Origin of the sequence: Nostoc commune NIES-4072, assembly GCF_003113895.1 — a bacterium.
GTDB lineage: Bacteria > Cyanobacteriota > Cyanobacteriia > Cyanobacteriales > Nostocaceae > Nostoc > Nostoc commune.
Genome location: NZ_BDUD01000001.1, coordinates 2,931,726 through 2,989,396, shown reverse-complemented (window position 1 = coordinate 2,989,396; position 57,671 = coordinate 2,931,726). Strand labels below are relative to the sequence as shown.

The window sequence follows — 57,671 nt, the reverse complement described above, 5'->3', positions numbered from 1 at the left end:
TCCTCTAGATCAAGCTTTTGCAGCGATGGAGGATAGCGAAACATTAGGACGAGAGATTGGTAGGTTATCAAGCGGTGAGATAGTAGGAGAAATCCCATTTCTTAATGTTCGCCCAGCCGTTACTACTGTTGAAGCTGCCCAAAAGTCAGTGGTAATATCTATTTCCCAGCAGCAATTGAGGGCAAAATTGCAGCAGGATGTTGGTTTTGCTTGCCGGTTTTATCGAGCGATCGCTATTCTACTTGCAAACAGAATTACTCAACTTGGTCATAGCAAACTTGTTAAGAACAAGACACTCAGAGATATGCTGTTTGTTTTGGAAGAATTGCATGATAGTGACATCGATTGGCTGATTGCTACAGGTACTAGCCAAAAAATTGCTGCTAACACAGTAGTTATCCGTGAGGGAGGGGCTGTAGATGCGTTGTATATCCTGCTAGATGGAACAATGACACTTTCTATTTCTGAGGATGAACGCAATCCTTTAACTCGCGCCTTTGCAGCTTTAGAGGGTGAAGAAACCACAAGCAGAGAGATAGCAAGATTATCCAAGGGCGAAATCGTCGGAGAAACAGCTTTCATTGATACCCGTTTGCCGGGAGCAACTGTTAGGGCTACTGGAGACTCGCTTGTATTGTCAATTCCTCGACAACAATTAGCAGCAAAATTACAACAAGATATAGGTTTTGCTTCTCGATTTTATCGGGTGATTGCTACCCTGCTTGCAAATCGATTACAGGAAATGTTTAGTCGGCTTGGTTATGGTAGGCGCATTTATAGCAAAGGTCAATCACTGGATGAAAATGTTGAATATGAAGATGAACTGGATGCCAATATTTTAGATAACATGGCATTGGCTGGAACCAGATTTGATTGGATGTTGAGTCGTTTGAGAAAAAATTAACTTTATTGCCAAGAAAGTTTAAGCTTTTAGGTTTTGACTTTAACATCTAAAGAAAAAAGTGTATTGTTTTCGGAGATTTTACTTTTTCAACTTTTAAATAGAACAGGTAATTTTTTCAGTCTTCAGTTCAAGCAGAAGTGATTGTCGAGGCATTTTAAATGGTCGAACAAAATCAAAATTTATTCCGAAAAGAGTCATTAGAGCGTTTATCTTCACCTGAAAGGCTAGACCAACTAATGCAAGTAGTCAGTCCTAAAAGCTGGCTGCCTTTAACAGCTTTGGGTTCCTTGGTAGCAGTTGCCGTGGTCTGGAGTATCTATGGACGGATTCCCATCACTGTAGAAGGTCAAGGGGTACTAATTTATCCACGCAACGTTTTGCCGTTGCAATCGAAAGGTGCAGGGCAGTTACTTGCTCTAAATGTCAATGTTGGAGATGTGGTCAAAAAGGGAGATGTACTAGCAACAGTTGACCAAGTTGATCTGCGTAAGCAATTACAACTAGCGCGAGCTAAACTAGTCCAACTAGAGGATCAGGATCGCAACGCTAGTTTGTTACAAGGGCAGCGTCAGCAGCTTGATACAAAAGCAATCCAAGAGCAACGCTCAACTCTTGAGCAAAGACTCAAGATTGTGCAGGATTTGACACCCGTGTTGAGGGAGAAAGGGCTAGTGTCTATTGGGCGCGATCGCCTCAACTTACAACGACGTTTACAAACACTCCAAGGGCTACTTCCTACTCACAAAAAGAGATTAGAAAACCGCCAGAAGCTTTTAAAAGAAGGGGCGATTCCTGATGATGTGGTCTTAGAAGCACGGCAACAATACGACGATGCGCGTGCAAGTATTGATGAAGCACAATCTCAGTTGAAACAATTAGACCTTAAGGAAGCAGACGCACAACAGCAATATCTTTCAAATCTGAACGAAATCAAAAACATTCAAGCCCAATTGCAAGAACAAAACAGTAAAGTAGCAACTCTGGCTCAAGAAGACCTACAAACTGCAACTACCCGCAAAAATGAGATTCAAGAAGTCAAGCGAGAGATTGCCAGACTAGAACAACAATTAGGCAATAACAGCCAGATTATCTCTCAACACTCAGGACGTATTCTCGAAATCACTGTGACAACAGGGCAAGTGATTGATGCCGGAACCCGTTTAGGCAGTATAGATGCAGAAAATCCATCTAGCAAAATGGTTGGTATCACCTATTTCCCGGTTGGAGAAGGCAAGAAAATTCAACCAGGTATGACGCTGCAAATTACACCCCAAACCGTGAAGCGGGAACGCTTTGGCGGTATTGTCGGTAAGATTACCACTGTCTCACCATTTCCCATTACCAGAGAAGCAGCCGCTAGTGTAGTGGGTAATCCCGAAGTAGTGACAGGTCTAGTGGGTGAGAAGCAAGAGGCACTTATTCAAGTCTTTGCTGACTTGCAGCCAGATTCTACCACTTTTAGCGGTTACAAATGGTCTTCATCCAATGGGCCGCAGCTAAAAATCTCTTCTGGAACGACTACATCTGTGCGAGTCAAGGTAGAAGAGCGAGCGCCAATCACATTCGTTTTACCTATTCTGAGGTCTGTCAGTGGTATCTACTAATTTTTCATTAGTGACACCGATTAATCTTTTGCAGTACCTGCAAAACCTGCTGAAAAATCCTCTTAAGCGGGTAAAGACACCCACGCTTTTGCAAATGGAGGCAGTGGAATGCGGTGCCGCAGCTTTAGGAATTATTTTGGGTTACTATGGTCGGATTGTGCCTCTGCCAGAACTGCGTCGAGAGTGTGGAGTCTCCCGCGATGGTAGCAAAGCTTCTAACGTCCTCAAAGCTGCCAAAAGCTATGGACTCCTTGCAAAAGGCTTTAAAAAGGAACTGGATCAACTTCCAGAGTTAAGCCCTCCCTATATTGTGTTCTGGAACTTCAACCACTTTTTGGTAGTAGAAGGATTTAGTTCTAGTTGGGTCTATATTAATGACCCAGGTACGGGACCACGAAAGGTATCCCGGCAGGAGTTTGACGAGGGGTATACCGGAGTGGTGCTGGTCATGGAACCAGGGCCGGAGTTCACCAAAGGGGGCCGTAAACCCAGCCTAATTTTATCACTATGGTCACGGCTACGGGGTGCTACTGGTGTCTTAATTTACTGTCTGATAGCAGGATTTTTGTTAACACTTATCGGGCTGGCAGTACCAGTATTTAGTCAAGTGTTTGTAGACGAAATCCTGGTGCAAAGACGGCAGCACTGGTTGCGTCCGTTGTTATTAGCAATGGCGATCGCAGTAGTCCTCCAAGGAGTATTAACACTGCTGCGGTTGCGCTATCTACGCCGCTTGAAAGTCAAGCTGTCTGTGGGAATGTCCAGCCGTTTTCTCTGGCACATCCTGCGATTACCCGTTAGTTTTTATGCTCAACGGTTCGCGGGTGAAATTAGTAACCGTACCAGTCTCAACGACCAAGTGGCTGATGTGCTTTCAGGGCGATTGGCGACTACAGTTATCGATGCAGTAATGGTGATTTTTTACGCCTTAGTCATGCTTCAATATGACTGGGTACTGACTTTGGTTGTAGCTAGTTTTGCTGCTGTAAATGTCTTAACTTTGCAGTGGATATCCCGTCAGCGCGTCGATGCTAATCAGCGATTAATCCAAGAGTATGGTAAAGCTGCGGGTGCATCGATAGCGGCTCTCCAAAGTATAGAAACTCTCAAAGCATCAGGGTTAGAATCAGATTTCTTTTCGCGGTGGTCAGGGTACTACACCAAGGCGATTAATTCTCAGCAAGAACTGGAGGTGACAAACCAAACTTTCTCAATATTGCCTACACTTTTGTCTTCACTCTCATCAATGGCTTTATTGGTTGTAGGTGGTTTACGAGTGATGGATGGACACCTCAGCATCGGAATGCTTATAGCATTTCAAGGACTGATGCAGAGCTTTTTGCTACCTGTTAATAATCTTGTGAACTTCGGTAGCACCCTCCAGGAAATGGAGGGCAATTTGATTCGCCTAGATGATGTGTTGGATAACCCGATTGATGGAGCAGAGGGAGCAGGGGAGCAGGGGAGCAGGGGAGCAGGGGAAGCAGGGGAAGCAGGGGAAGCAGGGGAAGAAAAAATCTCTTTGTCTTCCTCATCTCCTCTGCCTAGATTACAGGGGTACGTCGAATTAGAGAATGTCACATTTGGCTATAGCCGTTTAGATCCGCCTCTGATTGAAAACTTTAGCCTCTCAGTCAAGCCTGGACAACGAGTAGCTCTAGTAGGCGGGAGTGGCTCTGGCAAGTCTACTGTTGCCAAACTGGTAAGCGGACTCTACGAACCTTGGTCGGGAGAAATTTGCTTTGATGGTCAACCTAGAAAGCAGATTCCGCAATCGATATTAACTAATTCTGTCGCTTTGGTGGAGCAAGATATTTTGATGTTTGGCGGAACTGTCAGGGAAAATTTGACTTTATGGGATACTACGGTACCAGATAAAAATCTAGTGCGGGCTAGTAAAGATGCTGCCATTGATGATGTAATTTTCTCCATGTCTGGCGGATTTGATGCCCAACTAATTGAAGGAGCCGCCAATTTAAGTGGAGGTCAACGACAGCGATTAGAAATAGCCCGCGCCTTAGTTAACAATCCTTCAATCCTGATTATGGATGAAGCTACCAGCGCCCTAGATTCCGAGACGGAAAAAATTATTGACCAAAATCTGCGGCGACGTGGGTGTACCTGCCTAATTGTTGCACACCGATTAAGCACGATTCGCGACTGTGATGAAATCATCGTCCTTGAACGGGGAAAGGTGGTGCAACGAGGTACTCACGAGGAATTGTGGCAAGTAGAGGGGGTGTACTCACGGTTAATTAGTAGTGAAGAGGGAGCTTAATTATGGTCATCAACCAAATCAGAGGCAAAGACTTACAGGGGCAACTGTACACCCTTAAAGGCAATGAGCCAATACTGCTAGACGACCCGCAGACCATTTGGGTGGTGCAGTCCGGCTCTATAGCGTTGTTTGCTGTCACTATTAAAAATGGCATCACGGAAGGAACTCGCCGTTATTTGTTCACTCTTGATCCTGAAGAGGCACTTTTTGGAACTGCTCCCGACTCTATTGATCAGCACCGCCAACTTTTAGCAGTGCCGATGGGAGAAACAGAATTGCTGAAGGTAGACCGAGAATACTTTGAGGAGTTAGTTGTTGATGGGGATACTAGAATAGTTGCTTTGGTGGAGGGTTGGGTCGAGCAAATTAACACTACACTTTCCCATATCGCCACCCCAGCAATTCAAGTCCGAACAGTGGGAGAAGCGCGATTTTCTCTAATTGATGGTCAGACTCTCCAGCCGGAACCCCAGGCGATCGCTTGGGTACAAATTCAGCAAGGAAATGCTCGATGGATGGGGCTTGAGGAACTGATTCTAGATGTGTCAGCAGAAATTTTTCCTCTAGGCGACGGGATGTGGTTGGAAGCCGTAGGGGAGGTTCAGCTTACCACGGCTTCCACAAACGGCATCCGCAACCCAGATACCCTGCTTGGGGGGCTATCCCAGCTTCATACTCAACTGCTGCAATGTATTAACTTCCTAGAACAGCAAGAAGCTGATGAAGAAGTGCAACGGTTGACTGAGCGGGAACGTCTCAATCGTCAGGTGACAGCAGAAGCTCTAGGCGAACTAGCATCTTCCTTGGGAACTAAAGAAGCAACCTTTTTCCTGGAAGGCACACCATTGTTAGTTGTTGCCGGTGCTGTAGGTAGGTCTTTGGGTGTGAAAATTCGTCCTCCTGCTCGTTCACAAGACCTGAAGCGGATGAAGGAGCCATTGGAGGCAATTGTCCGGGCTTCGCGGTTACGAATGCGGCAGATTCTGCTACGGGACAACTGGTGGGAGAAGGACTGTGGCCCTTTGGTTGCCTACACCCAAGAGGACAACCGACCGATGGCACTGCTGCCGGTTTCTGCCACTGGCTACGAAATATTTGACCCAAGCGATCGCACTCGTCATCCTGTAGATGCTCATGTTGCCTCAACACTAGCGCCGATTGCTTATATGTTTTACCGGTCTTTGCCTGATAAAGTTCTTAACGCTAGCGATTTATTTCGGTTCGCCCTGAAGAATCGTGGCAGGGATGTGCTGATCGTTTTTTTGACTGGCATTGCCGCTACTCTGCTGGGGATGCTTACACCCCACGCTACTGCTATTTTAATTGATAACGCGATTCCAGATAGCGATCGCGGATTGTTACTACAAGTTGGTTTGGGGTTGCTGGTTGCAGCTTTTGTGACGGCAGTATTTCGGCTGTCTCAAGGGTTTGCGCTCTTGCGGATAGAAACGATTTCCGATGCCTCTACTCAAGCTGCTGTCTGGGATCGGCTGCTAAATCTGCCAGTATCGTTTTTTCGCCAGTACACCACAGGGGATCTTCAGTCCCGTGTGACATCGATTAGTACAATCCGTCGTCAATTAAGTGGTACAACCCTGATTACTCTAATCACTGGTCTGTTCTCATTATTAAACTTAGGACTTTTGTTTTACTACAGCTGGAAATTAGCTTTAGTTGCTGTGGCTGTAGCAGTAGTTGTTATAATTGTGACGGTTTTGTCGGGGATGCTCCTCGTCCGCAAAGTTCGTCCATTGTTGGAAATCAAGGGAAATATCTTCGGGCAGACGGTGCAGTTGATCAATGGTATTTCTAAACTGCGTGTTGCTGGGGCCGAGGAGCGGGGTTTCGCTTCTTGGAGTAAAAACTACAGTCGGCAAATAAAACTGGAACTTAGCACCCAAAACGTTGAAGACGCTGTGGTTCTTTTCAATACAGTCATGCCCACGCTAACTTCTGGTATCCTGTTTTGGTTTACCATCCAACAGCTTCAGGAGGCTCAGACGACAGGTGCGCTTGGACTAACAATTGGGACTTTCCTCGCTTTTAACAGTGCGTTTGGTACTTTTATTAAAGGTGCCACAGACGTTAGCAATACAGTTACTGGCGCTTTGCAAGTTGTCCCTCAGTGGAAACGCGCTCAACCAATTTTAGAAACTATACCAGAAGTGGATCTGAGCAAAGGCGATCCTGGTCAGCTCATGGGTAGAATTGCTGTAGTTCATGTCACATTCCGCTACCGACAAGATGGCCCTTTGACTTTGGATGATCTGAGTCTGTATGCCGAGCCTGGGGAGTTTATTGCGCTTGTAGGCGGTTCTGGGAGCGGTAAATCTACTATATTTAGATTGCTATTGGGGTTTGAGACTCCTGAAGATGGCACTGTCTATTATGATGGTCAAGATTTGTCTGGGTTGGATGTTGAGGCAGTGCGCCGACAGTTAGGTGTAGTTCTGCAAAATGGCCGGATTATGTCAGCTTCTATTTTCGATAATATTGCTAGCGGCGCCCAGATTACACTTGATGAAGCTTGGGAGGCAGCGCGAATGTCTGGGTTTGCTGACGATGTTGCAGCCATGCCAATGTCTATGCATACTGTGATTAGTGAAGGAGGTGGCAATCTCTCTGGAGGACAACGACAACGGTTACTAATTGCTCGTGCTTTGGCCTTAAAACCCCGCATTTTGTTATTTGATGAAGCTACCAGTGCGCTCGATAACAAAACTCAAGCGATTGTTAGTGAAAGTCTAGATAAATTGCAAGTTACTAGGATAGTTATTGCTCATCGGCTTAGTACTATCCGTAATGCTAACCGTATTTATGTACTGCAAACAGGTAGAGTTGTTCAACAAGGAACTTTCCAAGAACTTGCTGCTGTTGAAGGGCTATTTGCCCAGTTAATGGCTCGGCAAATGGGCTAGAACACCGATTCAGTAATCAGGATAAAGTAGCAGACTGCTCGGTAGTGTTAGTAAAAATTTTGGCTCTTGACATGAAGATTATGAACAACGGCGGTACGGCGGAGGTCAAATAAGTTTTTGCGAGTTCCAACGTAACGGATACCGTTGGCGAATTCCCAAAACAGCTAAACTGAACCGATTAGTTCAGAAATGAAACGATTGAGAACCTTCTGAACATTTTTATACCCAGTAGCTTGCTTACCTAATTTCAGTTCAGACATAATGCGATCGCTTCCAGCGGGCGGGTACGCCATCGCGTAAAATTTCAAGTTCTCTTATAGTTGGTAAACCAACAGACTGTCTTTCGCGCTCCGTATCAGATGTTAGAGAAAACTCGCTCTGCCGTGTAATACTCGGTTGGGGTTCGTTTTGCCCCTGATCAGGAGCTAAAAATTCTGAGTCTTCCCGTGTAATACTTGGTAGAATGTTATGTCTAACAATGTGTTCTAAATAGTCAGCCCTAGTTAAACCCAAACATTCAGAGGCTATCCCTAAGCTTTTCCAGGTGTCATCAGTCAGTCGCAAAGAACGTACTTCACGATAATCATCATTCTTGAGCGCAAACTTTCCCTGAATATCCCGTTTTAACATCAATTTCACCGTGTATTACATCGTAAGTTTAACTTAGAATAGCCAGCCTAACCATGTAATACACGGGAAATGCTCAAATTGGCATCCAAACGATAGAAACCATCAAAGCTTCTGGGCTGGAGTCAGATTTATTTGCTCGGTTTGCGGGTTATTATGCTAAAGCACTCAACGCCCAACAACATTTAGGCTTACAAACTCAAATTCTCACTACATTACCCACAATTTTGACAGCCCTAGCCACAGCTTCTATTTTGCTGGTTGGTGGTTTACAGGTAATTAAGGGCAATCTCAGTATTGGAATGCTGGTTGCCTACCAAAGTTTAACACTAAGTTTTTTAGAGCCAGTTAATAGCCTCGTTAACTTCGGCAGTGCACTCCAAAATTTAGAAGCTGATTTAAATCGGCTTGATGATGTATTGCAAAACCCTGTTGATTTGGAAGTGGAGGGGAGTAAGAGGGCAGGGGGCAGGGGGAAGAGGGCAGGAGGCACTAGCTATTAGTGATTCTCCCTTATCTCTCTGGCAATTACAGGGTAATGTTGAGTTGAGTTACGGAATGTCACCAAAACAGTGCTGAGTGCCGAGTAACGAGTGCTGAGTAAAAAGTAAAATTAATTGCACTCAGCATATAGGGTCTGAATCCTTACAATTTATTTATGAAAAAAATAAAAATATTTTTTTTGAGACACGTAGTGCAAGAAAAAATACGTCCTTGTTTTCAATCCCCTAGTTTTAACTATGGGGTTATACTCAGCACTCAGCACTCAGTACTCAGCACTACTGAATTTTGGGTACAGTCGTGTAGAACCTCCGTTGATTGAGAATTTGAGCTAGACTGTCAAGTCAGGGCAAAGAATAGCTCTTGTGGGGGAAGTGGTTCTGGTAAATCCACAGTTGCTAAATTCAGTAGATCGAAAACTTTTGAAAGTTGACGAAATCATAAGGGTTTCAGGCGACGTTTCTGGGGCTGGCAATCACAATTACTTGCGATCGCTCTTAAGTCCATCCAGAACAGAGGTACTTGAAAGGCAGATCAGAAGCTGATTTCGGCGGATTGCATTCCCCAGTTCAAATTCAAGGCTGGTAAGGCTTCTGGAAAACTTTTCGGTCTACTGAATTTAGATACTCCCGATGCAGTTGTCAGATTAAATGTTTATATGGCGGCTACTCGCTCAATCGTTACATCTATGGGATTTTTTATAGAAGACCTGTTACTTACTAGTTCTGATACCGTTGAAAAAGCTCCTAATAAATCAGGATGGGATTTGGTTAAAACTACGAGTAATGGTGAAAAATTTTGGTTGCAAATAAGAGTAGTCCGCAAGTGAATCCTTCTTCAAAAATCTACTCCCTTCAAGCAAATCAACCAGTACTGTTGAATGACTCAGAAACATTGTGGATAGTGCAGTCTGGAACATTGGCGGTGTTTGCAACTAGAGTTAAAAACAGTTTACCAAAGGAGCATCGCCGCTATTTGTTTCATGTCAACGCTGGTGAAGCATTGTTACCGGAATTAATAGCACAAAGCCAATGGAGTTTTGTAGCGATCGCAATTGAACCCACCCAATTATGCCAGATGTCAATGGTTGATTTGGTTAAGGGAATCGCGGCGGCTGACTCTCAAGCCATAGAATTTTTAGAAGGTTGGGTAAATCATTTAGGACAATCTCTTAGCGCCCAGCAAACAGTTTTGACAACACCATTAAACCTTGTGCAGACATTAGGGCGGGATTTTTCATTATCGCCTGGTGAAACGCTACAGTGGAGGCAACAAACACTTTTATGGATGAAGTTGCAGCAAAGCAATACTCACTGGATGGGAGTCGAGGAATTAACCTTGAATTCTACCTCACCAGCGTTTCCACTCACGAGGGATATGTGGCTGGAGGCAGAAGATGCAGTTATCGGAGAAATGTTGCCAACGGCAGATTTAGAAAATTTCGAGGAACTTCTGGCAGGTTTAGCCAGTTTGCATACTTGTTTCTTTCGCTACTTCAGTTTGCTGACAAATAAAGAAACAGAAGCAGAATTTCGGCAGTTTCAGGAACGCGAACAATTTAATCAACAAGTAATAGAGGGGGCACTCTCTGATTTAGCAACAGTATTGCAGCCGCAGCAAGAGGCGATTTTTTCTCAGGAAGGGCCGCCCTTATTGGTAGCATTTGGTGCAGTTGGGCGATCGCTGGGAATAGAAATTCGTCCACCAGCAGAGGATTTGAATTCTATTAAAGACCCTGTAGCCGCGATCGCGCAAGCATGAACTCCAGGCTGTGCGAAGACAGTTAGGAGTGGTACTGCAAAATGGTAAAATCGGTACAGGCTCGGTTTTTGATAACATCACCGCCGGGGCTTTAGTTTCCTTAGAAGAAGCTTGGTCAGCAGCACAGATGGCAGGCTTTGCTGATGATATCAAGCAAATGCCAATGGGGATGCATACGATTGTTGCCGAGGGTGGTAGTAATCTTTCCGGTGGACAACGGCAAAGATTATTGATTGCGCGATCGCTTGTTTCCAAGCCTAAAATTATCTTGATGGATGAAGCAACCAGCGCCCTAGATAACCGCACCCAGGCAATTGTAACTGAAAGTTTAGCTAAGTTAAATGCTACCAGAGTGGTGATTGCCCATCGCCTCAGCACCATTCGTAATGCCGATCGCATCTATGTTATCGACGATGGTCATGTCGTCCAGGTAGGTAATTTTTCGGAATTGATTGCTCAATCAGGGTTATTTGCCAGACTGGTAGCCCAACAATTAGAAGGGGAGTAGGGGCGCAAGCAATACGGTTCGGTTAAAAGGGAAAGGGGAAAGGTTTTGAATACATCCTTTACCCCTTTCCCTTTCACCAGACTACAAGGAAAGTGAAAAATGCTTATCCGAACTGTATTGGACGATGCGAACGCATTTGTTATTTCGGCGAACGCATTTGTTACTTCGGCGAACGCATTTGTTACTTTGGCGTGTCTATAACGCACTCTAATCTATACTTTTCGGGTTTTTGGGAAAAGGTTAAAGGGTAAAGGTTAAAGGTTAAAGGGGAAGGGGACAATGGAAAGGGGAAACGTTAAAGGGTAGTATTTCAATACTGCTCGGGTTTTGGATTTTTAACTCAGAATCAGGTTTGAGGAAAAGGTTACTGGGTTTGGGTTAAAGGTTTTTTCTTTCCCTTTTCCCCAAAACCCGACAAGTATTGGGTAGTATTTAAACCTTTTCCCTCTTCCCCCTTACCCTTTTCCCCTCTTCATTTTCCCGACAAATGCCAAGAAGTGTTAACAGTTAAGTTGCGACTAGTTGGTGGCGGCGTAGGTCAGAGTAGTACACTGTTCCATCAAAACCGTTACTTTTCGTCGGTTATGCGAGCAGTTTCCCAGTTTGGAGCAAATAATCTCTAGTCATCTAACGTATGTTTGACTACTCTGGCTATCCTAGAAGTTGAACGAGATAATTGGGGTTCTATAACTCGCGTTCGCTTCTGTGAGTTGCATTTAAGGCTCAACCTGACACTTTTCAAACACCCTCTTACACTGAGAGAGCTTTTTAGAAGCTGAGGACTTTTCAAACAACCTCCAATGAGAATTGCTGCTTTGAGGAGCGTTTTCTCATCGTTTACGTTTTGAACCTGATTTATTCCTATTTTTTAATTTTTCACCTATCAATCCTGATTTTTTATTCTTTGATTAATTGTATACCTAATCTTATATAGAATATTTACCTGACTTTTTCCTCTTGTATTCTAGTTTAATTTTGATAAATATAGTGAATGTAAAGAGTATTTCTGAATAGTGTATGAGGCTAATCGTTATGTAATTGGTTCTGATCCAACTCAACTCAGGCAGCATATTTACTTATCTTCAATATAGGTGACTTTTTTCGCACTTACTTATTTTCTTCAATTAATTTAGGATTTTTATGGCTATGCGTACTCATATTTTTTCAACACTGATTGGCTTAACCACAGTTTCCGTATGCATGTCTCTACCAGTTCAGGCTGCAACTTTTAATTACGACCAACTGAAAAATATTTCATCACGACCAATCAACTCTGAGAACCGCCTAACTTTTTCTGGAGAGCCATTTCAGAATCAAGGATATACAGTTTTCTCCAATCTAAATCCCATCTCTCTAGACTCTGGTCATCAAGTTATTAATCTAAATGGAGTAGGTAATGCTCCTTATTACGTGACTGGTCGCCAAGGAAGTCCAGAAGTTCCTCCAAGCTATGCTACTAGGGCAACAAGTTTGAATGAAATTGCTGGATTTCCTATGTTTAGTAAATACATAAAAAATAATGGAATTACGCTGGATAATGTTGGCTTTGCCTTTGGTCAAAAGAGTGACCGTGATTTTACCAAAACATGGAACTTAGGAGATGATCGTCTCGGCAAAGATTGGTTTGCTAGTTCTGATTCAACTATTGAAGAAAGAATTTATAAAGCTAATCCAGATGATGTTGAAGCATTTCTCTCTTTTGACAGGCAAAAGATAGTTGATTTTGGGTATTCAGATATTTACGGAGCTATAAATTACGGTGCCACAACATCCGTTTCTGATGATAGTGACGTTGCTTTTACCGATCCAATGACAGTCAAAAAAGTGATTGGGTTAGATCCAATTGAGGACGCTTTAGCTAATGCTTTCTTACAAGATGTTGTTGCTGGCGGTGGTAAAGTCCAGCTAGTTCACGAGGAATACCAACCTGACGAAACTAATTTTATTCTCGGAAATGGATTTGGTGGAATAAATCTTCGATTTGGAGCTTCTATCCAGGTGGTAAGCACTAGATCAGTACCCGAACCTTCTCTTGCATTGGGCTTATTAATGTTTGGAATTTTCAATGCAATTTATTTTTCAAAAAAACCAGAAAATAGCTAGACAAAATTTGCATAAAAGGTGCAATAACGCCTGATTAAATGTTAGTGAGATAGAATTAGAGATTTTACAAATTTAGGGATAAATGTTATGAATCGTTACTATATAGGTTTAGCAAATACTTGCCACGATCCAGCGATCGCCATTGTTGATTCTACAGGTAAAGTGGTGTTTGCAGAAGCATTAGAACGTTACCTACAGAACAAAAGAGCTTGGGATGTTCAACCAGATAACTTCAATCAAATTGTGCAACTGATTGAGACTTATTGCGACCCCAAAGCAGAGTTTGTTGTGTCCACGACTTGGAGCTTTGATACATGGCAAGTTTATTTACATCAACTGTACTTTTACTTCTATTTGGGTATCAAAGGAACTAAAAGTATTATGCAACCATCTTGGAAAAAGCTATTGCCCTATCGGCAAAACTTTGACTGGTTGGCAGTTCTCCAATTTACAGCGTTACTCAAGACGGGTAGAAATTTAGCCTTTCAAATGCGCTCTCGATTCAACAACGATCGCGTGATCTTCAAGCAATACCGACACCACCTGACTCATGCAGCCACTGCTTGTTATAGCAGTCCTTTCACCGATGCTGCTTGCATCATTGTAGATGGCGAAGGTGAAAAAGGCTCAGTCAGTTGCTACAGCTACAGAAACGGGCATTTAAAGCTTGTGCAGGAGTCTACAGGTACTGGTAGTTTAGGAGTTCTGTACGCACAAATTACTGAACTTTGCGGTTTTGATTGGCGCAAAGGTGAGGAGTGGAAAGTAATGGGTTTAGCACCTTACGGTAAAGTCGATCCCGAAGTATACAGCTTAATCCGTTCGATGATTGAAGTTAAAGACTACAGCTTGAAATTTGCCTCTGCTGATCAGATGGCTAGTATCTTCGCCGACCTCAAGCGTAGAGCAATACCTTCTAGCTCCTCTTATTGGGAAGCAGTAAATCTAGCCGCTAGTGGGCAAAAGGTATTTAGTGATGTGATGGAAGAACTTCTAAATAACTTCTATAAGTTAGGCATTTCCGACAATCTAGTTTTAGGTGGAGGATGTGCGTTGAACTCAGCATTTAACGGTAAGCTGCTCGAAAAAGTCCCCTTCAAAGCCTTGCACGTTCCCTCTGCGCCAGCAGACGACGGTAATGCAATTGGCGCAGCTTTACTAGCATATTATGAGGAGCATCCCAGTGAATTACATCAGCCAAGTCTTCAATCACCCTACCTTGGCTCCACCATCAATGAGAAATCGCTGCATAATCTACTCCAGTTCGGTAAAATTGAGCGAGTACGCCACTTGCCAGGAACAGTACACTTAGAGGCCGCAAAGTTGCTATCTCAAGGTAAATTGTTGGCATGGGTTCAAGGACGCGCTGAGTTTGGCCCCCGCGCACTAGGAAATCGCTCTATTCTGGCAGATCCTCGTTCTCCAAAGATGAAAGAGGAAATTAACAAGCGTGTCAAATTCCGTGAAGAATACCGACCTTTTGCTCCATCTATCTTGCATGAGTTTGGACACAAGTACTTTGAAAACTATCAGGAATCACCCTACATGGAACGCACCCTCTCCTGGCTGCCAGAAGTTAGGGAACAAGTACCAGCAGTAGTTCACGTCAACAATACCGGACGTTTGCAAACAGTCAAGCGGGAATGGAACGAAAAATATTACAAACTGATTGAAGCCTTCTACGAAATCACATCTGTTCCAATTATTCTCAATACCAGTCTTAACGTCATGGGTAAACCAATTATTCACACCGTTGAAGATGCTATTAGCGTATTTTATACAACTGGTCTTGATGCACTGGTTATCGAAGACTATCTGATTGAGAAGTGAATGGCACTCTTGTTAAGCATTAACCTTTGATGTTACTGGATTTGAGGTGTGGGGAATTAAGAAGTAGTAAGTAGGACGGCGTAAATAATTAAAAGTTTGTAGTGAGGGCTACCCAACGGGAATGTTTTGCGAACAGCCCTCTCTACGAGACGTACTCGCGTTTACTACAAACTAATTTCAATCTTTTTTACATTAATTAATATAGGTTGAATTCTTCTCATCGTCTTACTTAAGCTTTATTTTACACTCGGACTTCACGTTAATTAAGCCTACACCCAATAGCCTTGGTTTTGCAAAACCAAACTATTTACTTTTTTCCCAATTATCAAGATTATGTCTCAATGCACAAACTTATCTATTCCCGAAAACGTGATACCTGCGTTAGAGCAGTTACAATATGAGGTAGAAAAAGTTGAGAATACGTTGTTAGAACTACGTCAAAAAAAGCAAGAAGTTATACAGCATCAATTAAGCGCAGGTATTCACAAATTAGCAACCATAGCTAATAATATCAATGTTTTAGCTAATAGTATTGAAAACGAAATCTTTAATTTCCAAGTAACTGCTGTTGAAGTTAATCATCTCTATCAGACTATCCAAAATTCTCCACTTTTTAAACTACCTAACGAGGAGAAATCGACAATACCTCATTCCATGCCTATTAATATCTGGAAAATTGCTGATTCAACCATCTTTATTCCTACTGTTATTATAAGTAAATCTCAGTTTATCTTGACAGCAAAATCCGTTGATATCCATAAAAAAGAGATTGTATCTCAAAAAAATGATAGTAATTATTTGCTATGGTAGGTGTTAACAGACTGACTGTTTTGCATCTAAAAATAAATAGTAAATTTTAGCTGTCAAAATTAATCTGATTTAGCACTCGTAGTCATCTCATTTTCGTTTCAAATACTATTCATCTGAACTAATTTCTGAAATAAAGAGTCCACAGTAGCCTTGTATTCAAATTTTAGAGTCATCACCCATGATTATTACATCTGAGAACTTGAACTTAGAATTTTCCCAAGACATTGCCACTCTAGTAGATATTCTGCGCTATAGATCAGTTGCTCAACCAAATAAAGTAGCTTTTACCTTTTTAGAGGATGGAGAAATAGAGAGAGCAAGCTTGACTTATGAAGAATTAGATCGTCAGGCTAGAGCGATCGCAGTACAATTACAAACCCTTGGAGTTGCAGGCTCTCGTGCTTTGTTAATCTACCCACCAGGACTAGAATTTATTAGTGCCTTCTTTGGATGTTTGTATTCTCGAACGGTAGCTGTTCCCGCTTATCCGCCACGGCGCAATCAAAATTTATCAAGGTTGCAAGCGATCGTATCAGATGCCAATGCTAAGGTAGCACTGACCACAACCTCAGTTTTGACTAATTTTCAAGGTCGGTTAACTGAAAGTCCAGAATTGGCATCTCTGCAATGGTTGGCTACTGATAATGTCAATAATGACTTTTCATCAAACTGGCAACAACCAGAAGTGAATGGCGATACCTTAGCTTTTCTTCAGTACACTTCTGGCTCTACGGGTACACCGAAGGGAGTAATGCTAACTCATGGCAATATACTACACAACGAAGAAATGATCCGTAGGTCATTCCAACATACAGAAGAAAGCATAGTTGTTGGTTGGCTACCTCTATTCCATGACATGGGATTAATTGGTAATGTGCTACAGCCTCTGTACTTAGGGATACCAAGCATTCTCATGTCACCTGTAGAATTTCTTCAGCAACCTTTGCGTTGGCTCAAAGCAATTTCTCGCTACAAAGCAACTACCAGTGGCGGCCCAAATTTTGCTTATGACTTGTGTGTTCATAAGATTACGCCAAAACAGCGAGAAGGTCTAGATTTGAGCAGTTGGAGTTTAGCTTTCAATGGTGCTGAATATATTCGTGCGGAAACGTTAGACAAATTTGCAGCTACTTTCGCACCTTACGGTTTCCGTCGGGAAGCATTTTATCCCTGTTATGGAATGGCTGAAACCACTTTATTTGTCTGTGGGGGTGAGAAAAAATCACCACCTGTAGTTTCTCAGGTCGAAGCGATCGCTCTTGAGCAAAACTTGGTTGTAAACTATGAGGAAGACAATTCTAAAAAAATTGTCGGTTGCGGTCATGCTTGGCTAGATGGAAAAATCGTCATCGCTAATCCCAAATCTTTACGAGAATGCTCATCTGATGAAGTGGGAGAAATTTGGGTGTCAGGTGCAAACATTGCTCAGGGTTATTGGAACCGACCTACTGAGACTGAAAAAGTTTTCAACGCTTTTCTGACGGATAGTGGTCAAGGACCGTTTCTTCGCACCGGAGACTTGGGATTTATCCGAGATGGTGAATTGTTCGTTACGGGTCGCCTCAAGGATGTAATTATCATTCGGGGTCGCAACTATTATCCTCAAGATATTGAACTAACTGTAGAACAAAGCCATCCTGGACTTAACCCAGGTTGTGGTGCGGCGTTTACAGTGGAAATCAACGGTGAAGAACGACTGATTGTTGTTCAGGAAGTTGAGCGTAGTTATCTACGAAAATTCGATATGAATCAGGTGTCCGCAGACATCCGTAGGGCAGTATCGCAACAGCACGAGTTACAAGTTTATGGGGTAGTACTGTTAAAAACTGGGAATCTTCCGAAGACTTCGAGTGGTAAAATTCAACGTCATGTCTGCCGCAGTGGTTTTATTGCAGGTAATCTAGCTGTTGTAGGTTCGAGTATCTTAGAGCAGACGGATAACTCAATCGCAGACATCAACACAAATCCAGAGCTATCATCAATTTCATCGTCAACACAATCCTCATTAGAATTAATCTTGCGCGACAAAATCGCCCCAATTTTGAAGATTGCTGCAACTCAACTCCAACTAGAACAGCCTCTTCATAGCTTAGGTATTGATTCCCTACAAGCGATCGCTATTAAAGACGAAATCGAATCTAACTTCGGTCTAGTTTTACCGATAGAAGTGTTCTTAGAAAATATTAGCATTTCTGAACTAGCTGCCCGTATTCGTCAGAACAGATTACCTTCTCAAAACGTCTCAGCTAAATTAGAATCTGCGCTTCAAATCCAAACTAAACCGCAAATACAACAAAGTTCCGCAATAACTCACAATCGAGTTGTTGAACAAGGTTTGCAATTTAGCTTGTTTTACTTCTCAAGTAACGAAGCCGAATTTACAGACAACAAATATAAACTTTTGATAGAAGGAGCCAAGTTTGCAGACCAAAATGATTTTACTGCGGTTTGGATACCAGAACGACATTTTCACGCCTTTGGTGGACTTTACCCTAATCCTTCTGTATTAGCTGCTGCTTTGGCAATGGTAACTAAGCGGGTTCGCATTCGTGCTGGTAGTGTTGTCTTACCCCTACAAAACCCGATCCGAGTCGCTGAAGAATGGTCGGTTGTCGATAATTTATCGCAAGGAAGGGTAGACCTAGCCTTTGCTAAAGGTTGGAACCCAAATGATTTTGTGCTTTCACCAAACACCTATGCCAATAGTACAGAAGTTTTGTACTCAGGCATTGAAAAAGTGCAAAAGCTCTGGCAAAGTAAGTCAATCTCGTTACCAAATGGTGTTGGTAACGAAACGGAAATTCAAATTTATCCTTTACCCAAGCAGCAAGAATTGGCTATTTGGTTAACTTGTAGTGGCAGCAAAGAAAGATTTATTGAAGCTGGAGCCTCTGGATTTAACATCTTAACAGCCCTTCTTTTCCAATCCACGGAAGAATTAGCCGAAAAAATCGCCCTTTATCGGCAGTCACGAGCCGCACACGGCCACGACCCAAATACAGGCCGTGTTACCTTGATGCTGCATACATTTATCGGTGATGACATCAACAATGTTCGTCAAAAGGTTAGAGAGCCATTTATTGAATATCTGAAAACATCTGTTAATTTATGGCGACAGGGAGCTAAAAGTCTAGATGATTTAAACGAGCAACAGCGCTCAGACTTATTAACTTATGCCTTCGAGCGCTACTTTCAAACTAGTGCGCTATTTGGTACACCAGAAACCTGTTTGCAAATGGTTAATCGCCTTGAAGAAATTGGTGTTAACGAAATTGCCAGTCTCATTGATTTCGGCATTGATGGCGATTCAGTAATAACTGGTCTTGATTCTTTGAAAAAACTCAAAGAACTTGCTCATCAAGTCGAAATTTCAGATACAGCTAATACAAAGATTTTTCCTCTTTCTCGCAATCAGCAAGCACTATGGTTTTTGTACAAACTTGCACCAAAAAGCCCAGCTTACAACACTGCATTAACAATGCGTATATGCGGTAATTTAGATAAGCAAGCTTGGCAAAATGCTTTGCAAAAACTGGTAGAGCGCCATCCAATTTTGCGAACCACTTTTACAGAACATGAAAGTGAATATGTACAAGAAATTCGGTTATCTCAAGAAATATCTTGTGCAGAAATTGATGCTAGAGATTGGACTGAAGAAAGACTAAAAGAGGAAGTAATCGCAGCATATCAACTTCCCTTCGATTTGGAGCGAGATTCAGTATTAAGGGTAAGTTTGTTCACTCGTTCTGAGCAGGAGCATATTTTCTTACTTGCAATACATCATATTGTCCGTGATGGCTGGTCAGTATTAATTCTGCTTGATGAATTGCAAAAGCTCTACTCGGCTGCAAAAGCGGGTACAAAAGCCTCCTTAGCGCCAATCAAATATCACTACAGCGATTATGTGCAATGGCAAACGCAAATGTTGGCAGGTGATGTTGGGGAGCGTCTATGGCACTATTGGCAACAGAAACTTTCTGGTAACTTAACTGTTCTAGAGTTACCTAGCGTTAGCGAAGCTCGCCGTAGGCATCGCCCGCGCCCACCAGTACAAACATATCAGGGAGCTTCCCATGTCTTTAAGCTGAGTGAAGAGATGACTGTACGCCTCAAGAGGATGGCAAAAGCCGAGAAAGCGACATTGTTTACACTCTTGTTAGCAAGCTTCCAGGCACTTTTGCATCGCTACACAGGCGCTGAAGATATTCTTGTGGGTTCTCCCTTTGCAGGTAGACAACACACTAAATTTGCCCGCACGGTTGGTCATTTTGTTAACTCTGTAGTTTTAAGAGCAAATCTTGCTGGGAATCCCAGCTTCAAGGCGTTTTTGGCTCAAGTTAGACAAACAGTATTGGAAGCGATCGCTCATCAAGATTATCCTTTTGGGTTATTGGTCGAACGCTTGCAACCAAACCGGGATCTGTCCCACACTCCTCTGTTTCAGGTAAACTTCGTATATTTACAACAAATCGAGCGATTTGGCAATATTTTAGAGTTTTTCCTGCCTGAAGAAACAGACCTAGAAATTGATTGTCACGATTTGCAGTTGAAACCTTTTGTGATTCCCCAAGAAGAAGGACAATTTGATTTAACTTTGGAAGTGGTAGAAGCAAGCAAATCTCTGTTTGCTGCCTTTAAATACAACACTGACCTATTTGATGCTAGTACTATCGAGCGGATGGCGGGGCATTTCCAGACAATGCTTGAGGGAATTCTTGCTCAACCAGAGCAGCCCATTTCCCAATTACCTCTGCTAACAAAAGCTGAACAACAATTGCTCCTGGAATTTAATCATACTCAAATAGAATATACTCAAGATCGGTGTATTCATCAGTTGTTTGAAGAACAGGTAGAGCGGACTCCAGATGCAGTAGCTTTAGTATTTGATTCACAACAACTCACCTATCGGCAATTAAACGAACGTGCGAATCAATTAGCAAATTACCTGCGGACTTTGGGTGTGAAACCGGAAGTCCTGGTAGGCATCTGTGTAGAACGCTCTTTAGAGATGGTGGTGGGACTGTTAGGAATTCTGAAGGCTGGTGGAGCTTATGTACCTCTAGACCCAGCTTATCCTGATGAACGTCTGAGTTTTATGCTATCAGATGCTCAAGTGTCAGTATTGTTGACACAACAGCAGCTTGTCGCAGGTTTACCCAACCATGAAGCGGTTGTATGCCTAGACACCGACTGGTATCATATCACTAAGCATTGTCAGAAAAACCCGATCACTGAGGTGACATCTCACAACCTGGCTTACACTATCTACACTTCTGGATCTACGAGTAACGACTTTTACCTTTGACATTGCTATCTTAGAAATTTTTCTGCCAATGATTGTAGGTGCTTGCTTAGTGATGGCAAAGCGTGAAGTCACTGTTGATGGTAAACAGTTGTTGGATTTGCTAGTCAACTCTGGTGCTACAGTTATGCAAGCTACCCCAGCTACTTGGAGATTATTGCTAGAAGCTGGATGGCAAAATTCCCATAAATTAAAAATACTTTGTGGGGGTGAAGCTTTACCCAAGAAGTTAGCCAATCAATTACTAGAAAGAAGTACTTCCCTGTGGAACGTTTATGGCCCAACAGAGACTACCATCTGGTCACTAATTTCTCAAGTTGAGTCTGAGGCAGAATTAATTTCCATCGGTAGTCCTATTGCCAACACTGAAGTTTATATCTTAGACCGCCATCTGCAACCAGTTCCCATTGGCGTACCTGGGGAACTGCATATCGGTGGTGCAGGTTTAGCGCGAGGCTACCTTAACCGTCCTGAGTTGACAGCAGAGAAATTTATCCGCAATCCCTTTAGCGACGAAGAAGGCGCACGGCTTTACAAAACTGGAGACTTAGTACGTTATTTGAGCGATCGCCGTATTGAGTATCTGGGACGTATCGATTTTTTAGTAAAAATACGTGGTTTCCGCATTGAGTTAGGAGAGATAGAAGCTGTATTGAGCCAAGACCCATCTGTACTCCAGGCAGTAGTTATTGCCCGCGAAGACGTTCCTGGGGATCAGCGCTTAGTCGCTTACGTAGTGCCAAATCAGGAACTAACACCGACAACTACTGATTTGCGTCGCGTCCTCAAGGAAAAACTGCCTGATTACATGATTCCTTCGGCTTTCGTCATGGTGGAAGCCCTACCACTTACACCTAATGGCAAACTAGACCGCCGTGCTTTACCAGCTCCTCAAGGTTTACGCCCAGAGATGGCTGCTAATTATGAAATGCCTCAAACCGAAGCTGAAGTCTTGATTGCAGCCATCTGGCAAGAAATACTTCAACTAGAAAAGGTGGGTATTAATGACAACTTCTTCGATTTGGGTGGTCATTCATTACTCATGGTGCAGATTTATAACAAACTCCAAAAGATTTTTGCCCAAGAGTTCTCAATGGTTGAAATGTTTAAATATCCAACTATCCACTCTTTAGCTAAATACTTAAGCCAGGATGTAAATGATAAATTTGTTTCTTTGCCAAGCTACGAACAATCTCATAATCGTCAGGTTCGCAGAACTTCTATGAACCAACGAAGGCAGTTAAGGTTTCAAAACAGTTCATTGAGCAAATAATTAATAAATATTGAGGAAATTTCTATGAAACCAGTTGATGTATTTGATGCCAACAATAATAATGGTTTAGAAATAGCCATCATTGGCATGGCCTGTCGTTTCCCTGGTGCTAAAAATATTGATGAATTCTGGCATAACCTGCAAAACGGTGTAGAATCTGTTTCATTTTTCTCTGATGAAGAGCTACTATCTGTAGGCATAGACCCAACTTTGTTAAGTAAGCCTAATTACGTCAAAGCTAATGCTGTCTTGTCAGATGTTGAAAATTTTGATGCTACATTTTTCGGCATTTCTCCTAAAGAAGCGAAGATAATAGACCCGCAACAACGTTTGTTTTTAGAGTGTGCTTGGGAGTCTCTTGAAAGTGCTGGTTACAACCCAGAATCTCCCAAAACTTCGATTGGTGTTTATGGTGGGGTAGGGATGAATACTTACCTGTTGAAAAACCTCTGTCCTAGCTTAGATAACTTAGATTTGTCAGTCGAGAATTATCAACTGATGATTGCCAATGATAAGGATTTTCTACCGACGCGAGTCTCTTATAAATTAAATCTCAAGGGGCCGAGTGTCAGTGTGCAAACTGCCTGTTCTACTTCTTTAGTTGCTGTCCACATGGCTTGTCAGAGTTTGCTAAACGGCGAATGCAATATGGCTTTGGCAGGTGGGGCTTCTATCCGCGTTCCTGAGAAGACTGGTTATTTGTATCATGAGGGAATGATTCTTTCTCCTGATGGGCACTGTCGAGCCTTTGATGCTCAAGCTCAAGGAACAGTTGGTGGTAATGGTGTGGGAATTGTCGTGCTGAAGCGCCTAGAAGATGCGATCGCTGATCGAGATTGCATCCATGCAGTAATTAAAGGTTCAGCTATCAATAATGATGGTTCTCTCAAAATTGGTTACACAGCTCCGAGTGTAGATGGTCAAACAGCAGTAATTTGTGAAGCCCAAGCAGTAGCAGATGTTGCAGCCTCAACGATTACTTATATAGAAGCTCATGGCACTGGCACAAATCTAGGCGACTTGATTGAAATGGAAGCCCTAACAAAAGCTTTTGGTGCTAGTACCCAAAAGCAAGGCTTTTGTGCTGTTGGTTCGGTAAAAACCAATATTGGACATTTGGATGCAGCATCTGGTGTGGCTGGTCTAATTAAGACTGTTCTATCCCTGAAGCACAAGTTGCTACTACCTAGCCTACATTTTGAACAACCCAATCCTCAAATTGATTTTGCTAACAGTCCATTTTACGTTAATAGTACCCTTTCAGAATGGCAAACAAACGGTACTCCTCGGCGGGCTGGGGTCAGTTCTTTTGGTATCGGTGGCACTAATGCCCATGTAGTTGTGGAAGAAGCCCCTGTTTTAGTTCCCGATGTATCTGAGGTTGAACGTAGCTGGCATATATTAACTTTGTCAGCGAAAACTGAGAAAGCTTTGCAGGAATTAGCACAAAGTTATGCAGATTTCTTAGCGGTTCATCCAGAAGTACCTTTGGCAGATATTTGCTTTACTGCTAACGTCGGGCGATCGCATTTTGAACACCGTCTGGCTATCTGTACTCAATCTCATGCACAGTTGCAAACAGCACTCAATGATTTTACTGCTCGTAGAGAGAATCCTTTAGTTATATCTAGTCCAAGCAACACTAAAAAACACTCAAAGATAGCGTTTTTATTCACTGGACAAGGCTCTCAATATTTGGATATGGGTCGTCAATTATACGAAAACCAGCCTATTTTCCGGCAAACTCTCGACCGTTGCGATGAAATTCTACGTCCTTATCTAGACGAACCACTGCTACAAGTCCTTTATCCAGAAGAGGCGAAGTCTTCACCCTTAGACCAAACCGCCTACACCCAACCAGCCTTATTCGCTCTAGAATACGCCCTGGCACAACTTTGGAAATCTTGGGGAGTTGAACCGACTGCCGTTATGGGTCATAGTCTCGGTGAATATGTAGCGGCTTGTGTGGCAGGAGTCTTTAGCTTGGAGGATGGACTGAAGCTGGTTGCTGAACGGGCCCGCCTGATGCAGAACCTCCCGCAAATCGGAGAGATGGTAGCAGTGTTTGCCTCAAAGATAACCATTCAGACAATTACAACTATTGATGAGGAAAAAGTCAGCTTTGCTGCCTACAATGGACTGCAAAACACAGTAATTTCTGGAGAACAACAGGCTATTCGGAAAATTTGTCTGGTCTTAGAAGCCGCAGGGATTAAAACTAAAAAGCTACAAACTTCCCACGCCTTCCATTCACCTTTGATGGAGCCAATTTTGGCAGAGTTTCATCGGATTGCTGCGACTGTTAAATATAGTGTTCCCCAAATTGACATCATTTCTAATGTTAGTGGACGACTAAAATCTGAAGCGATCGCTCCTGAATATTGGTGTCGTCATTTACGCGAGGAAGTACAATTTGCCCAGAGTATGGAAACACTGCATAAGTATGGTTATGACGTGTTTGTAGAGATGGGGCCAAAACCAATATTGTTAGGTATGGGTCGTCATTGTCTGCCAGAGCTAAAAGCAACTTGGCTTCCTAGCCTGCGTCAAGGACAAGAGGATTGGCGAGTTTTACTCTCAAGTTTGGCAGACCTTTATGTTCGGGGGATATCAGTTAACTGGTCTGGTTTTGACCAAGAGTATGTACGACAACGGGTAAATCTACCAACTTATCCTTGGCAACGCCAACGCTATTGGGTGGAACCAGTGATTGACCGCAATCAAACAAAATTGCCAATCAATAATGACAGTTTGATTGTTCCTATTACGCCTCTTGATCATAGCGATCGCTCTCAATCATTGCGTTCTTATCTGTTGGCAGAAATAGCAAAAGCCTTACAAATTCCTGTTGCTAAAATAGATGTGCAACAATCTTTAAGTACCTTGGGAATGGATTCCTTGATGTGTCTGGAATTAAAAGACCGCATTCAAGCTGAATTAGAAATAGAAATTTCCATTACTCAGTTTTTTGCCGCCCCAAGTATTGACCAGTTAATCACGCAACTACTATCTGATATGAACTTGGCAGATACAGAGCCAAGAGAAAGTCTCATCATCAATAAAAATGAAATGTTGACAGTAGCAGACAATTGGTTAATAGAAAATCTCTTATCTAATCTCAATGAATTCTCAGACTCAGAAATCGATTCTTTACTTCAAGAAGCATTAAATTAGGAGCAAGACAAATGACCGATCTAACTACAAAAATATCAACTTTGTCCGTAGAAGAAAAGCGCAGCCTTTTGAAACAACTTATTCAAAAAAAGACAAGTGCAGTAGAAATATTTACTAACGATAACGATAATGATGATATTCCCCTGGCATACTATGATTTTTCCCATTCTCCCCAGTACCGCAACCTAGAACAAATGATTTCTGGCATCAAAACTAAAGGTGGAGTTGTTGATCCTTATTTCAAAGTTCGTGAAGGGATAAATAGCAATACTATAGTAATAGATGGTCGGGAAGTTATTAATTTTTCGAGTTACAATTATCTAGGATTTGCCAACGATCCAGATGTATCTTTAGCAGCAAAGGCAGCCATTGATCGCTATGGAACATCCGTATCAGCTAGCCGCTTGCTCTCAGGTGAAATTACGATACACCGAGAGTTAGAACAAGAAATTGCATCTTTAATAGGTGCAGAAGATGCGATCGTTTTTACAGCAGGTCATGCTACTAACGAAAGCACAATTGGTCACCTTTTTGACAAAAATGACCTGATACTCCATGACGAGCTAATCCACAACAGTATCCTCCAAGGATGCTTGTTATCTGGTTCCACCCGCATCAGTTTTCCACATAACGACTGGCAAACTGTAGATCAAATACTTACCGAACAACGCCGTCGCTACAAACGTGTATTGATTGTCATTGAAGGTGTTTATAGCATGGATGGCGATATTCCTGATTTGCCCAAGTTTATCGAAATTAAGAAGCGTCACAAAAGCTTTTTAATGGTAGACGAAGCCCATTCTATGGGTGTGATTGGTGATCGCGGTCGCGGTATCGGTGAGTATCATAGTGTTAACCCTGCTGACATAGATTTGTGGATGGGTACAATTAGCAAATCATTCGCTAGCTGTGGAGGCTATATTGCAGGTTGTCAGGCTGTAGTCAAATATCTGAAATATACTGCTCCTGCTTTTGTTTATAGTGCTGGTATGTCACCAGGAAACACAGCAGCAGCACTAGCTTCTATACGCAAGCTAAAAGCAGAACCAGAAAGAGTACAATCTCTGCATGAGCGAGCTAAATTGTTTTTGGAATTAGCAAGCGATCGTCGGCTGAATACTGGTATGAGTAAGCATTCTGCGGTGATTCCTGTGATTGTGGGCAACTCTGTGCGTTGCATCCAACTCTCCCAAGCCCTGTTTGACCGTGGAATTAATGTACTACCTCAAATTTATCCTGCGGTAGAAGACAAAGCCGCTCGCCTACGATTTTTTATCAACTTCAATCATACACCTGAGCAAATTCATTTCACTGTTAACACTGTTGCCAAGGAACTAGATCAAATCTAGTAAGATTTACGCAATTGGCACACTAGACATAGGAAAACGTAGAGACGTAGCTACGTCTCTACAAGGGTTCTGGGTAACGCATATTTAATTTTACTAGATATCTACTAATACAAATATGACCAATTATTCCTTGATGGTACAAGCCCCTAAATTCATTTATGGATAGATAAATTTTAAACTTTGCTTGGTTCTAGCCCCCAGATTTATCCGTGGGCATTAATTGCGAATTGCGAATTGTGCTAACTGCTATAAACATTGCAACTATTAACAAAAGACATGGACAAACCTACCATAACCAATAAATTACAGGTATTTATGATTACCTGGTTTGGGCAACTCATCTCGCTCATCGGCTCAGGACTAACTGGCTTTGCTCTTGGTTTGTGGGTTTACCAACGAACAGGATCAGTTACTCAATTTGCGCTCATTTCTTTGTTTACTACGTTGCCTGGGATTGTACTATCACCTATTACTGGTGCGCTTGTGGATCGCTGGGAGCGACGCACAACCATGTTACTCTGTAATACTATAGCGGGTCTAACTACCCTGGTTCTTGTATTACTACTTTTAATTAATCAACTTCAGGTTTGGCATATTTATACTGGTATGTCTGTCATCTCAGTTTGCACTGCCTTTCAGTTTCCAGCTTATTCTGCAACTATCACATTGCTTGTCTCCAAACAGCATCTTGGTCGTGCCAGTGGGATGACAAACATCGGGGAAGCATCCGCAAGGCTTTTCGCCCCAGCTTTGGCAGGGGTGATGGTTTTGACAATTGGAGTTAAGGGTGTGCTTTTGATTGACTTCGCCAGCTATATCTGCGCCGTCGTTACTCTCTTGATTGTCCAGTTCCCCAAACCCGAAAAAACTACCGCAGGCAATCAAGAAAAAGCCTCGCTATTAAAAGAAGCAGTTTATGGCTGGACTTACATTATCAAACGTCCAGGTTTATTGGGACTGTTATTGTTTTTTGCTGGGAGCAATTTTGGATTGGGAATTGCCAGTGTCTTAATTACACCTATGCTTCTAGCTTTTACTTCACCTGCAATCCTTGGCAACGTGATGTCTATTGCAGGTAGTGGTATGTTAGTGGGTGGTATTATCATGAGCGTTTGGGGAGGCCCAAAGCCTCGCGTGTACGGTGTTTTCGGTTTCGGTTTGCTGCAAGCAATGTGTTTGCTCCTCATTGGACTATACCCTTCCATACCATTAATTACAGCAGCAGCCTTTGGCGTTTTTTTCTGCGTGCCATTTATGGATGGTTCCAATCAAGCTATCTGGCAAATCAAAGTACCACCGGATGTGCAAGGACGAGTCTTTGCAGTGCGGCTAATGATTGCCTGGTCTTCCTTTCCACTCGCTTATCTCCTAGCTGGGCCTTTAGCCGATTATGTATTCGAGCCACTTTTGGCTAGTGGTGGTCTACTGGCTAGTAGTGTCGGTAAAATTATCGGCATTGGAGCAGGGCGAGGCATCGGGCTGTTATTTATAGTTTTGGGAACACTCAATTTCTGGGTAGCAATTTTTAGTTATCTATATCAACCTTTGCGAATGATAGAGAAAGAAAATATTGATCCCATTTATCAGCTACAGGAATAACATGGCAAGCAATTCAGCAGGGTCTTGATTCAGACACTTTTTCGTTCCAAATTAATTCTGAATTTTCGATAAAAACATCAGTTAAATTATTGAGGTTGTAAAGTTGAATCTAAATTTAGTTTTAAAACCTTCAAGTAAAAGGCTAATTCTAATACCAATCGTTGGTGTTTTAGGAATTAGTATGATAAAAATTTACCAATTTTATCACACCCAAGCACCCGATTCTCAGATGGCGATCGCAAAGGTTCAAGAGCAAAAAAATCGGGTGAGGTCGGTTACATCGCTAGGTCGGGTGGAACCTCAAGGAGAAGTAATTACAATTGGAGGTAGTCGTGAAGAACGCATTGATAAGTTGTTAGTCCAAGAAGGTCAGCAAGTAAAAGTAGGCGATGTCTTAGCCTATTTAGATAGTTATCAAGAACGATTAGCAGAAAAAAATGCTGCGGCCACTCAGTTGCAAGAAGCTCGTAATCGCTTCAAAGCTGAGAGTATGTTTGGCAAAGCTCAAATTGAAGAAGCAGAATCTCGAATTAGGCAGATAAAAATGCCTCAAATGTCAGAAATTGAGGCTCAAAAAGCAACAGTACAAAAAATAGAGATAGCTCTACAAGCTAAACAAAAAGACTTAGAACGCTTCTCTTATTTACAAATGCAAGGAGCTATTTCCCAACAATCTTTGGATGATAAATTATTAGAGGTTAGTAGCACAGAAAATGAGCTAAATAATGCCAAAGCTATACTTGCTAAGTTAGAACAAGGACGAAGTACCGATCTCCTCTATGCACAGGCACAAGTTCGGTCAGCACAAGCTAGTTTACAGCTAGCAGAAAGTAAAGTTCAAGTAGAATCAGCGAATAGTAATTTGAAACTAGCGATCGCTCGCTTAGAACTTACAATAATTCGTGCCCCTCAGTCTGGCCAAATTCTCAAAATTTTTGCTCATTCAGGAGAAGCAATTTCTGACCAAGGTATTCTGCAAATTGGTAACACTCAACAAATGTATGTCGTTGCAGAAGTTTATGAAACAGATATTCATAGGGTAAAAGTTGGTCAAACAGCCATAATTTCTAGTAGTGCTTTCTCTAAATCTATTCCAGGTGTAGTTGAACAAATGGGTTTACAAGTTGGAAAAAAGGATGTTTTGAATACTGACCCAGCAGCTAAGATTGACGCTAGAGTAATCGAAGTCAAAATCCGTTTAACAGATAGTAAACTTGTTACGAGACTAACTAATTTAGCAGTTAATGTACTCATTAAACCTTAACTCACTATGAAGTTTTCATTAATTGTAGCTTGGCTACAACTGACTCATAAAAGAACTCGCTTATTAATTGCGCTAGCCGGTATTGCTTTTGCTATAATTCTGATGTTTATGCAGTTAGGGTTTAGCGATGGTCTATATGATAGTAATATCCGTCTACATACCAAGTTGAAGAGTGACATTTTTTTAATTAGCTCTAGAAGCATTGCTTTGAATACTTTAAAAACATTTTCCCAAAGACATTTATACCAAGTACAAAGCTTTGATGGTGTAGAATCGATAAGTTCTGTATATCTAGATTTTGGTTTTTGGACTAATCCACAGAACTATACTAGTCGGCAAATTTTAATTATAGGAATTAATCCTGATGAAGATGTTTTAGACTTACCAGAAGTACAAGAAAATATAGACAAAATAAAGATTCCAGATGTTGCTTTATTTGATCGGAATTCTCGACCAGAATTTGGGACAATAGCTACTGAGTTTGATCAAGGAATAGCAATCTCTACAGAAGTAAATAATCGGCAAATTACTATCGGAGCTTTATTTGAGTTAGGAACATCTTTTGCAGCAAATGGCACTTTAATTACAAGTGATTTAAATTTTCTCCGAATATTTGACAATAAACGCCAAAGAGGACTGATTGATATCGGACTAATTCGCTTAAAACCAAATGTGAATGTTAAAAATTTAGTAGAAGCGATGCAGAAAGAGTTACCTCAAGATGTCAGAGTGTTATCTAAACAAGAATTTATTCAGCTAGAAAAAGATTATTGGAAGAGTAGTACAGCCATTGGATTTATTTTTACAGTAGGTACGATTATGGGATTTATGGTTGGAGCCGTAATTGTCTATCAAATTTTATATTCAGATGTATCAGAACACTTGGCAGAATATGCCACTCTAAAAGCAATGGGTTATAAAAGTTCATTCTTATTTAGTCTTGTATTTCAAGAAGCTATCATCCTATCAGTTTTAGGATATATTCCCGGTTTTTCATTGTGCCTGGGATTGTATGATATGACACGTAATGCTACTTTGCTGCCCATTTATATGACTTTTAGTCGAGCCGCAACTGTTGTAATTTTAACAATTTTGATGTGTGCGATATCGGGAGCGATCGCAATACGTAAAGTGCAATCGGCAGATCCAGCTGATATCTTTTAATGAGATTGTGAACTTATGACAACCTGAACAACTTAAAAGTTTATATAACTATGAAACAATCTGCCATTATCAATATTCAAAATCTCAACTACTTTTTTGGTCAAGGAGAATTACGTAAACAAATTTTATTTAACGTCAACCTCCAAATTCAACCAGGTGAAATAATTATTTTGATGGGTCAATCAGGCTCAGGTAAAACAACGTTGTTAACTTTGATTGGTGGCTTACGGTCTGTTCAAAATGGAAGTTTGAAAGTTTTTGACAGAGAACTTTATAAGGCAAATAACAAGCAAATTCTCGATGTCCGACGAAATACTGGATATATTTTTCAGGCTCATAACTTGCTACGATTTTTAACTGTATTCCAAAATGTCCAAATGTCAGTTGAACTGCACAGAGGCTTTTCTAAACAAGAAGCTGACACTAGAGCTAAAGCTATGCTAGAAGCAGTGGGATTGAGTCATAGATTAAATTACTACCCTGATAATCTCTCCGGTGGACAAAAACAAAGAGTTGCAGTCGCTCGTGCTTTAGTAAGTCATCCCAAATTGGTCTTAGCTGATGAACCTACTGCTGCTTTAGATAGTAAATCAGGCCGGGATGTTGTAGAACTGATGCAGCGACTAGCTAAGGAACAATCTTGTACTATTTTAATGGTAACTCATGATAATCGCATTCTTGATATTGCCGACCGCATTATTCAAATAGAAGATGGACGCATAGTTGGTGTAGATTTGACGCAGCACTCATGAAGTGCAAACTAAATTGTTATTATATAGACCAAAATCATGATTGAACAATTCAAAAGCCAGAATTCAGAATTCAGCAATCTTTGAGTGAATTCTGCTGTATTTCTACGGCACTGATAGCTACTTACACCAATTTCTTATGAGGCCGCATAGAATTCGATCCCCCCTAGCCCTCAGGGCTGTTTCGTTCCCTAAAATGGTTAAAATTGCAAGGGTCGAAGAGATTAAAATTGAGAGCAAGGTCACAATTAGGGCAAAAAAATTTGCGTCTTGAAGCCCAAATAATGTCATTTTTCTTTGCGCCTTTGCGTGAGATTACCCTCTTGACAAATCTCACAAACTAGCGAATGAAACAGCCATGCTTTTTAAGAGGAGCCACTGCGTTGGGCGGGTTCCCCGACTTGTAGCAAGTGGTGTGGATTTAGAGGGATCAAGATATGTGCAACTTCACATTAAATTGGTATTACAAGACTCTGCGGAAATACTCACGGTACAAATTGCATCTAGGCATTACCTGATTGTCTTGTTGCTGCACTAATCCCATACTGTGCAACTTATAAATCTGCATTGAATCTAATTCCACTGGCTCAAGTGAAATGACCACCTTTTTTAACGCTTCTTTTAAACCTTGAGCCTCTTCCGAGTGCAGCATTTCTAAGTACCACCGCAGATGGCTGCTATAAATTCCCGCTTCTGTGGAAGCATCTTGTAATAGTTGCTTTAGCGTTGCCTTTGTAGTGTAAACTTTATACATTGCTAATCGCAGTAGATAAGGATGTCCTCCCACTATATTCATTAATTCCTTTACCTGAATGTCATTCCAATTCAGTCCATGAAGGTGAGCCAAATTTAGTACCTGCTTGTGGTCAAATTCCAACAATGTTACTGGTAGCCCCGCATTAAAAGGAGATTGGTTCATGTCTAAGGGGATATAAACTTCGGTAGAATGTGCAATCACCAGTCTTAGTTGTTTCCATTGCTCAGAAATTTTCCCTTTCTCATGCCAACTTCGCAGCATCCCAAAAAAGTCTTCAACCACTTGGTTATAGGGAAAAATCCGATCTACTTCATCTAAGCCTAATACCAAAGGACAATTTATTTGTGGCAATAAATACTCTTCAAAGTACACTGTGCAGTTATCATTGCTACCTAAAATTTCTGTTTCCCAATAATCTTTTAACCGATTTTCTAACTTTAACTTCCGACCAACCATAAAACACAACCAAAGCACGAACTTGTCCAAATTCGTTAAAATTGCTCGCTCTACACTACTTAAATCCAAATATACGGTTTGATAATTCTGGGATTCAGCATGAGCCAGAATTCTGGTAAGCAATGAAGTTTTGCCCATCAGTTTCGGTGCTTTAATCCGAATTAAAGAAGCTGGTTTAAGAACTGTCTCGTAACAAACAGACTCTAGGGCATCTCGGTTCACATAAAAAGGAGAACCCAGAGGAACTGAACCATCTGGAAACGCTAACTCTGCTAACGGTGATTTTGGCTCCTTGACATTGCTATCAATATGTGGAGGTAGTTGCCTTTCCCCGGCTCTTTCCAGCGCTCCTTTAAAATTACTCTTTGTTACCTCTTCCCCTAACGCCTCTGAGAGCTTTCGCCACAGATAATAACCCACATCTCCTCTGAGGTAGCTTACAGACATATGGTACTGCTCTGCCATCTTTTCATAAGTCAGACCCTCCCACGAGCCTCGAAGCACATCTATTTCAATATCTTTGAGGTGTTCTTGAAGATTATTGAAGACAATTTGTTCGGCAAGCTGTTTAGCTTTCTCCCAAGTAAAGGCTAATTTTGAGTTCATGGATGCTGAGGAAATAGCTATTTTTGTTGTTTATTTATAGGTTTATCTATCGGAATACTATATGATTTATGAACTTATTTGGCTAGGCAGAGAGTCAAAAATACGAAATCAGTTATTTCGACTTTTATAAACTTTTTTAGCAAATCAAATAGGAGTCCCATATATACTACTATAGAATATATATAGCAGTCCTTAATCATTTTTAAAAATTATATATCTCTTTCTTCTTTCTTCTCTTTGGGTCTCCCCGCCTACCTAGATAATTTCAAAAATCAATTACGATTCCCATATAGAACTCCTATCTAATTTTTCAGAAATATTATTTTAAAGTAGACGCAAAGCGGCTTCCCGCAGGCTAGCGTAGCTTAAGTAAGTGCTATTCCACCCTACATATACTTCAATACGACCAAAAACCTTAAAATGCGTAGGTTGACTTTGTTGGGTTGCACTTTGCTTAATCCAAACTACAATTTTTTACAAAACCAAGCGTATTCATGCTAAAGTTAGGCTCTACAACAAATTAGCAGCAGCAACATTAACTAATGAATCAGAATGAGTGATTGGCAAGTCACCAATGAGTTGCCAGAAAAATATTCCACCTAGACCTTGTTGTTCAACATAATTAACTTTTTCGAGGACTGAACGTTTATCTTCATAGGTACTAAACTCTTGTTTTTGAGAATTATAAATATAGGGAACTTTGGCACTATCATCCCAGTTATATTGATATCCATCTGTACCCACCTGAGCATGGATATCTTTATACAAAAGTGGATCATTTGCCGAGGTAGCACTTTGAAACAATCCATCATTATTAGAACCAGCTTTCACTCCCGCCCAAGTGGGACTGTAAAGAGGAACTCCTAATACAATATCCTTAGCTTCAACACCAGCACTCAAATACTTTTTAACTGACCAGTCAGCATTGAGTTTGTCACTGTTATATGATTGATCACTGCTACTTTTATACAAAGCAGCTTGGTGATTGGTTGTGTTTTCCCAACTACCGTGGTAGTCATAGGTCATTAAGTTGATAAAGTCAACATATTCAGAAGTAGTTTTCAAAACAGTTGAGTTTAAATCGTAAGGAGCATCAGCGTAATCTGATGGAGACAATTGATAGGGAGAACCAGAAAGGGCAGTAGTCAGCAGATATTTATTTCCATCTGTAGTAGATGCGTTATTAAGTTCTTGACGTAACTCACTCAGCAATTGAATGTAATTACTATTCTCTTCTTTCTTAGGAAATTCCCAATCAATATCGATGCCATCAAAACCATTATTTTTCATAAAATTGATGGCAGACTGAGCAAAGAATATCCTAGATTGTGCCGTAGAAGCTGCTGAGGAAAAATCATTTTCTCCTGCACCACCGATAGAAACAAGGATTTTTAGCTTGGGATTTTGAGCTTTGAGAGATTTTAGTACATTGATGTCACCATCCTGACCATCTGGACTCAGTTTGACGTTACCTTCTGTATCGACATCTGCAAAGGCATAAAACAAATGTGTTAGCTTATTAACCGGAATAGTTGCAGGATTAGTAGTACTACTAATACCCCAGGAAGGTAAGTAACCAGCTACAACATACTGATTATTCATTGGAGGTGGTGTTGTCTGATTATTAGCTAAAGCTACATAAGTTCCATCTTGAGCAAAACCAATAATATCTGCTTTGCCATCACCATTTACATCACCAAGCTGGCGTGGCTTGTGGTCAAAGTTATTCCTATCACCTTTATTAACAGTAAAATCATCATTTTTCGCTACAGATGTTGGGCCAAAAGTTCCATTGCTTTGACCAAGAGAAACAAAGACATTATCATATCCAAAGCCAACAATATCGGCGCGACCATCACCATTGACATCAGCGAGTTGACGCGGATACTTATCAAAGCTAGTCCATCCTCCTTTATTAACAGTAAAATCATCATTTTTTGCTACAGATGTTGGGCCAAAAGTTCCATTGCTTTGACCAAGAGAAACAAAGACATTATCGTATCCAAAGCCAACAATATCGGCGCGACCATCACCATTGACATCAGCGAGTTGACGCGGATACTTATCAAAGCTAGTCCATTCTCCTTGATTGATAGTAAAACTATCAGTTATGCCTGTAAAAGCTTGACCAAAAGTTCCATTACTTTGACCCAAAGATACATAAACAGCATCACAGCCAAAAGCAACAATATCAGTTCGTCCATCACCATTGACATCTGCAACTTGGCGTGTAAATTTCCAAAAATTAGTCCATTTTTGCAAAAGGCTAAACTTTTTAATAGCTAACTTTTTTATTCCGTACATGGTGATAATACTCCATTTAAAAGTTGATTAATTACGCTAGGTGATACCAATTCACTAAAATTATCAAACAGATGTAGAGCCTGAAAGGCAAGTATCTCTAAGGTTTTTTATTGCGTTAGCGTAGCGGGGCGTTCGCTTTTAGCGTCTTTAAGAGTTGCCCATTGCAAACTTGTACTGAGCCTAGCCGAAGTATTGCAAATTGTGAATTGGTGTGAGATACTCATTTGAGGTATTGAAAACCACAGCTAGAAAGACAAAACCTATCCTAAGTGGGTTTCAAACCCTTGATTTACCATAAATCTGCAAAGGCGGACTTAGTTTTTATAGCCGTGATTGATAATTGCCTATTTATGCCGAGATAGTGTTTAGTTTTTGGTGTTTGGTTTACCATTTTCATTACTACTTAGTATTTGTAGATTTCCTACATTAGGTGTAAGTGCTATTAATACCTTCTTTTGATTATTTTGTAAACTTCTTTGTAAAATTTCATTTCTAATATCTCTAATATTAGGAGAAATTAAATTAACTTCATTCAGCTTATCAAGCTGATGTTTAGCTAATTTTGTTAATTCTTTCTCATTTGATGCTTTCACTGTAATTGATAATATAGTATTAGACAAGTTATCGATTTTTTTCATATTTATTATTTCATTATTGTTTTTCTCTATATCTGACAATTCTTTTGATTTTAAATAAATTGCATTTTCTTCTTGTGTTTCAATGTAAGCGTCGTATGGGCTATATTTACATAGAAGTTTAAGTGTTATGGGAACACTATCTATAGCAATAAATAAAATAGTAATAAATAAACTGCTATGTTCAATTGTTGGGTTATCTTTTTTCAATTCTTCTAATATTTGAATTTTTCCTATGAGTCCTATTTCATCTTTCGTTTTAAGTTTTTCTAGCATCAGTTTAGTTTGCTTTTGCACTTTCTCTTTTTGTTGCTCGTAATTTTCATTACTTTTTTTCACAAGCTCAATTGAATAATACTTTCGTTGTAAGAAAGCTATTTCATTCACTTGTTTTTTATGAATTTCCTCCAATAAATTCCTCTCATTTTTCTCCAAATCTGCGCTTTTTAGGGTATTAACCTCATCAATTTTTTGGTTTATTTTATTTTCAAAAATTTTTATTTCCACAGGTTTAGCAATAACAAATCCTAAGGAGAAAGCCAGCAGTAAACGAGGAATAATTACTATAATATCTGCCCGAAAATTATTTTTTTTCTTCCTACTACTTAAAATAACAAACCTATCTAAATTAAAAATCTTTATTCCCCAAATAAAACCTATTGAACTAGAGACTAGGGCAGAGTTAAATACAGTGTATAATGCATAGCTTCCAGATAAAAAAGCTACAACGGAAGTAAGTAAAATAGATGCACCAATAGATGCGTACTTATTCTCTTCTGAAAAACGGTTTTCAGGAGACATCGACTCATCAGATACGATGTTAGTATTGATACCAGAAGCAAATAAAAGAAATTTTTTCAAGCTTGGAAAAGACATTTGAGACTCCTTTAATAGTTAATGGCATCTGTAAGTTTCTTTAAACCATATCAGTATCTTTATGCTATGTTGTGAATCATACAAGAGGAAAAAGTCAGATATTAATTAATTAATTAGGAATACTCACAACCTAAAAATAGGTAAAAGTCAGGTAAAGTCAGTTGATGAATGAAAATAGTATAATTATTCTCTAGGACTGTTAGATAATAAATTATTTATATGACTGTATATGAAATTAAAGCTAAATATATTAAAAAATGTAAAGGATAGTCTTAATGACAGCAGCAAAATCAAACTTTGAATATCAAATTGGAGGGAGTCTTGAGAGTAACGCTCCTAGCTATGTGAAACGATATGCTGATACAGAATTTTATGAACGCTTAAAGTGGGGTCAGTTTTGTTATGTGCTGAACTCGCGGCAGATGGGTAAGTCTAGCTTGCGAGTGCAAATGATGCAAAGGCTACAAGCAGAAGGAATCATCTGTGCGTTTATTGACTTGACAGGAATAGGAACACAAGATGTAACTCCAGAAAAGTGGTATGCAGGGATTGTCCAATCTTTGGTGAGTAGTTGCCAACTGCACTCAAAAATTCAATGGCGGAGTTGGTGGCGTGAACGGCGAGATTTGCTTTCACCGGTGCAGTGTTTGAGCAAATTTATTGAAGAAGTACTGTTAGTAGAAATCAAGCAAAAGATAGTTATTTTTATCGATGAAATTGATCGCGTTTTGAGCCAGAATTTTTCATTGGATGATTTTTTTGCTTTAATCAGATTCTTTTTTCAGCAACGAGAAGTTAATTATGAATATAGGCGTTTGACTTTTGCACTATTGGGGGTTGCAAATCCTAACGAACTGATTCAAGATAAGACTCATACACCCTTCAATATTGGGAAGGCGATTGAACTGCAAGGATTTCAGCCTGATGAAGTACAACCGTTAATAGATGGTTTGAAACAAAGAGTGAGCAACCCTGAAGAGGTTATCATGGAGATACTAGAATGGACAGGGGGGCAACCGTTTTTGACTCAAAAGCTATGTCAATTGATAGTTTTAGAGTCAACTGCTCAAAGATTTTCATCGGTTGAGCAATTAGTAAGGTCGCACATTGTTGAGAATTGGGAATCTCAAGATGAACCTGAGCATTTGAAGACGATTCGCGATCGCATCTTGTACAGAAATGAAAAACGTATAGCTAGACTATTAGAGTTATACCAGCAAATTTTACGTCAAGGAGAAATTTCTGCTGATAGTACTCCTGAACAAATCGAATTACGATTGTCAGGGTTAGTAGTTGAGCAACAAGGTAAGCTCAAGGTATATAATCGCATTTACAAAGCTGTATTCAACCAGAGTTGGGTTGAGCGTAAATTAACAGAGTTGCGACCCTATGCAGAAGCGATCGCAGCCTGGTCAGCATCAGCTTACCAAGATCAATCCTATCTATTGCGAGGACAAGCTTTACAAGATACCTTAGCTTGGGCATTAGGTAAAAGCCTTGGCGATTTAGATTACCAATTTTTAGCCGCTAGTCAAGAATTAGCCAAACGCCAAGCCCAAATTTCACTGCAAGCACTAGCACAAGCTAATAAACTTTTGGCACAAGCTAGACAAAAAGCCAAGCTAGAAGTTTTGCAACGGCGAATTGGCTTATTTTGGATACCACGGATTGCTATATTTGTGACTGCACCTATTCTGCTGCTGCGCTTTGGTGGACTGTTGCAGGGTGGCGAGTGGAATATGCTTGACCAGTTTTTTTGCTGGCGGCTGTTGCTAGAATCACCAGAGAAGCGGATAGCGATTGTCACTATTGATGAAGAAGATATACAAAAAGCAGGAAAGTGGCCTATCCCCGATCAAGTTTTAGCTAAGGCAATTGCCAATATTAAAGCTCAAAAACCTAGAGCAATTGGTTTAGATATTTATCGAGATTTGCCTGTAGAACCTGGGTATAAGGACTTGGTTAACATCTTCAAGTCAACTCCTAACTTATATGGAATTGAGAAAGTTGTGGGAAGTGAGATTAAGGTCATTGCACCTCCTCCCACTCTCAATCCAGAAAGAGTGGGCTTTGCCGATCAGGTGGTGGATGCAGATGGTAAGGTGCGTCGTGCATTATTATCAGTAGACGTCTGGCAAAATGAAACACGTTACAGTTTGGCAATGAAACTGGCGCAGCACTACTTAAATGATGAAAAGATAACTATAAAATTAGTTGATAACGATCCCCAACGTCAAAAGTTACGTTGGGGTAAAGCAGTGTTTGAAAGGTTTTTGGGTAATGATGGAGGCTACGTCCATGCAGATTCTGGAGGTTATCAGATTTTGCTGAATTTTAGAGGGAATCAGGAAAATTTTGCGACTTTCCCTTTAAGGAATATCTTGGAAAAGCGCATTCCCCCTGATAGTTTACGCGATCGCCTAGTTTTGATTGGCACTAATGCTGCAAGTATTAAAGATGTATTTTATACGCCCTATAACAGTGGCCTATTTAATTCTTCGCAGCCGATGACTGGGGTGAGTGTTCATGCCAATATTATCAGTCAAATAATTAGTGCTGTTGTTGATGGCAGACCTTTGCTTCATGTTTGGCAAGAACCCATAGAATGGCTGTGGATTTTAGTTTGGGCGGGATTAGGAGTATTAGTTAGCCGACAGTTGAGGTCTTCAATCGCGATCGCTGCCAGTATAATCTTTGCTGGTGCTGGGCTTTTGGGGATTGGCTTTTTAGCCTTTTGCTTGGGCTGGTGGTTACCGATCATTCCCTCGCTGTTAGTATTTTTGGGTTCAGCAGTCGCCTTAGAGTTGGTTACTCACAAACAACTCGAAAGACTCCAATTCCATCATACTTTGGCACTGCTTTTTGAAATGTGCCAAGACCATCCCCTGGCTTCTGCAATTGCCATTGAATACCTCAAGCAGTCAGAAAGCCAAGATAATCAGGCTTTTATCGAGCAGCAGTTACGAGAAAAACAGTTAGGCACTTCTACAACCGAAGCGGTTGAGTAGCGATCGCGTCTAGCCCTACGGACTTAAGAAAGTCAGTCCAGGTATCTGCTATGGCTTGATTCTTAGGTTGAGTCTTTTTGATTTGAGCTAGAGCAATGACGGCATCATACCAAATTCCTTGTTCACTGTAAGCATCTACCTGCTCAAAAGTTGTCCTCTGGTGACTCTGAAGTTGAGGTAAAGCCACACGGCGTACCCACGAAGTAATTACTGGATCGTTAGGGCTAGGTTTTTCCCCACATACCAGCACTAAAGCCCACTGATAATTTTTGCCTACTTCCAGGGGGGGTGAGCTATCTGCTGACTTGATGCTAATAATACCAGGTTCACCTTTAATCGGAATGAAACTTTGGGAATGAAGCTGATTATCTTCTGTAATCAAACTTAAGATTACTTGCTTGGCAGATGTTTGGGGCAGATACACTAAAAATGTCGGATGCTCTGCTATGGTCAACCCATAGTTACTATCAGTGGGAGCAAGAAGCATCAAAGGGGTTTTATTGGCTGAGGTAGTGTTTAATGTTGTATCTTGAGGACATTGCCAATTACTACGCGATCCACCCGATGATGTAAATTTTGGTTTACCCTGATTTGATGGTGGTTTGAATATTATCTGTTGGGGTTTTGAGCGATTAGTCGGCGTTGGAATATTTGCATTTGATTGGGCAATTGTTGGTTGTATCCCTATCAGAAACAACCCGATCGTCATTAGACCAATCAATTGTTGACTATTTAACATGGGTTATCTTTTGGTAAAGTCTAAGCTCTAATTAAAGTCATACTTATTATTAATGCTCAATTCCGAAAAAATAGTATACTACTTGCTGGTTACAACCAATTACCGACTAAAACAAAGGGTGCCCAGTAGTAAGGACGATAATAATTTGACGATCGCAACAGGAACAACTGAGCTTGACGAAGTGCCTCAGCTTTAGTTACTCCAGGTTGGTTCAATTCTGAATAGAACTTGTTCATCAGCTCAACTGTAGATTGATCTTCTACTGACCAAAGCGTTGCTAATGTACTACGTGCCCCAGAACGCACCGCCACCCCTGCTAGTCCTAGAACCGCTCGATTATCACCTGCTGCAGTTTGGCAAGCACTCAAAATTAACAATTCCAAAGGACTTCGACCAGGGCGATCGCGTGATTGCAATAATTGGTCTAATTCTTTAACATTAATCCGACTATCCCAAGTCAACAAAAAGGTATTGTCAGCCTGGGAAGAAAACTGACCGTGGGTTGCTAAGTGAACAATGGGAAAAGATACATTGTTGATTTGAACTTTTAGGCGATTGCGGGTAAATTCTTGGTTTAAGAGAACTTCTGTGGGAACTATTTTTGTAATCTCCTGAACTTCTTCTTTCACTCCCGGCAGTTTGGAAAACCCTTGCCTAGCCTCAGTCAAACCTCCCACTAAAGTTTGCAATTTGTTTGGGGAAAGCGAACGTGAATACAACAGCTGCAACCCTGGACTCAAAGCAAGGTTATATTTTTCAATCAGATACTTTTTCTGCTGACTATCATAAAGTGCCGACATGGGTACTGCACGCAAAACTCCATCTAGTACAAACACCAAAGTTTTAATCTCATCCTTTTGCAGTTCTGCCTCAATTGGACGGATTAACCAATCATAAAAAATTGTTTGTGGACGACGTGAATCTAAGTAAATATAACGGGTGAAGCCAGCAAACAGATCATTGTATACACGTTCGAGTTCTCCAATTTCTCCTGGCTGAGAATTAGACTTCAGAGGCGTTGCGTAGTATTTTAAGTCCTTTTGAGGTCGAGACAAGATGACAACAAGGCGATCGGGCAAAATAATTGAATAGATGACCGCAGCATTTGGATCTAATCGGTCGATTGGTTGGGGTTGGCTGGTTATACAAGCTTCCCGAAAAAAGTTTGTCAGTTCTGCTAGTTGGAGTGCTTCTATAACATCACGAGCAAGCTTGAGATTTTCCTGATTAATCTCCGTTTGCTTTATCTGTTGAGAAGCAAGGGGTGGCAAAAGCAAATTGACCAGTTCTCGATATACTGGTTCTACACTATCTCGAAAAGTAAATTGAATTTCTGGGTTAATGCCAACTAAGTCTTGACGCAAAGACTGAAGAGTTTCATAGGCTAAGGTGTAGGCTTGAAGTGCGCTTTTTGGGTCTTGTTGAGTGTGATAAATCCGTCCTAGTTGCCATTGCCAAAGATAGGTAATACTGGAATTATTAAAAGCAGATTTCTGCTGTAAAGCTTGTTCAGTGAATTGTCGGGCCTCTGCCAATTTCCCCATTTGCAGGTAAACTCCTCCTAGATAACCACGCACATCGGCTTCGGCTTGCTTGTCTCCCAATCGTTGAGCTTGGTTGAGGGCGGTTTGTAAAATTTGTCCAATTTCTGCCCATGAGGGAATTTTTGAGGATTCAAGAGTTTTAACACCAGTGCCCGTGGGTGTATTCTTGACAAAGTTACACAGTTGCAGAATCGGGGATAAAGCATTAGATGAGTTTTCACTCAGTCCTGATTGCAGACACATCAAACTTTGAACAAATTTGATGTGAGCATAAACAGTGGGATGATTAATAGGTAAGTTATTGAGGTTCGAGGTGATTTCAGATACTAAGGTTGGGACTTCAGACCATTGCTGAGTTTGTACCAAAAGGCTGAATCGATTCAATTGAGCTTGTCTTTTGATATCTGATGAGGTTGATGATTCAGCTTGCCGATAGCAAGTAGCAGCCTGTTGATACAATTCAGCAGCATCGGTTATAGTAGCTTCCTGAATACAGTTTATAGGGTGTGTAAGGGGTAACTGTTCTTGGCTTGGTTTTCCCAACTGTATTTTTCTATTACCCAAAGACCGGGCTGTATTGCCTAAACTCAGGTAAGTAGCAGCGAGATTTTGCGAATCTCCTGATTGTTGAGCTAATTGCCCAGCTGCGAGCAACACCATTTGCGATTGTTCGAGTTGACTAACAACTCGTAAAACATTGCCGAGACTACGCAAAGCCAGAATATCTAAAGAAGAGGAATTTCCCTTGTTGACAAATCGCTTTTTTAAGATTTGCAGTTCTTCTTTTGTGATCTGGCAGTTTTGATGATCGAACTCTAAAATTTTTAGTAAGGTCTTACAAGCCATTGGATAAAGACCCAAGTCTTGCATAGCTTGAGTTTGGTTAATCTGGTTTCTAATTGCACCATTTTGATTGCTGAGATTTTGATAAATTTCAGCCGCTTGTTTCCAAGTTGCTAAGGCTGCTTCTGATTCTCCTACTGCTAGTTGCAACTGTCCTTGGATATCCAATGTGGAACTGAGGATTTGCGTTAGCGCAGCTCCTCCTGCGGAGGCTTGCTCTGGTGTTTTTGGCTGTGTTTGCAGGATATTTAAGCTGGTAGCGATCGCTTTTTTAGCTTGCTCCCACCTACCAAGTTGTTGAGCTGTCAGGGCAAGATTGCTCAACGCCATTGCCTGGTTAAGTTTATCCTCTCGCACCGCAAAAGCCGCAGCAACTTGTTCCCAAAGGGTTAGGGCTGACTCAAATTGTCCATCTTTGTAAAACGATTTGGCTTCTTGTACCAACTGTAAAGGCTCTTGTTGAGTTTGTCCGATCGCAGTTGATGCCCAAACTTGGGTAGTAACCAGTACTCCTCCCACAGACAAGAAAAATAACAGAATTGCTAAAATTAGCGATCGCACTTGACTACTATAGAGTCTAGATTTGTAATGGTTAATTTGTGAGAAAAATCTGGCTTTGAGCGTAGGCGTAGCCCGTCGTAGACATCGCCCTATCTGCTTTTTTTGATTCATATTTTATTTGTTATGTCAAGTAATTCAAAAAAATACCTGTTTTCAACTTTTTTTTGCCGTTTCATCGTGCAGGACAACTATTTAAATTCTTCGGTAGACGATGGATTCCAATGACATTGGAATTGTAGGCGGTGAGAACTACTTCACCTTTATTGTTGAATACCCATCCTTGAGCTGGCACAATCGGGCTAGGGATTTGGGATTTTAAATTATGACTGGAAGAGGTTTTCTGTGGTAGTTTGACATTACTGACGGTTGAGACTGGGTCAACTAAATCAACCTGAGTAGCTTCTTGGCTTAAGTCTTCATTGGGACTAGGAGGCAGTCCACCGCGTCCTGCGATCGTGAATTCACTCGCAACACCTTTACTACAAGGATTTTGGGCGATTTGGTCATTGGGATCGATAACATTTGCAGGTAATTCCACTAAATTCTGGCTGGGATCAATCACTTGATTGATGTTTACTACTCCCGGATTGCCACCAAACTCTGAACTAGCGGTGATGTCATTTAAGAAATCTCTGGGCTTGTCCCGAAATTCAATCCCAAAGATACCAGTAGCTGTAATATCAACACGACCACCGTTACCATAAGTTGCATTGGCGGTTATATCACTACCCTTTGGTTTTGAGGGTGATGCAACTAGAAATTGGGTGTCAATCTTAATGTTCCCGCCAGTACCAATTGCCCCTGGTTGGCTTTGAAGGCCTGCACTGGTAGTAATTTTGCTTTCGTCTGACATCAGCAATAAATCTGCTACATCTAGCCTGATATTGCCGCCTCTTTCTTTGGCGGTTTCGGCTGAGATCGTTCCTCGATCCAAAGTTAGAGAATTGGCTTGCAAAGATATATCGCCTCCAACTCCACTTCCCTGACTATTGACAGAGAGTTTGGCACCATCTTGAATCACGGTAGTTTGGGTATCCATGAAGATATTACCGCCTCTGCCAGTAGACCCTGCCTCGGTGTTAGCGAATATACCACTGTTTTCCCCAGCCAAACTTATACTATCTTCGATTTGTAGAAAGATATTACCTGCTGCCCTGTTACCTCTGGTTGTGGAAAGCAATCGCCCACCTGAAGTAATTTCAAATGTGTTCGTAGTAACTGTGATATTACCTGCGTCACTCTCTCCGAAAGTACTGGTAGCCAGGAAAGCTCCATCTCTGAGAATGAGGGAGGTTGTATCGATATCAATTGCACCTGCATTTCCCAAAGCTCCTGATTCTACTATGGTGGATACACCACCGACACCCAGACCAAACTTTTCCTGAATAAATTTGCCTTCAAACATTACTGACTCAGTAGCATTAATTGTCACCTTGCCAGCATTTCCTGTTCCTGAAGTACTGGCAGTTAGGAAAGCCCCATCTTTAAGCGACAAGTCTGCTGTATTAATCTCAATTCCACCTGCATCTCCCGAAGCACCTCCTCCCACTACACTTTCTATTCCGCTAAGGCGCTCTTGGCGTCTAGATTCTCCTTCCATTACTACTGAATCTGTGGCATTAATCTTGACTGTGCCACCATTGCCATCTCCAAAAGTTGTGGTAGATAGCCTATTACCATCTTTCAGCAAGAAGGAGGCTGTGTTAATCTCAATTCCACCTGCATCCCCCGAAGGCCCTCCTGCCGCTAGGCTCAGTACACCACTAAATGAATTTTGTTGAGATTCTCCTTGAATCACTACTGAATCTGTAGCAGTAATTTTGACTGTGCCACCCTTTCCACCGCCAAAAGTTGTAGTATCTAATCTGGCTCCATCTTTCAGCAAAAAGGAGGCTGTGTTAATCTCAACTCCACCTGCATCCCCCGAAGCCCCTCCTGCCACTAGGCTCAGTACACCACTAAAGAACCCTTGTTGAGATTGAGATTCTCCTTGAATCACTACTGAATCTGTAGCATTAATCTTGACTGTGCCACCATTGCCATCTCCAAAAGTTGTAGTATCTAATCTGGCTCCATCTTTCAGCAAAAAGGAGGCTGTGTTAATCTCAACTCCACCTGCATCCCCCGAAGCCCCTCCTCGCACTAGGCTTTGTATTCCACTAAGGCGTTCTTGGCGGTTAGATTCTCCTTGAATCACTACTGAATCTGTAGCATTAATCTTGACTGTGCCACCCTTTCCACCTCCAGAAGTTGTAGTATCTAATCTGGCTCCATCTTTCAGCAAAAAGGAGGCTGTGTTAATCTCAATTCCACCTGCATCCCCCGAAGCCCCTCCTGCCACTAGGCTCAGTACACCACTAAAGAACCCTTGTTGAGATTGAGATTCTCCTTGAATCACTACTGAATCTGTAGCATTAATCTTGACTGTGCCACCCTTTCCACCTCCAAAAGTTGTAGTATCTAATCTGGCTCCATCTTTCAGCAAAAAGGAGGCTGTGTTAATCTCAACTCCACCTGCATCCCCCGAAGCCCCTCCTGCCGCTACACTCTGTACACCACTAAAGAACCCTTGTTGAGATTGGGATTCTCCTTGAATCACTACTGAATCTGTAGCAGTAATCTTGACTGTGCCACCATTTCCACCGCCAAAAGTCGCGGTAGATATTCTCGCTCCATTCTGAACTAGTAAATTCTGAGTTTCTATAGTTATATTCCTTCCCTGCCCTAACCCACGTACATCTGCACTAATTGAAGCATTGTCAAGGGTTAGCTGCTCTGCTTGGATAAGAACTTCTCTGCCAGAACTTCCTAAATTATCGGCAAACAGCCTCGACTCATCATTGAGCGTAACGTTTCTACCTTGCATCCGGATACTGCCGCTACCATTGCCATTGATATTAACAATGGCTTGATCTGATAAAAGAATATCTTGGAAGTTTTCAACGCCAGAATAGTCAAAGTTATAGCCAGTATCGCTATTGATAAAATTGACCAGACTGCTATCACCAACACTTGCAATTTCAATCTGGACATCAGGGCCTATGAGCCAACCGCCCTCTAGGTCAACATTACCGCCTATAAGAGCCAAAGTTTTTTGTGGTGGTATCTGTAGACCTATCTCAACACCATCAACAGTAGCTTGAGAGCGATTGATAATCTTTCCTGAAGCGTCTCTAAATCGCAATCCCACAGGGATATTTACGGTTAAAAGTGGTGCTTGCGGGTTTGTGGCGCTAAACTCCAACCCATTATCAAACACAAGGCTATCTGCGGTAGAAGCTACAAAGGAACCCCCCATATCCAAACGGGCATTGGGGCCAAAGACAATTCCATTAGGATTAATCAAAAATAGGTTGGCTGGGCCCAAAACCCCCAGAGTTCCCAGAATATTCGAGGCATTACCTCCTGTTACCCTAGTCAAAATATTCGTAATTCCTCCTGGATTTGTAAAATAGGCTCCTTTTTCAACAACGTTAAATTCCTGAAAACTGTGGAATAGGTTGGCTCCTTGAATTGCTCCCCCATTAATCCGGTCAATAGGACTGCCTTTAAAAGTGTCTGGCACTACAACTGAACTTTTATCGCCTAGAGTTGCATCAGGTGTGATTTGTGCTTTTGCTGGACAGGGAGCAATACAAGACAACAAAGCCAACATAAAATTCACCCCTATAGATAGAGGTAAAGTATTTGATAGGAGCGATCGCTTGGAGTGTTGCATAACTTTTGATTTCTAGACCTTTGTTAATCAGAGATTTTGTGACAAAAATTTTTAGAAAGGATTCGCAACCACTGAAAAATAAATACCGTCTTCTTGTAAAGTCCTGCCTCTGTCTTGAATATCTGTTAATGGAATACCATAATCAAGGCGAGCATTCAGGCGATCGCTCATTTGCCACTGTAAACCCAATCCCAACCCCAGCAAAGTATTAGTATTTGGGCCTGGATTCCCAGAACTATTCCAACCCACACCAAAATCAATAAACGGCACTACTTGCAAAACTCCTCCGACATTTTTTACCCGCAGTACTGGTAATTGCACTTCTGCTGATGCTAAAAAGCCATTATCTGTTAAGAGAATATCTTGTCGATAACCCCGAACACTACGCAGACCGCCCAGCCCAAATTGCTCTAAAGGCACAAGGGCACGAGTTGACAATTGCAGGTCAGAACGAATCACCAGTAAAGTCTGCGGTGCTAAAAGTCGCACATATTGTCCTTGCCCCCGCCAAGAAAAAAACCTACTATCAGGAGGGTCATTGTTGACGGTAGCATTGAAGATATTTAAACCAAGGTTAAATTGAGAGCGCAGGGCTAAGGCTTGTTGAGAATTACGCTGCTGATATTCTTGGAAGAATTGTAAGGCTGAGATGCGGGTTTCTCCCTGTTCATTAGCACCTGGTGACACTAAAACCCCGGGAAAACCTTTCAGTTCAGATTTGCTTTCTTGTCGTAAGACGGATAGACCCACAGCAAATTCTCTGTTGGGAGATAAGATTAAAGGTTGGCGGAAGCCTAACTCGAAGTAATTGGAATTACCAATGATATCTAGGCGGTCAAAGGGTGGTTCGACAATTTCAGTACTCGTCAAACCACCTCTGAGGGTAATTGTGCCATTACGAGGATTAACAGGTATGTTGTAGCGTAAGTCAAAGGCGTTGCTACCATCAGTATTGATATATTCCAGATTCAAGCCATCCCCAAAACCCAATAAATTCCCTTCGTTAATGCGGACACCGCGTCGTAAGCTGCCAACACTAGGCGCACGACTATTATCTATAAAAAATTCTGTATTAAAGGAGTCGGCTTCTATTACCTTGACTGTTAGTAAACTTAATTCGGGACGTGACCCAGCAGACAATTCGGCTGATATATTCTGAATTAGGGGGTCAAGTTGCAAGAGTTGCAAAGCTGACAGCAAGCGCTTTTGATTTAGGGGTCTAGCGGTGGCAATGGCTAATCTGCTGCGGATGTAGTTCGAGTTCAACCGTCGTGTACCTGTTACCACAATTTGTTCTAGCCCTCCTTCAATAATCTGGATTTTGACGACAGATCCCCGTTGAGATAAGGTTTGACCAGCCGGAATGACAGCACCACAATTGATATACCCCGCATCGGTATAGAGTTTGGTGACAGTAGCCTCAACTTGTAGTAATTCTACAAAGGTTAGCGATCGCTTAGTGAATTGAGCAGTAATTTTAGTTAACTTTTCATCGCTAAATGCCGTGTTCCCATCAAACTCGAATTTCCTAACGACGATACTTTTAGGAAGGTCTAAGCGGTCTTCAGAGGAGGGAAATATTCGAGGAGGAAGTTCGAGGGCAGGTTGTGGTTGTGGCTGTGGGATTGGGATTGGCTGTGTTGGCTTTGAGTCGAGAACCTGAGACAAAATTGGTTCTAATCTTAGTTGCTTCAATTTTGATAAGCCTGTTTTGAATACTGGGTGATGCAATTCATCCTGGCTCCTTAACAAACGAGTTCCTGACAAAGCTAAGTTTTCGATTTCTTCAACAGACTGTCTCTGACTCCTAATAGGTAAGACATCAGCCAAGGCACTACCTTCGTTAAAAACAAGTGACACTCCTAAAATTTGCCAGAAAATTAAGAATGTTAAATCCCAGAAGCATATACAGCAAATTTTCACCATTTTTATGAAAAATATCACTATTTTTTAAATCATTTTGCCACCACTATAGTCAGATAAGTAAATAACTCTAATTTAGAGGCTATCCCTCTTTCAATAAACAAGGCAGAAGGCAGGAGGCAGAAGGCAGAAGGAAAGAGGATTTAACTTGATGGAAGCCAGCGCGTCTGTAAACAGCTTCTAAGAAACAGAAATGTTTCTTTACATCCATTGGAAATGCGATCGCTTTCCTCGAAGGCTTCTGTCACTCTCCAAAAACTTTTACCATTTATGAATTCTAGAGCTTTTGTATAGCCTGCGATGGCTCCGCCCGCCGCAGGCAGGCATCGCGCGATTATTTTCTAATAATAAATACAAGAGCGATTTTTTCTAATAGTATAGCTTGTATTGATTGCCTCATGAGGCTTCTAGCGATCGCCCTCCCGGAAAGTGACATCGCTGGCTCTAGCAGTTCTTGATTAATCGCTTCCAGCAGTCTGGTCTTCTGTAGCCCCAGGTATTGGTTCAGCTTCATCGGGTTGCTTTTCGTCTTTGCTGTGATTTCACCAATTCCCAGTGCTAGGAAGAATTTCTCTTTTTCAGTAGACAAGCCAAGATCACCAACTGGTGTTTTTACTTTAAAGCCCGTTACCTCGGATTCCATCGGCTACCTTCACCCTACCAATTGAAGCAGCAGCCAAAGCTACAGGGGTTGATGTTTTGCGCGATCGCTACGGTCTAGATGGCACTGGAATCACCATCGGCATACTATCAGATAGCTTCGCCACAGCAAAGACCTTCGATGCCTCTAACAACCTGGATACTTATGCCACCAACATAGCCGATGGCTACTTACCATGTAATGTTAACGTGCTAAAGGACTATGCTAAACCTGATACCACGGATGAGGGTCGTGCTTTATTGCAGATCGTCCATGCTGTGGCTCCAGGAGCTAACTTAGCGTTTCACACAAGCTTGAGCAACTTTAAGTTGAGGACAAGTAGGCAACGGCGAGAAACTATCAAATCAATCGTGCTACCATTTGGAGAATACTTGACCGCATTTGAGAGCAAGTTCCTGAGAATAGTTAACTCTGCCGGATTATTGTACAATAGTAATTTTGGATGCAAACAAAAATAACTTAATACTTAATATAAAAAATTCGCTACCACCAAAACATAACCAAAAATTACTGCTGGCTTAACCATCAACTAGAAATATCTGTACTTGAATAGTTATGGTTGTCCCTATTATAAATAAATTGCATGAAAACTAGTAGAAACCAAGGGTATCTATTAAGTCTTTTGCTGGTAAGTAGCTTGAGTGCAAGTATCCAATCAGCTAGCGCTGGAACTACCAGACCGGTTGGTAACTCAGAGAGTGGAGCAGCTTTGCTACCTACAGGTCAAATCATCACGCCCGCAGCAGCACCAGGCTCGACGTTTGCACCTTTAGGAACTGGTTTGCGTACAGATGATAATGCAGATGCTGCTGAAGCCGTAAGCACAGCCCTCAGCCCTGATGGAAAAACTTTACTGGTGCTTACTAGTGGCTATAACCAAAACTTCAAGGATGAAAATACAGGTAGTACTTTCACTTATCCTGTATTAGATCCGCTAACTGGTAAGCCAAGTGGTACAACAACCCCAAAAGCAGAATGGGTTTTTGTCTATGATGTTACTAGCGGTAAGTTAGTTAAAAAACAACAGATTAATATTCCCAATACCTATAACGGTTTGGCTTGGGCTAAAGATGGCTCACGCTTCTTTGTCTCAGGCGGGATTGACGATCGCGTGTATGTTTATGCGTCTAATGGTAGTCAGTACGTACCAGATGCCCCCTTTATTTTACTAGGTCACAATTCTAACCAAACTGCACCCTTTCCTAAATATGATGGTGGTTTGTTGAAGGATACACCAGCTAAGGCTGTAAGTACAGGAGCAGTTGTAGCGGGTATTGCAGTTAGTCAGGATGGCAAGACCTTAGTGGCTGCAAACTTTGAGAATGACTCTATATCAATCGTTGACACTCCTACCCGTAAGGTAATTAAAGAAATTAAGTTCTTTAGGGCAGGCGATAAAATAGCAACTGGTGAATTTCCTTTTGATGTCGCTATCAAAAGTACACAAAAAGGTCAAGCAGCTAAAGTTTTTATTAGTAGCCAGCGCGATAACGAAGTAGTTACTGTTGAAATTACTTCTGGAAAAATCACCCGTATACCAATAGGTAGCCAGCCAAATAAAGTACTGCTTTCGGCCGATCAAAATCGACTATACGTAGCTAATGGTAATGATGACTCGATTTCAGTCATTGATACAAATAGCAATAGGGTTGTTCAAACCATCTCTCTGTCTCGCCCTGGTGATAAATACAAAGGTGCTAATCCCAATTCTTTAGCTCTCAGCCCAGATGGAGGAACACTTTATGTTACTCTAGGCGGCGAGAATGCGATCGCTGTTGTAGACTTGCAAGCTGGTCGGGTGAATGGACGCATCCCCACTGGCTGGTATCCTAATTCTGTAAGTGTCAGCTTTGATGGTCAAAGACTTTACGTTGTCAATGCTAAAAGTAATTCTGGCCCCAACCCGTCAAACAGTCGGACGACACCAGCTGGACTTGCACGTAACACCAATTTTAAAAACGATTACAACTGGGCTTTAGAAAAAGCTGGGATCTCAATTATTCCAGTGCCAAGTAGCAGTACTTTGGCTACGCTTTCAACGCAGGTAGACAAAAACAACGGTTTTTATAATCGTCGTCCTGACCGGATAATGAGGTATTTACAAGGCAAAATTAAGCACGTTATCTATATAGTTAAAGAAAACCGTACCTACGACCAGGTACTTGGTGACTTACCTATCGGTAATGGCGACCCAGAACTTACCTTGTTTCCCTACAAGATTTCACCCAACCATCACAAGCTGTCCCTTGGTTTTGCAACCTTTGATAACTTCTACGACAGTGGCGAATCCAGTGGAGTTGGTTGGAGTTGGTCTACTTTTGGACGAACGACAGATTACACCGAAAAAACTCAATCAGTTCTTTACGGTAACGCTGGCTTTAACGGCTTAACCTACGATTACGAAGGTACAAATCGGAATATCAGTCTTGCACTACCGCAAACTTCCTCGAATAATTCGCCAATCAATACCCGCATAACAGGAGTTTTAGATCCCTCAGGTGGCTCTTCAATATTGCCTGGAGACAGAGATGTTAATGCCCCCGAAGGAGATGGGGACTTAGGAGTTAATGTCATTGGTGGCTATCTTTGGGATTCAGCGTTGCGTGCTGGCAAGACTGTACGCAATTACGGCTTCTTCGTTGATAATGGCACTCCCTACGTTACAAGTCAAACTGATCCCACTAAACGTGACCCGAAAAACCCAGCTTATATTCCCATCTCCCCAACTCCTTACGCAGACAAGATTCCCCAAGCTCCCGTTACTAAATCTGTATTGTTGGATAAAACCGACCCTTACTTTCGCTCATTCGACATGAATAATCCAGATATTTATCTGTATAACGAATGGGAAAGGGATATTAATCAGAATGGACTTCCTAACTTAATGCTTGTGCGTCTACCTCACGATCATTTTGGTTCCTTTGGTACTGCTTTGGCCGGACTAAACACTCCAGAACTGCAAATGGCAGATAATGACTATGCCATAGGCAAGCTGGTAGAGAAAATTTCCCGGATGCCAGAGTGGAAGGAAACAGCGATTTTCATCATTGAAGATGACTCCCAAAATGGGCCAGATCACGTTGATTCGCACCGTTCGTTAGCTTACGTTATTTCACCCTACACAAAACGGGGTGTACTCGTCAGTACTAATTACAACACCATTAGTGTATTGCGGACGATGGAGGATTTGTTAAACATTGGCTATTTGGGAATTACTGATGCCAATGCTCAACCAATGTCAGATGCCTTCACAAGACAACCGAATTTTGAGCCTTACACAGCTATTGTGCCAGGTAACTTGTGTGCTAAACCTGTAGATCCGAAACTAGTACCAGCTTGCCAAGACCCCAATGTTGAAAATACAGCAGCTGTGCCCATTCTAAATGATGCAAAATGGTGGGCTGCTATAACCAAGGGTTTCAATTTTATCGGTGAAGATAACCTCGATGCAGAAGAATTCAACGAAATTCTTTGGGAAGGAATTAAGGGCGACAATATTCCTTATCCTAAAGAACGTAACGGTAAAAACTTACGGCAAAACCGCGATCAACTTCTAAAGAATTGGCAATTGAGTCAAACGAATAACTCTACTGGCGCTAAGAAGTAAGTCTTAGACGTTTGGTGAGAAAGTAGAGACGTAGCAGTGCTACGTCTCTATAAGGTTTAAATAGTTTAGTTATCTAATGCAACAGGAAAATTGAGATGAAATTGTTTCAAAAATTAGCGATCGCTACTAGTCTAATTTTGGGTTTAGCTACCTTAACCACTAAATCTGCATCGGCTGCAATTATTAATTATGCGTTCAATGTTGATAGTTCTACAGCTAAAGGTAACGGTCTATTTAGCTTTGATGACACAACTTTCAGTAATGATAATATCCCAGTAGCGCCAGTTCAATTGCTAAGTTTTCAATTCGATAATGACCCTAATATTTACACTGCAACTGATGATGTTGAATATCCAGATTATCCCGTTGCATTTCCAACTGTATCCTTAGCAGATAACGCACCTATTGGATTGCTGTACAGCTTCCTTGACAAAGCTAATCCTGATAAAAGTTACGACATTAGTGGAACATTATTTTCTATTTCTTCCGAAACTTCCGATTCCGGTACAGTTTCTTATCGACAAGTACCTGAACCTAGTACTTTAGCTAGCACATTTATTGTTGGCAGCATTGGCTTATTTCTGAAAAGAAAGGTAAGATCAACTAAAAAGATTAAAGCTTAATCTTTACTTAAGAGAGTGTAATGCAATACTGCTCGGGTTTTGGTGCATAGTCATTGAAAATCCCCCTTAGTCCCCCTTAAAAACGGGGAAAATAAGCCCCCCAATTTATCGGGGAGTTGGGGGGATCAACTCAAAACCTACGCAGTATTTAGGTGTAATTAGGTAGCCCTGCTCTTTAATAGTTCTCCAATGCTTTGAGATGTGATTATTGTCGATGAATATGACCAAGTATTCTGGCATTTACCTAACTCTAGTACTGAAGCGTAAAAACGTTGGGACAACACCAATTAGACAGCCAGGGGCCTGTCTGCAAAGAGGATGTTATAAAGAATCTTTAAGAAATTAACATTCTTTCAGAAAAGGAAAAACCTAATGCTGAAGTAATTTCCAAAAGTTCAGAATCATAGATTTGGTAGTTTACACACACGCTAGTATCTGAAAACCTTACATAGCTAGCGTCTGTGATGTACTTCATCCATGTCGAAACGTAATTATTAGTTTTTCAATTTTTTGGAGGAGAGGATAATGAAGAAGTTCACCTGTTTGATGATTGTTGGGGCAGTATTGTCGATTAGTGCGCCTGCTGTGGCTGAAAGTCGTGCGGTTAATATCAGTATTGGCAGTATTGGTGGCCCCTTAGATAATGCCGTTTTGCGAACAGTTCGCCAGGTTATCGGGTTTGCAGTCGGCACTAGTACCGTCGATAAATTTATTGTATATAGTCCCAGAGCTGGATCTATTCCCATTGAAGGAGGTTTATCTGCTTGTGCTGAAGCTGGCTTCGGCACAAGCAATACAACATTTAATGCTTTTATCCAGGAATTGCGTTCAATTAAGCCCAAACCAGGGACTTTCTACAATCTAGAACTTACTGCAAGCTGCAAACAGAAATAAGACTTTGCACTCAAGGTAGGATAAGGCGTTGCGGACAGATACGGCTGAAGGTGAGTGCCCTGCCTCTGCTGACAATGGTTTGCCACTGCATAGGTTGTCAGCGAATGGCCGCCAGCGCTTTTTCTTTTAGCGCCGCAATTCCAAGCGTTAGGTTCTCATTACTGAAAGGTCAGCCGACCATCGGCGGTTTGCACGGCGCGACCCGCCATTACTTTGTGAGGGCAATGGTTTGACACGAGAATTTTGAGGTTCAGCAGCAGGCGGCGCAACACACTCCCGCCCCAATACTTGTCGGGTTTTGGGGAAAAGGGAAAGAAAAAACCTTTAACCCAAACCCAGTAACCTTTACCCCAAAACCAATGCCGAGTTAAAAATGCTTTACCCGAGCAGTATTGACTCCTGCCTCTGGTCATCGTTGGTCATCTCCCCAGACGTTGCTAATATCGCCTCCAGCGCAACTATCTTCCGAATCAGTTTGCCTTTGCCATCTTGTTCAATCAGTTCCGGGGTTAGGCTCATCCCATAAGTGTTTTGTATGTGCAGCCTGAACGAGAGCTTGAAAAAGTCTTTGATGACTGGGATCGAGAATTGAAAGCTCAGGATGCCATTGCACACCAATTGCCCAAGGATGATGTTCATGCTCCACAGCTTCAATGACTCCATCATCCCAAGCATGAGCAACAACCCGCCAACCAGGCGGTACTTTATCTACCGCTTGATGATGCCAAGAAACTACAGAGATGTGAGAATTCTGTAAACAGTTAGCTAAAAGGCTTTCTACATCTATCCTGACGAGATGTTCTGTAGGTAAACGTCGTCCAGGTTCAGGCTCTAGACGATGTAATGCAGATGTACCGTAAACATCTGGAACGTGAGGAATTAGAGTACCCCCACAGGCGACGATGAGAATTTGTAAACCCCGACAAATACCCAACATCGGCAGATGACGTTCAAGAGCAAACTTGCCAAGCTGCAATTCAAAAGCATCACGTTCGCGATCGACAGAATAAATAGTAGGATGAGCAAAACCGTTGTAGTAAGCAGGGTCAATATCTCCACCACCAGAGATGATTAAACCATCTAAAGAATCTAGAAGTATGGCAGGCTCAATTTCTCCTGGTGGTAATAATATGGGAATGCCACCTGCTTTACGGACTGCATCTATATATTCGCTTGGCAGAGAAAATGGTAACGCCGCAAGGCGACCGTAAGTTGTAATCCCAATCAATGGTTTTCGAGATTTTCTACTCATCTTGATGCTATTTTACTATTTCGTCTAGCAGTTTTGTTGCAAGTTCTGCTTTAGTTAGTGTACTAAACGCAAATCGGCATCTAATAAAAGTTGATATCAAGTCCGGTTAATCACTTATAATTACCCGTCTGTGCAAAAATCGGAAAAGCCTCTTTCCGAAAATACCGAACACGCTGCCCATCTTCAAGCGATCGCCGTGACTCAGTAGACATACCCAGTTGCCAGAGATACTGTCCCAAAATCCACGTTGGGGATTCCGATAGCGGAATGATCAGATTGAGTATTCCCAAAACGTGAGATGCGTTGCGTTTTGAGAAGTCAGCCAGAACCTGAATCATCGCTTCGTCGCCTTTAATTTCAACCCCAGCCATCAGATCCATTAGCACAGCCCAGTCCGAGGTGATGACGCATCAACCACGCGGTAGAATAATTACTCTAGTCTGTGCAGATAGCCAAGCGATCGCAACATCAAAAAAGGAAGAGAGCCAATGCAAGCTTCTATACCAACATAAACCAGCAGAAGTAGCCCAGTTAGCACTACTGGATTTTGGAGCGATCGCCACCTCAATCCACAAAGGCTCTAAGGCGAATGGCACTAAGTTAAACTGTATAGTAAACAGCACAAGGGTTGCAGAGAGCAGGGATTTTTGGGCTTTCTGCATAGATTCACTTAATTATAATTAAACCAATGAACCGGACTCAATATTATATCAATAAATAGCAACGCCAACAGCAGCGTTTGGCAAAAATTTAGGTAGTTCGTCAAATTAACTTACTCTAAGGACTATCAAGCAATGCCTACGGCGGGATACGCCTACGCATCAGCGTAATCCGTTTGGAACACCAAACTCCAGAAAAAAACATTAAACTTCAAGTTTGGAACACCAAATTCCGAGTTTCAAACATCAAAATTTTAGTTTTCAAACAAAAGGACGAACTTATGGCA

The 57,671-nt window shown here is 41.6% G+C and carries 37 protein-coding genes and 2 pseudogenes (2 of these 39 cut by a window edge); 26 read left to right on the top strand and 13 right to left on the bottom strand.

All coding sequences use genetic code 11. The features are described from left to right. The 4 genes from CDC33_RS13235 to CDC33_RS13220 all read left to right on the top strand — a co-directional run. Positions 1 to 904, top strand: partial view of a cyclic nucleotide-binding domain-containing protein gene (locus CDC33_RS13235; protein WP_109008856.1) — the 3' portion only. Its footprint begins 179 nt before the window's first position; 904 of the gene's 1,083 nt are visible here — the last part of the coding sequence; its start codon lies beyond the left edge, outside the window; its stop codon occupies positions 902 to 904. Between the two features lie 158 nt (positions 905 to 1,062). Further along, positions 1,063 to 2,508, top strand: a complete 1,446-nt coding sequence (locus CDC33_RS13230; RefSeq protein WP_109008855.1) for an NHLP bacteriocin system secretion protein — start codon at positions 1,063 to 1,065, stop codon at positions 2,506 to 2,508. After that, complete coding sequence (locus CDC33_RS13225) at positions 2,495 to 4,786, top strand: NHLP family bacteriocin export ABC transporter peptidase/permease/ATPase subunit (RefSeq protein ID WP_109008854.1); 2,292 nt, start codon at positions 2,495 to 2,497, stop codon at positions 4,784 to 4,786. The genes CDC33_RS13230 and CDC33_RS13225 overlap by 14 nt, the downstream gene beginning before the upstream one ends. Positions 4,787 to 4,788: 2 nt before the next feature. Beyond that, the gene (locus CDC33_RS13220; protein WP_109008853.1) at positions 4,789 to 7,704 is read left to right on the top strand and encodes an NHLP bacteriocin export ABC transporter permease/ATPase subunit; all 2,916 of its coding nucleotides are present in this window, start codon (positions 4,789 to 4,791) and stop codon (positions 7,702 to 7,704) included. Positions 7,705 to 7,956: 252 nt separating this feature from the next. Here CDC33_RS13220 and CDC33_RS13215 read toward each other — a convergent pair whose 3' ends face one another. Beyond that, the gene (locus CDC33_RS13215; protein WP_439956600.1) at positions 7,957 to 8,334 is read right to left on the bottom strand and encodes a hypothetical protein; all 378 of its coding nucleotides are present in this window, start codon (positions 8,332 to 8,334) and stop codon (positions 7,957 to 7,959) included. A gap of 77 nt (positions 8,335 to 8,411) precedes the next feature. Between CDC33_RS13215 and CDC33_RS13210 the strand changes: the two genes are divergently transcribed. The 15 genes and pseudogenes from CDC33_RS13210 (at position 8,412) to CDC33_RS13145 (ending at position 31,721) form a co-directional block, all read left to right on the top strand. After that, positions 8,412 to 8,834, top strand: a complete 423-nt coding sequence (locus CDC33_RS13210; protein ID WP_439956636.1) for an ABC transporter transmembrane domain-containing protein — start codon at positions 8,412 to 8,414, stop codon at positions 8,832 to 8,834. 656 nt (positions 8,835 to 9,490) lie between these two features. Further along, complete coding sequence (locus tag CDC33_RS39840) at positions 9,491 to 9,661, top strand: PDDEXK family nuclease (protein ID WP_219930116.1); 171 nt, start codon at positions 9,491 to 9,493, stop codon at positions 9,659 to 9,661. Continuing rightward, entirely contained in the window at positions 9,658 to 10,593 is a 936-nt protein-coding gene (locus CDC33_RS40400) for a hypothetical protein (RefSeq protein ID WP_244919226.1), read from the top strand. Before CDC33_RS39840 ends, CDC33_RS40400 begins: the two co-directional genes overlap by 4 nt. Positions 10,594 to 10,603: 10 nt before the next feature. Further along, positions 10,604 to 11,101, top strand: a complete 498-nt coding sequence (locus tag CDC33_RS40395; RefSeq protein ID WP_244919225.1) for an ATP-binding cassette domain-containing protein — start codon at positions 10,604 to 10,606, stop codon at positions 11,099 to 11,101. Positions 11,102 to 12,241: 1,140 nt separating this feature from the next. After that, the gene (locus CDC33_RS13195) at positions 12,242 to 13,204 is read left to right on the top strand and encodes a hypothetical protein (RefSeq protein WP_244919224.1); all 963 of its coding nucleotides are present in this window, start codon (positions 12,242 to 12,244) and stop codon (positions 13,202 to 13,204) included. 87 nt (positions 13,205 to 13,291) lie between these two features. Then, entirely contained in the window at positions 13,292 to 15,034 is a 1,743-nt protein-coding gene (locus CDC33_RS13190) for a carbamoyltransferase family protein (protein ID WP_109008852.1), read from the top strand. Between the two features lie 333 nt (positions 15,035 to 15,367). Beyond that, positions 15,368 to 15,844 carry a hypothetical protein gene (locus tag CDC33_RS13185; RefSeq protein ID WP_109008851.1) on the top strand — a complete coding sequence of 159 codons (477 nt, stop codon included), beginning with the start codon at positions 15,368 to 15,370 and terminating at the stop codon, positions 15,842 to 15,844. 178 nt (positions 15,845 to 16,022) lie between these two features. Continuing rightward, positions 16,023 to 19,178 (top strand): annotated as a pseudogene (locus tag CDC33_RS41930) (MupA/Atu3671 family FMN-dependent luciferase-like monooxygenase); the annotation flags it as partial. Then, positions 19,176 to 22,419, top strand: a pseudogene (locus CDC33_RS41925) (non-ribosomal peptide synthetase). The pseudogenes CDC33_RS41930 and CDC33_RS41925, both read left to right, overlap by 3 nt. 24 nt (positions 22,420 to 22,443) lie before the next feature. After that, positions 22,444 to 25,593 (top strand): type I polyketide synthase, encoded by a 3,150-nt coding sequence (locus tag CDC33_RS13170; protein WP_109008848.1) that lies wholly within the window; start codon positions 22,444 to 22,446, stop codon positions 25,591 to 25,593. Between the two features lie 11 nt (positions 25,594 to 25,604). After that, on the top strand, positions 25,605 to 26,942 hold the full coding sequence (locus CDC33_RS13165) for an aminotransferase class I/II-fold pyridoxal phosphate-dependent enzyme (protein WP_109008847.1): 1,338 nt from the start codon (positions 25,605 to 25,607) through the stop codon (positions 26,940 to 26,942). A gap of 276 nt (positions 26,943 to 27,218) precedes the next feature. Then, the gene (locus CDC33_RS13160) at positions 27,219 to 28,541 is read left to right on the top strand and encodes an MFS transporter (protein ID WP_109008846.1); all 1,323 of its coding nucleotides are present in this window, start codon (positions 27,219 to 27,221) and stop codon (positions 28,539 to 28,541) included. Between the two features lie 181 nt (positions 28,542 to 28,722). Then, positions 28,723 to 29,805 carry an ABC exporter membrane fusion protein gene (locus CDC33_RS13155; protein ID WP_109008845.1) on the top strand — a complete coding sequence of 361 codons (1,083 nt, stop codon included), beginning with the start codon at positions 28,723 to 28,725 and terminating at the stop codon, positions 29,803 to 29,805. Positions 29,806 to 29,811: 6 nt separating this feature from the next. Further along, positions 29,812 to 30,969 carry an ABC transporter permease DevC gene (gene devC, locus CDC33_RS13150; RefSeq protein WP_109008844.1) on the top strand — a complete coding sequence of 386 codons (1,158 nt, stop codon included), beginning with the start codon at positions 29,812 to 29,814 and terminating at the stop codon, positions 30,967 to 30,969. Between the two features lie 50 nt (positions 30,970 to 31,019). Then, positions 31,020 to 31,721, top strand: a complete 702-nt coding sequence (locus CDC33_RS13145) for a DevA family ABC transporter ATP-binding protein (protein ID WP_109008843.1) — start codon at positions 31,020 to 31,022, stop codon at positions 31,719 to 31,721. Positions 31,722 to 32,181: 460 nt separating this feature from the next. Here CDC33_RS13145 and CDC33_RS13140 read toward each other — a convergent pair whose 3' ends face one another. The 3 genes from CDC33_RS13140 to CDC33_RS13130 all read right to left on the bottom strand — a co-directional run bounded on the left by CDC33_RS13140 (position 32,182) and on the right by CDC33_RS13130 (position 37,352). Further along, the gene (locus tag CDC33_RS13140; protein ID WP_109008842.1) at positions 32,182 to 33,537 is read right to left on the bottom strand and encodes an AAA-like domain-containing protein; all 1,356 of its coding nucleotides are present in this window, start codon (positions 33,535 to 33,537) and stop codon (positions 32,182 to 32,184) included. Positions 33,538 to 34,047: 510 nt separating this feature from the next. Then, a complete protein-coding gene (locus CDC33_RS13135) occupies positions 34,048 to 35,841 on the bottom strand; it encodes a glycosyl hydrolase family 18 protein (RefSeq protein WP_109008841.1) in 1,794 nt (597 codons plus the stop codon). 365 nt (positions 35,842 to 36,206) lie between these two features. Further along, positions 36,207 to 37,352, bottom strand: a complete 1,146-nt coding sequence (locus CDC33_RS13130) for a DUF4407 domain-containing protein (protein ID WP_109008840.1) — start codon at positions 37,350 to 37,352, stop codon at positions 36,207 to 36,209. A 275-nt stretch (positions 37,353 to 37,627) separates the two neighbouring features. Between CDC33_RS13130 and CDC33_RS13125 the strand changes: the two genes are divergently transcribed. Then, positions 37,628 to 40,360 (top strand): CHASE2 domain-containing protein, encoded by a 2,733-nt coding sequence (locus CDC33_RS13125; RefSeq protein ID WP_109008839.1) that lies wholly within the window; start codon positions 37,628 to 37,630, stop codon positions 40,358 to 40,360. Here CDC33_RS13125 and CDC33_RS13120 read toward each other — a convergent pair. The 5 genes from CDC33_RS13120 to CDC33_RS13100 all read right to left on the bottom strand — a co-directional run bounded on the left by CDC33_RS13120 (position 40,338) and on the right by CDC33_RS13100 (position 50,331). Next, on the bottom strand, positions 40,338 to 41,099 hold the full coding sequence (locus tag CDC33_RS13120; protein WP_109008838.1) for a DUF928 domain-containing protein: 762 nt from the start codon (positions 41,097 to 41,099) through the stop codon (positions 40,338 to 40,340). The genes CDC33_RS13125 and CDC33_RS13120 overlap by 23 nt on opposite strands. An 89-nt stretch (positions 41,100 to 41,188) precedes the next feature. Next, entirely contained in the window at positions 41,189 to 44,158 is a 2,970-nt protein-coding gene (locus tag CDC33_RS13115) for a CHAT domain-containing protein (protein ID WP_109008837.1), read from the bottom strand. Positions 44,159 to 44,219: 61 nt separating this feature from the next. Beyond that, positions 44,220 to 47,765, bottom strand: coding sequence for a two-partner secretion domain-containing protein (locus CDC33_RS13110; RefSeq protein WP_109008836.1), 3,546 nt, complete (start codon positions 47,763 to 47,765; stop codon positions 44,220 to 44,222). A gap of 51 nt (positions 47,766 to 47,816) precedes the next feature. Continuing rightward, entirely contained in the window at positions 47,817 to 49,460 is a 1,644-nt protein-coding gene (locus CDC33_RS13105; protein WP_439956635.1) for a ShlB/FhaC/HecB family hemolysin secretion/activation protein, read from the bottom strand. A gap of 562 nt (positions 49,461 to 50,022) precedes the next feature. Then, positions 50,023 to 50,331, bottom strand: a complete 309-nt coding sequence (locus CDC33_RS13100; RefSeq protein ID WP_439956598.1) for a hypothetical protein — start codon at positions 50,329 to 50,331, stop codon at positions 50,023 to 50,025. A 56-nt stretch (positions 50,332 to 50,387) separates the two neighbouring features. On the opposite strand from CDC33_RS13100, the gene CDC33_RS13095 reads away from it, so the two are divergent. From CDC33_RS13095 to CDC33_RS41650, 5 genes are all read left to right on the top strand, one after another. After that, complete coding sequence (locus CDC33_RS13095) at positions 50,388 to 50,807, top strand: S8/S53 family peptidase (protein WP_109008834.1); 420 nt, start codon at positions 50,388 to 50,390, stop codon at positions 50,805 to 50,807. Between the two features lie 125 nt (positions 50,808 to 50,932). After that, a complete protein-coding gene (locus tag CDC33_RS13090; protein WP_109008833.1) occupies positions 50,933 to 53,956 on the top strand; it encodes an alkaline phosphatase family protein in 3,024 nt (1,007 codons plus the stop codon). A gap of 95 nt (positions 53,957 to 54,051) precedes the next feature. Further along, positions 54,052 to 54,579 (top strand): PEP-CTERM sorting domain-containing protein, encoded by a 528-nt coding sequence (locus tag CDC33_RS13085; RefSeq protein WP_109008832.1) that lies wholly within the window; start codon positions 54,052 to 54,054, stop codon positions 54,577 to 54,579. Between the two features lie 525 nt (positions 54,580 to 55,104). Further along, positions 55,105 to 55,473: a hypothetical protein gene (locus CDC33_RS13080; RefSeq protein WP_109008831.1), complete on the top strand. Its 369-nt coding sequence runs from the start codon at positions 55,105 to 55,107 to the stop codon at positions 55,471 to 55,473. A gap of 74 nt (positions 55,474 to 55,547) precedes the next feature. Next, positions 55,548 to 55,706 (top strand): GFA family protein, encoded by a 159-nt coding sequence (locus CDC33_RS41650; RefSeq protein WP_369694390.1) that lies wholly within the window; start codon positions 55,548 to 55,550, stop codon positions 55,704 to 55,706. On the opposite strand, the gene CDC33_RS38685 is transcribed toward CDC33_RS41650, so the two are convergent. From CDC33_RS38685 to CDC33_RS13060, 4 genes are all read right to left on the bottom strand, one after another. After that, positions 55,632 to 55,886 carry a hypothetical protein gene (locus tag CDC33_RS38685; protein ID WP_181374258.1) on the bottom strand — a complete coding sequence of 85 codons (255 nt, stop codon included), beginning with the start codon at positions 55,884 to 55,886 and terminating at the stop codon, positions 55,632 to 55,634. The genes CDC33_RS41650 and CDC33_RS38685 overlap by 75 nt on opposite strands. A gap of 80 nt (positions 55,887 to 55,966) precedes the next feature. Then, the gene (locus CDC33_RS13070; RefSeq protein ID WP_109008830.1) at positions 55,967 to 56,725 is read right to left on the bottom strand and encodes a gamma-glutamyl-gamma-aminobutyrate hydrolase family protein; all 759 of its coding nucleotides are present in this window, start codon (positions 56,723 to 56,725) and stop codon (positions 55,967 to 55,969) included. Between the two features lie 110 nt (positions 56,726 to 56,835). Further along, on the bottom strand, positions 56,836 to 57,105 hold the full coding sequence (locus CDC33_RS13065) for a hypothetical protein (RefSeq protein ID WP_181373996.1): 270 nt from the start codon (positions 57,103 to 57,105) through the stop codon (positions 56,836 to 56,838). Between the two features lie 30 nt (positions 57,106 to 57,135). After that, complete coding sequence (locus tag CDC33_RS13060) at positions 57,136 to 57,387, bottom strand: hypothetical protein (RefSeq protein WP_109008828.1); 252 nt, start codon at positions 57,385 to 57,387, stop codon at positions 57,136 to 57,138. A 278-nt stretch (positions 57,388 to 57,665) separates the two neighbouring features. On the opposite strand from CDC33_RS13060, the gene CDC33_RS41235 reads away from it, so the two are divergent. Continuing rightward, positions 57,666 to 57,671, top strand: the beginning of a protein-coding gene (locus tag CDC33_RS41235; RefSeq protein WP_109012561.1) for a beta strand repeat-containing protein. 3,024 nt of this gene lie beyond the right edge of the window; the window shows 6 of its 3,030 coding nt (coding positions 1–6); its start codon is at positions 57,666 to 57,668; the stop codon falls past the right edge of the window.

Excerpts from the sequence above, each read along its gene's own strand:
- CDC33_RS13230 (WP_109008855.1), top strand. The coding sequence starts at position 1,063 with ATGGTCGAACAAAATCAAAATTTATTCCGAAAAGAGTCATTAGAGCGT.
- CDC33_RS13220 (WP_109008853.1), top strand. The coding sequence starts at position 4,789 with ATGGTCATCAACCAAATCAGAGGCAAAGACTTACAGGGGCAACTGTAC.
- CDC33_RS13215 (WP_439956600.1), bottom strand. The coding sequence starts at position 8,334 with ATGTTAAAACGGGATATTCAGGGAAAGTTTGCGCTCAAGAATGATGAT.
- CDC33_RS39840 (WP_219930116.1), top strand. The coding sequence starts at position 9,491 with ATGGCGGCTACTCGCTCAATCGTTACATCTATGGGATTTTTTATAGAA.
- CDC33_RS13195 (WP_244919224.1), top strand. The coding sequence starts at position 12,242 with ATGGCTATGCGTACTCATATTTTTTCAACACTGATTGGCTTAACCACA.
- CDC33_RS13190 (WP_109008852.1), top strand. The coding sequence starts at position 13,292 with ATGAATCGTTACTATATAGGTTTAGCAAATACTTGCCACGATCCAGCG.
- CDC33_RS13185 (WP_109008851.1), top strand. The coding sequence starts at position 15,368 with ATGTCTCAATGCACAAACTTATCTATTCCCGAAAACGTGATACCTGCG.
- CDC33_RS13170 (WP_109008848.1), top strand. The coding sequence starts at position 22,444 with ATGAAACCAGTTGATGTATTTGATGCCAACAATAATAATGGTTTAGAA.
- CDC33_RS13165 (WP_109008847.1), top strand. The coding sequence starts at position 25,605 with ATGACCGATCTAACTACAAAAATATCAACTTTGTCCGTAGAAGAAAAG.
- CDC33_RS13160 (WP_109008846.1), top strand. The coding sequence starts at position 27,219 with ATGGACAAACCTACCATAACCAATAAATTACAGGTATTTATGATTACC.
- CDC33_RS13155 (WP_109008845.1), top strand. The coding sequence starts at position 28,723 with ATGATAAAAATTTACCAATTTTATCACACCCAAGCACCCGATTCTCAG.
- devC (WP_109008844.1), top strand. The coding sequence starts at position 29,812 with ATGAAGTTTTCATTAATTGTAGCTTGGCTACAACTGACTCATAAAAGA.
- CDC33_RS13145 (WP_109008843.1), top strand. The coding sequence starts at position 31,020 with ATGAAACAATCTGCCATTATCAATATTCAAAATCTCAACTACTTTTTT.
- CDC33_RS13140 (WP_109008842.1), bottom strand. The coding sequence starts at position 33,537 with ATGAACTCAAAATTAGCCTTTACTTGGGAGAAAGCTAAACAGCTTGCC.
- CDC33_RS13135 (WP_109008841.1), bottom strand. The coding sequence starts at position 35,841 with ATGTACGGAATAAAAAAGTTAGCTATTAAAAAGTTTAGCCTTTTGCAA.
- CDC33_RS13130 (WP_109008840.1), bottom strand. The coding sequence starts at position 37,352 with ATGTCTTTTCCAAGCTTGAAAAAATTTCTTTTATTTGCTTCTGGTATC.
- CDC33_RS13125 (WP_109008839.1), top strand. The coding sequence starts at position 37,628 with ATGACAGCAGCAAAATCAAACTTTGAATATCAAATTGGAGGGAGTCTT.
- CDC33_RS13120 (WP_109008838.1), bottom strand. The coding sequence starts at position 41,099 with ATGTTAAATAGTCAACAATTGATTGGTCTAATGACGATCGGGTTGTTT.
- CDC33_RS13115 (WP_109008837.1), bottom strand. The coding sequence starts at position 44,158 with ATGAATCAAAAAAAGCAGATAGGGCGATGTCTACGACGGGCTACGCCT.
- CDC33_RS13110 (WP_109008836.1), bottom strand. The coding sequence starts at position 47,765 with ATGCAACACTCCAAGCGATCGCTCCTATCAAATACTTTACCTCTATCT.
- CDC33_RS13100 (WP_439956598.1), bottom strand. The coding sequence starts at position 50,331 with ATGGAATCCGAGGTAACGGGCTTTAAAGTAAAAACACCAGTTGGTGAT.
- CDC33_RS13090 (WP_109008833.1), top strand. The coding sequence starts at position 50,933 with ATGAAAACTAGTAGAAACCAAGGGTATCTATTAAGTCTTTTGCTGGTA.
- CDC33_RS13085 (WP_109008832.1), top strand. The coding sequence starts at position 54,052 with ATGAAATTGTTTCAAAAATTAGCGATCGCTACTAGTCTAATTTTGGGT.
- CDC33_RS13080 (WP_109008831.1), top strand. The coding sequence starts at position 55,105 with ATGAAGAAGTTCACCTGTTTGATGATTGTTGGGGCAGTATTGTCGATT.
- CDC33_RS41650 (WP_369694390.1), top strand. The coding sequence starts at position 55,548 with ATGGTTTGCCACTGCATAGGTTGTCAGCGAATGGCCGCCAGCGCTTTT.
- CDC33_RS38685 (WP_181374258.1), bottom strand. The coding sequence starts at position 55,886 with ATGACCAGAGGCAGGAGTCAATACTGCTCGGGTAAAGCATTTTTAACT.
- CDC33_RS13070 (WP_109008830.1), bottom strand. The coding sequence starts at position 56,725 with ATGAGTAGAAAATCTCGAAAACCATTGATTGGGATTACAACTTACGGT.
- CDC33_RS13065 (WP_181373996.1), bottom strand. The coding sequence starts at position 57,105 with ATGGATCTGATGGCTGGGGTTGAAATTAAAGGCGACGAAGCGATGATT.
- CDC33_RS13060 (WP_109008828.1), bottom strand. The coding sequence starts at position 57,387 with ATGCAGAAAGCCCAAAAATCCCTGCTCTCTGCAACCCTTGTGCTGTTT.